Origin of the sequence: Streptomyces sp. NPDC002619, from assembly GCF_042889305.1 — a bacterium.
In the GTDB taxonomy this organism is placed as follows: Bacteria; Actinomycetota; Actinomycetes; order Streptomycetales; family Streptomycetaceae; genus Streptomyces.
Genome location: NZ_JBIAQV010000045.1, coordinates 1 through 51,475 on the forward strand (window position 1 = coordinate 1; position 51,475 = coordinate 51,475).

At 68.0% G+C, this 51,475-nt stretch carries 40 protein-coding genes and 5 pseudogenes; 29 read left to right on the forward strand and 16 right to left on the reverse strand.

What is annotated here, in order from left to right; all coding sequences use genetic code 11:
* Positions 1-89: 89 nt before the first annotated feature.
* On the reverse strand, positions 90-1,472 hold the full coding sequence (locus ACFYXB_RS37825; protein WP_389589530.1) for an OFA family MFS transporter: 1,383 nt from the start codon (positions 1,470-1,472) through the stop codon (positions 90-92).
* A 229-nt stretch (positions 1,473-1,701) separates the two neighbouring features.
* The gene (frc, locus tag ACFYXB_RS37830) at positions 1,702-2,961 is read right to left on the reverse strand and encodes a formyl-CoA transferase (protein WP_389589531.1); all 1,260 of its coding nucleotides are present in this window, start codon (positions 2,959-2,961) and stop codon (positions 1,702-1,704) included.
* Between the two features lie 225 nt (positions 2,962-3,186).
* On the opposite strand from frc, the gene ACFYXB_RS37835 reads away from it, so the two are divergent.
* Positions 3,187-3,951: an acyl-CoA dehydrogenase family protein gene (locus ACFYXB_RS37835; protein WP_389589532.1), complete on the forward strand. Its 765-nt coding sequence runs from the start codon at positions 3,187-3,189 to the stop codon at positions 3,949-3,951.
* A gap of 257 nt (positions 3,952-4,208) precedes the next feature.
* On the opposite strand, the pseudogene ACFYXB_RS37840 reads toward ACFYXB_RS37835, so the two are convergent.
* Positions 4,209-4,831: pseudogene (locus ACFYXB_RS37840) on the reverse strand (carbonic anhydrase).
* Between the two features lie 11 nt (positions 4,832-4,842).
* Positions 4,843-5,846: pseudogene (locus ACFYXB_RS37845) on the reverse strand (2-dehydropantoate 2-reductase).
* Positions 5,847-6,177: 331 nt separating this feature from the next.
* Here ACFYXB_RS37845 and ACFYXB_RS37850 point away from each other — a divergent pair.
* From ACFYXB_RS37850 to ACFYXB_RS37860, 3 genes are all read left to right on the forward strand, one after another.
* Positions 6,178-7,734: a Re/Si-specific NAD(P)(+) transhydrogenase subunit alpha gene (locus ACFYXB_RS37850; RefSeq protein WP_389589533.1), complete on the forward strand. Its 1,557-nt coding sequence runs from the start codon at positions 6,178-6,180 to the stop codon at positions 7,732-7,734.
* Positions 7,735-7,740: 6 nt separating this feature from the next.
* Positions 7,741-9,204 carry a Re/Si-specific NAD(P)(+) transhydrogenase subunit beta gene (gene pntB, locus ACFYXB_RS37855; RefSeq protein WP_389589534.1) on the forward strand — a complete coding sequence of 488 codons (1,464 nt, stop codon included), beginning with the start codon at positions 7,741-7,743 and terminating at the stop codon, positions 9,202-9,204.
* Between the two features lie 349 nt (positions 9,205-9,553).
* Positions 9,554-9,829 (forward strand): integrase core domain-containing protein, encoded by a 276-nt coding sequence (locus ACFYXB_RS37860; RefSeq protein ID WP_389589562.1) that lies wholly within the window; start codon positions 9,554-9,556, stop codon positions 9,827-9,829.
* A gap of 112 nt (positions 9,830-9,941) precedes the next feature.
* Here ACFYXB_RS37860 and ACFYXB_RS37865 read toward each other — a convergent pair whose 3' ends face one another.
* The 4 genes and pseudogenes from ACFYXB_RS37865 to ACFYXB_RS37880 form a co-directional block, all read right to left on the reverse strand.
* Positions 9,942-10,826, reverse strand: coding sequence for an amidohydrolase family protein (locus ACFYXB_RS37865; protein ID WP_389589535.1), 885 nt, complete (start codon positions 10,824-10,826; stop codon positions 9,942-9,944).
* Between the two features lie 6 nt (positions 10,827-10,832).
* Positions 10,833-11,837: an aldo/keto reductase gene (locus ACFYXB_RS37870; protein ID WP_389589536.1), complete on the reverse strand. Its 1,005-nt coding sequence runs from the start codon at positions 11,835-11,837 to the stop codon at positions 10,833-10,835.
* An 809-nt stretch (positions 11,838-12,646) separates the two neighbouring features.
* Complete coding sequence (locus ACFYXB_RS37875) at positions 12,647-13,240, reverse strand: DUF4291 domain-containing protein (protein ID WP_389589537.1); 594 nt, start codon at positions 13,238-13,240, stop codon at positions 12,647-12,649.
* A 41-nt stretch (positions 13,241-13,281) separates the two neighbouring features.
* A pseudogene (locus tag ACFYXB_RS37880) lies at positions 13,282-13,484 on the reverse strand (transposase); the annotation flags it as partial.
* Here ACFYXB_RS37880 and ACFYXB_RS37885 point away from each other — a divergent pair.
* From ACFYXB_RS37885 to ACFYXB_RS37910, 6 genes are all read left to right on the forward strand, one after another.
* On the forward strand, positions 13,434-13,745 hold the full coding sequence (locus tag ACFYXB_RS37885) for a hypothetical protein (RefSeq protein ID WP_389589566.1): 312 nt from the start codon (positions 13,434-13,436) through the stop codon (positions 13,743-13,745). The pseudogene ACFYXB_RS37880 and the gene ACFYXB_RS37885 sit on opposite strands and share 51 nt — an antisense overlap.
* A 9-nt stretch (positions 13,746-13,754) precedes the next feature.
* Positions 13,755-14,063, forward strand: coding sequence for a transposase (locus ACFYXB_RS37890; RefSeq protein WP_389589538.1), 309 nt, complete (start codon positions 13,755-13,757; stop codon positions 14,061-14,063).
* 720 nt (positions 14,064-14,783) lie between these two features.
* Complete coding sequence (locus ACFYXB_RS37895; protein WP_389589563.1) at positions 14,784-15,731, forward strand: carbohydrate ABC transporter permease; 948 nt, start codon at positions 14,784-14,786, stop codon at positions 15,729-15,731.
* Between the two features lie 10 nt (positions 15,732-15,741).
* The gene (locus tag ACFYXB_RS37900) at positions 15,742-16,689 is read left to right on the forward strand and encodes a carbohydrate ABC transporter permease (RefSeq protein ID WP_389589539.1); all 948 of its coding nucleotides are present in this window, start codon (positions 15,742-15,744) and stop codon (positions 16,687-16,689) included.
* 173 nt (positions 16,690-16,862) lie between these two features.
* Positions 16,863-18,212 carry an ABC transporter substrate-binding protein gene (locus tag ACFYXB_RS37905; RefSeq protein ID WP_389589540.1) on the forward strand — a complete coding sequence of 450 codons (1,350 nt, stop codon included), beginning with the start codon at positions 16,863-16,865 and terminating at the stop codon, positions 18,210-18,212.
* Between the two features lie 41 nt (positions 18,213-18,253).
* Positions 18,254-20,425, forward strand: coding sequence for an alpha-galactosidase (locus ACFYXB_RS37910; RefSeq protein ID WP_389589541.1), 2,172 nt, complete (start codon positions 18,254-18,256; stop codon positions 20,423-20,425).
* A gap of 156 nt (positions 20,426-20,581) precedes the next feature.
* Here ACFYXB_RS37910 and ACFYXB_RS37915 read toward each other — a convergent pair whose 3' ends face one another.
* Positions 20,582-20,812: a hypothetical protein gene (locus ACFYXB_RS37915; protein WP_351363067.1), complete on the reverse strand. Its 231-nt coding sequence runs from the start codon at positions 20,810-20,812 to the stop codon at positions 20,582-20,584.
* 169 nt (positions 20,813-20,981) lie between these two features.
* The gene (locus tag ACFYXB_RS37920; protein ID WP_389589542.1) at positions 20,982-23,081 is read right to left on the reverse strand and encodes a fibronectin type III domain-containing protein; all 2,100 of its coding nucleotides are present in this window, start codon (positions 23,079-23,081) and stop codon (positions 20,982-20,984) included.
* Between the two features lie 398 nt (positions 23,082-23,479).
* Between ACFYXB_RS37920 and ACFYXB_RS37925 the strand changes: the two genes are divergently transcribed.
* Entirely contained in the window at positions 23,480-24,637 is a 1,158-nt protein-coding gene (locus ACFYXB_RS37925) for an ROK family protein (RefSeq protein ID WP_388505042.1), read from the forward strand.
* A gap of 91 nt (positions 24,638-24,728) precedes the next feature.
* Positions 24,729-27,059 carry a glycoside hydrolase N-terminal domain-containing protein gene (locus ACFYXB_RS37930; RefSeq protein ID WP_389589543.1) on the forward strand — a complete coding sequence of 777 codons (2,331 nt, stop codon included), beginning with the start codon at positions 24,729-24,731 and terminating at the stop codon, positions 27,057-27,059.
* 21 nt (positions 27,060-27,080) lie between these two features.
* Here the strand turns inward: ACFYXB_RS37930 and ACFYXB_RS37935 are convergent, their stop codons facing one another.
* Together ACFYXB_RS37935 and ACFYXB_RS37940 are read right to left on the reverse strand one after the other, a co-directional pair.
* Complete coding sequence (locus ACFYXB_RS37935) at positions 27,081-27,839, reverse strand: SDR family NAD(P)-dependent oxidoreductase (protein ID WP_389589544.1); 759 nt, start codon at positions 27,837-27,839, stop codon at positions 27,081-27,083.
* 99 nt (positions 27,840-27,938) lie between these two features.
* Complete coding sequence (locus ACFYXB_RS37940; protein WP_389589545.1) at positions 27,939-29,141, reverse strand: mandelate racemase/muconate lactonizing enzyme family protein; 1,203 nt, start codon at positions 29,139-29,141, stop codon at positions 27,939-27,941.
* A 138-nt stretch (positions 29,142-29,279) separates the two neighbouring features.
* Between ACFYXB_RS37940 and ACFYXB_RS37945 the strand changes: the two genes are divergently transcribed.
* The 7 genes and pseudogenes from ACFYXB_RS37945 to ACFYXB_RS37975 all read left to right on the forward strand — a co-directional run bounded on the left by ACFYXB_RS37945 (position 29,280) and on the right by ACFYXB_RS37975 (position 35,008).
* Positions 29,280-30,212 (forward strand): LysR family transcriptional regulator, encoded by a 933-nt coding sequence (locus tag ACFYXB_RS37945; protein ID WP_389589546.1) that lies wholly within the window; start codon positions 29,280-29,282, stop codon positions 30,210-30,212.
* Positions 30,213-30,416: 204 nt separating this feature from the next.
* Positions 30,417-30,752: an SMP-30/gluconolactonase/LRE family protein gene (locus ACFYXB_RS37950; RefSeq protein WP_389589547.1), complete on the forward strand. Its 336-nt coding sequence runs from the start codon at positions 30,417-30,419 to the stop codon at positions 30,750-30,752.
* Entirely contained in the window at positions 30,749-31,381 is a 633-nt protein-coding gene (locus ACFYXB_RS37955; RefSeq protein WP_389589548.1) for an NAD-dependent epimerase/dehydratase family protein, read from the forward strand. Before ACFYXB_RS37950 ends, ACFYXB_RS37955 begins: the two co-directional genes overlap by 4 nt.
* Before the next feature lie 80 nt (positions 31,382-31,461).
* Entirely contained in the window at positions 31,462-32,931 is a 1,470-nt protein-coding gene (locus tag ACFYXB_RS37960) for a UxaA family hydrolase (protein WP_389589549.1), read from the forward strand.
* Positions 32,932-33,069: 138 nt separating this feature from the next.
* Complete coding sequence (locus tag ACFYXB_RS37965) at positions 33,070-33,831, forward strand: SDR family NAD(P)-dependent oxidoreductase (protein WP_389589550.1); 762 nt, start codon at positions 33,070-33,072, stop codon at positions 33,829-33,831.
* Between the two features lie 68 nt (positions 33,832-33,899).
* Positions 33,900-34,127 (forward strand): annotated as a pseudogene (locus ACFYXB_RS37970) (recombinase family protein); the annotation flags it as partial.
* 95 nt (positions 34,128-34,222) lie between these two features.
* The gene (locus ACFYXB_RS37975; protein ID WP_389589551.1) at positions 34,223-35,008 is read left to right on the forward strand and encodes a hypothetical protein; all 786 of its coding nucleotides are present in this window, start codon (positions 34,223-34,225) and stop codon (positions 35,006-35,008) included.
* A gap of 618 nt (positions 35,009-35,626) precedes the next feature.
* Here the strand turns inward: ACFYXB_RS37975 and ACFYXB_RS37980 are convergent.
* Positions 35,627-36,835, reverse strand: a complete 1,209-nt coding sequence (locus tag ACFYXB_RS37980) for an FAD-dependent oxidoreductase (protein ID WP_389589552.1) — start codon at positions 36,833-36,835, stop codon at positions 35,627-35,629.
* Positions 36,832-38,088 carry an ATP-grasp domain-containing protein gene (locus ACFYXB_RS37985; protein WP_389589553.1) on the reverse strand — a complete coding sequence of 419 codons (1,257 nt, stop codon included), beginning with the start codon at positions 38,086-38,088 and terminating at the stop codon, positions 36,832-36,834. Before ACFYXB_RS37985 ends, ACFYXB_RS37980 begins: the two co-directional genes overlap by 4 nt.
* Positions 38,089-39,042: 954 nt before the next feature.
* Between ACFYXB_RS37985 and ACFYXB_RS37990 the strand changes: the two genes are divergently transcribed.
* The 3 genes from ACFYXB_RS37990 (at position 39,043) to ACFYXB_RS38000 (ending at position 42,032) form a co-directional block, all read left to right on the forward strand.
* Entirely contained in the window at positions 39,043-39,465 is a 423-nt protein-coding gene (locus ACFYXB_RS37990; protein WP_389589554.1) for a hypothetical protein, read from the forward strand.
* Positions 39,466-40,176: 711 nt separating this feature from the next.
* Complete coding sequence (locus ACFYXB_RS37995) at positions 40,177-40,998, forward strand: glycosyltransferase family 2 protein (protein ID WP_389589564.1); 822 nt, start codon at positions 40,177-40,179, stop codon at positions 40,996-40,998.
* The gene (locus ACFYXB_RS38000; RefSeq protein ID WP_389589555.1) at positions 40,995-42,032 is read left to right on the forward strand and encodes a glycosyltransferase family 2 protein; all 1,038 of its coding nucleotides are present in this window, start codon (positions 40,995-40,997) and stop codon (positions 42,030-42,032) included. Before ACFYXB_RS37995 ends, ACFYXB_RS38000 begins: the two co-directional genes overlap by 4 nt.
* 8 nt (positions 42,033-42,040) lie before the next feature.
* Here the strand turns inward: ACFYXB_RS38000 and ACFYXB_RS38005 are convergent, their stop codons facing one another.
* Positions 42,041-42,499 carry a transposase gene (locus tag ACFYXB_RS38005; RefSeq protein ID WP_389589556.1) on the reverse strand — a complete coding sequence of 153 codons (459 nt, stop codon included), beginning with the start codon at positions 42,497-42,499 and terminating at the stop codon, positions 42,041-42,043.
* 113 nt (positions 42,500-42,612) lie between these two features.
* Between ACFYXB_RS38005 and ACFYXB_RS38010 the strand changes: the two genes are divergently transcribed.
* The 5 genes from ACFYXB_RS38010 to ACFYXB_RS38030 all read left to right on the forward strand — a co-directional run bounded on the left by ACFYXB_RS38010 (position 42,613) and on the right by ACFYXB_RS38030 (position 49,482).
* The gene (locus ACFYXB_RS38010; RefSeq protein ID WP_389589557.1) at positions 42,613-43,398 is read left to right on the forward strand and encodes a polysaccharide deacetylase family protein; all 786 of its coding nucleotides are present in this window, start codon (positions 42,613-42,615) and stop codon (positions 43,396-43,398) included.
* 276 nt (positions 43,399-43,674) lie between these two features.
* Positions 43,675-47,490 carry a lipopolysaccharide biosynthesis protein gene (locus ACFYXB_RS38015; protein ID WP_389589558.1) on the forward strand — a complete coding sequence of 1,272 codons (3,816 nt, stop codon included), beginning with the start codon at positions 43,675-43,677 and terminating at the stop codon, positions 47,488-47,490.
* 209 nt (positions 47,491-47,699) lie between these two features.
* The gene (locus tag ACFYXB_RS38020) at positions 47,700-48,029 is read left to right on the forward strand and encodes an integrase (protein WP_389589559.1); all 330 of its coding nucleotides are present in this window, start codon (positions 47,700-47,702) and stop codon (positions 48,027-48,029) included.
* A 36-nt stretch (positions 48,030-48,065) separates the two neighbouring features.
* Entirely contained in the window at positions 48,066-48,350 is a 285-nt protein-coding gene (locus ACFYXB_RS38025; protein ID WP_389589565.1) for an integrase core domain-containing protein, read from the forward strand.
* Positions 48,351-48,624: 274 nt separating this feature from the next.
* Positions 48,625-49,482, forward strand: coding sequence for a Ku protein (locus tag ACFYXB_RS38030; protein ID WP_389589560.1), 858 nt, complete (start codon positions 48,625-48,627; stop codon positions 49,480-49,482).
* A gap of 37 nt (positions 49,483-49,519) precedes the next feature.
* Here ACFYXB_RS38030 and ACFYXB_RS38035 read toward each other — a convergent pair.
* A pseudogene (locus ACFYXB_RS38035) lies at positions 49,520-49,794 on the reverse strand (integrase core domain-containing protein); the annotation flags it as partial.
* A gap of 211 nt (positions 49,795-50,005) precedes the next feature.
* Between ACFYXB_RS38035 and ACFYXB_RS38040 the strand changes: the two are divergent.
* Positions 50,006-50,695 (forward strand): CPBP family intramembrane glutamic endopeptidase, encoded by a 690-nt coding sequence (locus ACFYXB_RS38040; RefSeq protein ID WP_389589561.1) that lies wholly within the window; start codon positions 50,006-50,008, stop codon positions 50,693-50,695.
* Between the two features lie 378 nt (positions 50,696-51,073).
* Positions 51,074-51,319 (forward strand): Smr/MutS family protein, encoded by a 246-nt coding sequence (locus ACFYXB_RS38045; RefSeq protein ID WP_311700782.1) that lies wholly within the window; start codon positions 51,074-51,076, stop codon positions 51,317-51,319.
* Positions 51,320-51,475: the final 156 nt, after the last annotated feature.

Consider the following 51,475-nt stretch of genomic DNA (forward strand, 5'->3'; position numbering starts at 1 on the left):
ATCTCCCCGGCCCATTCCCCCTGCATGCCCACAAGACTGGCCCCAACTCCACCGAGCCGGGGCCAGAACCCGAGATTTTCAGCAGTCTTCTAGGCCGTTTCGCTGCTCACCTGCAGCGAGCCCGCCCGAACCCCGCGCTCCACGGTGCGGCCCGGCTGCCGCAGCAGCATCGCGAGCGCCGCCGACACCAGACCGAAGCATCCGGCGAGTACGTACGCCCCGGAGTAGCCCCACGCCGCGACGACCGTCGCGCCCAGGCCGCTGCCGGCCAGCCCGCCGACCAGCTTGGAGCTGTACACCAGACCGTAGTTCTGGGCGTTGTTGTTCTCACCGAAGTAGTCCGGGACCAGCGAGGCGAACATCGGGAAGAAGGCGCCCGAGCCGAAACCGGAGATGAAGGCGAAGAAGAGGAACAGCGGTTCACTGCGGATGTCACCGGCCCACAGGACACCGAACTGCGACAGGCCCTCGATCGCGATCACCAGAATCAGGGTCTGCTTCCGTCCGAGCCGGTCGGACACCCAGCCGGTCACGCCTCGGCCGGTGCCGTTGATGATGGACATGATGCCCATCGACGAGGCGGCCACCAGCGGACCGAACCCCATCTCCTTCGCGAACGGAACCTGGAAGGAGATGCCGAAGATGGAGACCCCGGAGCACAGCACCAGGCAGAGCCACATCAGCGGGAGCATCCCGGTGCGGATCGCCTCCATCGGCTCGTACTGCCGAACGGCCGGGGGGTTCTTGGACAGCGTCTTGTCGTTGGCGTTCTTGCTGTACTCGAGCGGGTCGACCTCCTCGGGCCACCAGTTCTTGGGCGGGTCCTTGAAGAACCAGCCGCAGATCACAACGAACCCCAGGACGTAGATGCCCACCGAGTCGAGCACCGTGTGGTAGTTGCCGGCGTCGAAGGCGTAGGTGAACACGAAGATCATCGGTACGGATCCGTAGGCGAAACCGCCGTTGACGAAGCCGGTCTTGCCGCCGCGCCGTTCCGGGTACCACTTGCCGACGATGTTGACGCAGGTCGAGTAGACCATGCCGGCGCCCGCTCCGCCGAGGACACCGAAGCCCAGGATCGCCAGCGTCACGTTCGGCGCGTGGCTGAGGGCGAAGAAGCCGAGCCCGGCCAGGACGGCTCCCACCAGCATGGCCCCACGGGCCGTGAGGATCCCGCGTTCGCGCAGCCTTCCCGTCGGGAAGGCCACTCCCGCCTGGAAGACCGTCCACACTCCCAGGACCCAGAAGGTGTCGGTGGACGTCCAGCCGTGCGCCGAGGACAGGACCTCCTCGGCCGAGCCGTAGGCGTATTCCGCGACGCTGATGGCCATCATGGCCACCCACGGCAACACCACCATCAGCCAGCGTGGCCCGCCGAGGATGTCCCGGGGGCTCTCGCCGACCCGGTACACGCGTCCGTTCGCATCCGAGACCTCTCGATAGGCAGGTCGTATGGATGATGCGATTGTCATGTCTTTTCCCCTTGCTTAAGAGACTTGCCAGCGCCCCCTGGTCGGTACTCCATGTGCAGTGCGGGGAGGTCTGGCTCCGGGCAGCGGCGCCCGAGCCGGACCTGTCATACGAACCGGTCTTGACGGTCCGCACCATCGAGGGTTGGGCGCAGCGGGGGTCCGCGTCGCCGTGTCGGAAGCGGCGGATGCCGGGCCGCTCCCGCCGAGTGGCGGCGGCACCGCACCATGCTCAGATCACTCCGTTCGACTTGAGCATCCGCAGTTCCTCGCCGCCCAGGCCGAGTTCGCCGATGTAGATCTCCTTGTTGTGCTCGCCCAGCAGCGGGGAGGTGGTCACCTCCACCGGCGAGTCGGACAGTTTCAGCGGGCTGCCCACGGTGATGAACTCACCCCGCTCGGGATGCGGGACGCGTACCACCATCTCGTTGGCGATCAGCGACTCGTCCTCGATGATCTCCTTGGTCGACAGGATCGGCCCGCACGGGATGTTGTGGGCGTTCAGCCTTTCCAGCACCTGCCACTTCGGCAGAGTGGAAGTCCACTCCTCGATCAGCTGGAACATCTTGCCCAGCTTCGGCAGCCGCGCCTCGGGGGTGGCCCACTCGGAGTCGTCGGCCAGCTCCGGGTAGCCGATCAGCTCGCTGAGCGGCCTCCAGCCGACGGGCTGCACGATGACGTACACGTAGTCGTTGGGGCCGCCCGGCGCACACTTGACCGCCCAGCCGGGCTGGCCGCCGCCGGACGCGTTGCCCGAGCGGGGAACCTCGTCGCCGAAGTCCCCGTTGGGATATTCCGCGAGCGGCCCGTGAGCCAGGCGCTGCTGGTCGCGCAGCTTCACCCGGCACAGATTGAGCACCGCGTGCTGCATGGCGACGTTGACCCGCTGACCGCGCCCGGTCTTCTCCCGCTGCAGCAGGGCGGCGAGGATGCCGGCCACGGCGTGCACGCCGGTCCCCGTGTCGCCGATCTGAGCACCGGTGGCCAGCGGCGGCCCGTCCTCGAAGCCGGTGGTGGCCATCGAACCGCCCATGGCCTGCGCGACGACCTCGTACGCCTTGAAGTCGGTGTACGGGCCGTCCCCGAACCCCTTGATGGAGGCATAGACGATCCGCGGGTTGATCTCCTGGATGCGCTCCCAGGTGAAGCCCATACGGTCGATCGCGCCCGGCCCGAAGTTCTCGACCATGACATCCGAGCGGCGGATCAGCTCGGTGAGGAGCTCCTTGCCGCGCTCGGTCTTGGTGTTGAGCGTGATGCTCCGCTTGTTGCAGTTGAGCATCGTGAAGTAGAGGGAATCGACGTCCGGGAGGTCGCGCAGCTGTGTGCGCGTGATGTCACCGGACGGCGCCTCCAGCTTGACGACGTCCGCGCCGAGCCAGGCGAGCATCTGGGTCGCGGAGGGCCCCGACTGGACGTGAGTCATGTCCAGCACACGGACACCGTCCAGTGCCTTGGTGTCAGTGGTGGGCTTGCTGATCGCGGTGGTCACCGGGTCACCTCACTCGTTCGTCGCGGAGCGCGATGGGACAGCAACAAGAAGTGAATACTGTATGCAGTGCAGTGGACCTTAGCTCTTGTGTGATCCAAGTGACCCAGGCTGGAAGTTGAGGTTTTCCCCAAGAACGAACAAAGGGTCGGCATATTGCAGATGGCATACAGTATGCAATATGCCGGAGGAGGCTCCCCGCTCGCCCGGACTTCAGGGAGACGCTCCATGTCGTACCGCTCCGCTCTCTCCTACGTCTTGAGCAGCACCATCGAGCCCTCCGCCGGGCAGACCCGCGCACGCGAGAGGTTTCCGCGCGCCTCCGTGCTTGCCCTCGGAGAGGCAGGACTGCTCGGCCTCACCGTCTCTACCCACCTCGGTGGCGGGGGCCTCCGACTCGTCGAGGCCACCGAGGTCGTGACCGAGGTGTCCCGCGCCTGCCCGGCCACCGGCACTGTTCTCCGGTCCCACTACGCTGCCGTGGCCCTCATCGAGGCGTACGGCACGCCTTGGGTGCGCCGGAAGGCCGCCGCCGGCGATCACCTCAGCACTCTCGCTCTGGCCGACCTCGGTGACGGCGGCGGGCCGGGCGGCTCGGGCTGCCCGGCTCCCCCGGCGGGTTCGACGGCGACGCGCACCGGCGACGTGGTGGCCCTCCGCGCCCGGAAACGCGACGTCGTCGGGGCCGGCGAGGCCGACAGTTACATCTGGTCCTCCCGGCCGGCCGACGGCAGCGACAGGCCGGACCTCTGGCTGGTCCCGGCGGACGCCCCAGGTCTGTTCGTGCCGGCTCGGCCCACCGGCGCGGGCCCGCGCGGCAGCGGCGCGTCCACTGTCTGCGCCGACCCCGTGCTGGTCCCGGCGAGCGCGAGGCTCAGATGGGAGGGCGGCAGGCGCGATGACGCGCTGAGCACCGTCCTCGAGTGGCTGGCCACGCTGCCGGCCACGGGCTCGGCGGCCGCCGAGCCGATCAGCGCCGAAGCGCTCACCTGACCATCCACGCGCTCCCGACGGTGGACGGAGACGTTGACGACTGCATGCGGTATTCAATGAGGATGCGCACCCGGCTGTTCGAGCTGGTGGACTCCGAGGCGGACGGCCTGGATCCCGTGGTCGTCGCCGCAGCGCAGCTGCTGCGGCAGCCGCAGGAGGCCTCGGCCGGCTGACCCGGCCCAGGCGCATGACACCGCCTCATCTCCCTTCTCTTGAAGGGAGATGAGGCGGTGTGGTCTGTACGGAGTCCGGACGACTCAGGTGGCCGCGACGCCGTCCAGGCCGCGGCTGATGACCAGCCTCACGTGTCCGTCGTCGAGGTGGCAGGACAGGCCGACGACGTCGGTCGGCCCGCCGACGAGCGCGGGCGAGCGGTCCAGCAGCAGGTCCACGGGGTGCCTAGGTGCTCGTCCACGATGTCGGGCTCCTCGCTCAGGCCCGCCGCACGGACGGCCAGCGCGCTGGGCGTGACGCGCTCGACGACGTCGCGCACGTACCCGGCCGGAGCCAGGCCCTCCGCCAGGGCCGTGCGCGCGGCGCGGATCGCACCGCACGCGTCGTGTCCCAGCACCACCACCAGAGGGCAGCCCAGTTGGCCGACTCCGTACTCGATGCTGCCGAGCACCTCGGAACCCAGCACGTGCCCGGCTCTACGCACCACGAAGAGGTCCCCCAGCCCACGGTCGAAGATGATCTCCGCGGCCAGTCGTGAGTCGGAGCATCCGAAGACCACGGCGAAGGGATGCTGACCGGGCGCCAGGGCGGCGCGACGTGCGGCGTCCTGGTTGGGGTGCTGCGGATCTCCGGCGACGAAGCGCCGATTGCCCGTCAAGAGGATGTCGAGGGCCTGGGCTGCGAAGGGTGTCTGGGTGAGGGCCAAGAGGCGGATGCTCACGCGGGTACGGCGCCGGACTGGGCTCCGGCACCTGGAGCACTCTCGGCATTGCGACGCGCAAGCAGGTCCGTTGCCGCGTGGATGGCCCTCAGCGTGGGCGCCTCGACGCCGGTGATGTCGGCGATCTCGATCACCGCGGCGTCGAGTTCGAGCGGCTTGCCGGCCTCCAGGTCCTGCAGCATCGAGGTCTTGTGGTGTCCGACCCCCTCGGCACCGCGCAGCCGCCTCTCGATGGAGATGTCCGGCTCACTGCCGACCCGGGCCGCGATGTCCAGGGTCTCCTCCATCAACTGGGCGACCAGCCGCCGTGTTTGGGGGTGGCGGCAGATCTCGACCATGGTCGCCCGGGTGAGCGCGCTGAGCGGATTGAACGCCACATTGCCCATGAGCTTGATCCAGATGTCGTCGCGCAGACGGGGCTCGACCGGCGCCCTCAGACCACCGGCGATGAAGGCTTCGCTCAACGCCGTACAGCACTCGGAGACGTGACCCGAGGGCTCCCCCGGGAGAACCGGGTGCCTTCCAAGTGCTTGATCACTCCGGGCGCCTCGATGACGGTGGCCGGGTAGACGACACAGCCGATGGCCCGTTCCGGCGACAGGACCGCACTGGTGGCACCGCCCGGCTCGACAGCCTGCACGCGTTGGCCCTCGTGGGGCCCCATCAGCCGATGGAAGTACCACCAGGGGATGCCGTTCTGCCCGGCCACGACCGCCGTGTGATCGGCGAGCAGCGGCTTGACGAGAGGTCCGCAGGACGGATACGAGTGCGCCCTCATCCCGAGGAACACGTAGTCCACCGGGCCGATTTCGGCGGGGTCGTCCGTGGCGTGCGGCCGGGCAGTGAAGTCGCCGCGCGGACTGTTCACACGAACCCCGTCGGCCTGCATGGCACGCAGGTGCTCGCCACGGGCGACGAGGTGGACCTCGGCACCGCCCCGGTGCAGTGCGGCACCGACGTACGCACCGATCGCACCGGCCCCGAGGACTGCGATCTTCATGGTGGCTCCTCTCGATTGAAGACCCGCATGCCATATTCAGCCCTTTCCATATATGCCTATCAACGCTGCGTAATCAGAAGCCACAAGCTAGATATTGCATACAGTATTCGATCCTCGCTATCCTTGTCCGACCGAGGGGTTCCGCGGTGGCCCATTGACGGGCGGGAAACTCCCCCACCCAGCCAGGGAGAAGCACACGTGATCGTTCTCGGCCGGTACGCAAGGTGAAGCACATCGCGGTCTGCTCACGTTGGCCCGCATCCGTCCGGCGGGTACGCTCCAGCGATCGCAGATCCCCCCTCGAGCACTCCTCTGACGAGAGATACAGGACATGTCTGCTCAAGAACCCGCACACCATCCTCCCCAGCGCATGGGCGTGGTCGCCGAGTCCGTCCCCGGGGAGACGCGCGTCGCGGCGACCCCCGCGACGGTGCGTCTGCTGCTGGGGCTCGGCTACGAGGTCGTGGTCGAGCCCGAGGCCGGTGAGGCCTCCGGCTTCGCCGACCAGGCCTACGTCGATGCTGGCGCGGAGGTCGGCGAGGCCTGGGACGCGGATGTCGTTCTGAAGGTGAACGCCCCCTCCGGCTCGGAGATCGCCCGGCTGCGGGAGGGCGCGACCGTGGTCGCCCTGCTGGCCCCGGCACAGAACCCCGAGCTGCTTCAGGCGCTCGCCGACGCCGGCGTGACCGCCCTCGCGCTGGACGCGGTGCCGCGCATCTCGCGCGCACAGTCGATGGACGTACTGTCCTCGATGGCGAACATCGCCGGCTACCGCGCGGTCATCGAGGCGGCGCACGTCTTCGGACGGTTCTTCACCGGCCAGGTCACCGCGGCGGGCAAGGTGCCGCCGGCGAAGGTCCTGGTGGCCGGCGTGGGTGTGGCCGGCCTGGCGGCGATCGGCGCCGCTTCCAGCCTCGGCGCGATCGTGCGTGCCACCGACCCGCGGCCGGAGGTCGCGGACCAGGTGAAGTCGCTGGGCGGCGAGTACCTCCCGGTGAACGTCGCTCAGGAGGCGAGCACCGACGGCTATGCCAAGGCGACCTCCGCCGACTATGACCGCGCCGCCGCCGAGCTCTACCATCAGCAGGCCGAGGACGTGGACATCGTGATCACCACCGCGCTGATCCCGGGCCGGCCGGCGCCGCGCCTGCTGACGGCCGAGGACGTGGCCGTCATGAAGCCGGGCAGCGTCATCGTCGACATGGCCGCCACCCAGGGCGGCAACGTCGAGGGCACGGTCGCGGGCCGGGCGGTGGTGACCGACAACGGCGTGACCATCATCGGCTACACCGACCTCGCCTCCCGGCTGCCCGCACAGGCCTCACAGCTGTTCGGCACCAACCTGGTGAACCTGATCAAGCTGCTCACGCCGGGCAAGGACGGGCAGCTGGCGATCGACTTCGACGATGTCGTGCAGCGGGCCGTTACCGTGGTGCGGGAGGCCGACGTCACCTGGCCGCCGCCGCCCGTCGCGGTCTCGGCCGCGCCCGCCGCGCAGCCCGCGACCGCGCCCGCCAAGCCCGAGCCCAAACAGCCGAAGCTGACGTCTGCGGGACGCTTCGGCCTGATCGGGCTCGGCATGCTCGCGATGTTCCTGCTGGTGGCCTTCGCCCCCGCGCAACTCGCCGCGAACTTCACCGTGTTCGCGCTGGCGGTGGTGATCGGCTACTACGTCATCGGCAAGGTGCACCACGCGCTGCACACACCGCTGATGTCGGTGACCAACGCGATCTCCGGGATTGTCGTGATCGGCGCCCTGCTGCAGATCGGGCACGAGAGCTGGATCGTCACCACGCTGTCCTTCGTGGCGATCCTACTGACGAGCGTCAACGTCTTCGGAGGTTTCGCCGTCACCCGCCGCATGCTGTCCATGTTCTCGAAAGGCTGAGCCGAGATGACCTCCATGACGGCCTCCCACGCGGCCGACCTCGTCGCCGCCCTGTTGTTCATCCTCAGCCTGGCGGGCCTGTCCCAGCACCGCACCTCCCGCGCCGGCGTCGTCTACGGCATCGCCGGCATGGCCCTGGCGCTGGTCGCCACGATCGTAGTCGCGGCGCAGAGCATCACCGCCGGCGCGGTGGCCCTGATCGTGCTGGCCATGGCCCTCGGCGCGGCGCTCGGCCTGTGGCGAGCCCGCCAGGTCGAGATGACGCAGATGCCCGAACTGATCGCGGTGCTGCACAGTTTCGTCGGCCTCGCCGCGGTGCTGGTGGGCTGGAACAGCTACCTGGAGGTGGAGTCGCGCGGCTCGGCGCAGACCGCAATCGGCGCCGATCTGCTGGGCATCCACCACGCCGAGGTGTTCATCGGCATCTTCATCGGCGCGGTCACCTTCACCGGCTCGATCGTCGCGTTCCTGAAGCTGTCGGCCCGCATCAAGTCCCGTCCGCTGATGCTGCCGGGCAAGAACGCGCTGAACCTCGGCGCGCTCGGCGCCTTCGTCGCGCTGACGGTCTGGTTCACCATCAGCCCGAACCTGCCGCTGATGATCACGGTGACCGTCCTGGCGCTGGCCCTGGGCTGGCACCTGGTCGCCTCGATCGGCGGCGGCGACATGCCCGTCGTCGTCTCCATGCTGAACAGCTACTCGGGCTGGGCGGCGGCCGCGGCCGGCTTCCTGCTCGACAACAACCTGCTCATCGTCACGGGCGCCCTGGTCGGCTCCTCCGGTGCCTACCTGTCCTACATCATGTGCAAGGCGATGAACCGCTCCTTCATCTCCGTCATCGCGGGCGGTTTCGGCATCGAGGCGCCGTCCGGTAGTGAGGAGGAGCAGGGCGAGCACCGCGAGGTGCGCGCCGCGGAGGCGGCCGAGATGCTCGCCCAGGCCCGCTCAGTGATCATCACCCCCGGCTACGGCATGGCTGTCGCCCAGGCCCAGCACTCGGTCGCGGAGCTGACGCGACAGCTGCGCGAGCGGGGCGTCGAAGTCCGCTTCGGCGTCCACCCCGTCGCCGGGCGCCTGCCCGGGCACATGAACGTGCTGCTGGCCGAGGCGAAAGTGCCCTACGACATCGTCCTGGAGATGGACGAGATCAACGACGACTTCGCCGACACCTCGGTGGTGCTGGTCATCGGCGCGAACGACACCGTCAACCCGGCCGCAACCGAGGACCCGGGCAGCCCCATCGCCGGCATGCCAGTGCTGCGGGTCTGGGAGGCGGAGCAAGTCATCGTCTTCAAGCGCTCCATGGCCTCCGGCTACGCGGGCGTGCAAAACCCGCTGTTCTTCCGCGAGAACAGCAGCATGCTCTTCGGCGACGCCAAGCAGAGCGTGGAGGAGATCCTGCACGCGCTCAGCACCGACGGCCGACGCGAGGCGGCCCCGGCCGCACGTGAGGTGTCGGTTGCGGGCTAGGTGTTGTGTCCAGGAGGTTGTGGACGGGTGAATCCAGGTCTCGGGTGAGGGATCTTGAAATGAGTGAGGGCCTTCTGGCCTGGTGTGGATTGCGGGATCGACACCAGGCCAGAAGGCCCCGTGCCTGTCGATGTCCGGCCGGCGCAGTTCCGCCGGCTCTCCGGGCGGAGGTTGTGAGGGCCGCCAGGAGGACGAGTGCCCGCCGACGCGGACCGACGAGCCCTGTCAGCTTGCAGACCTGCTCGATGGTCGCCGTCCCACATCGCCCTGGTGGGGTTGAGACCGGGACACGAAGTTCCCCGCCAGCTTCGACGACATCCTCGTCAGCGAGGGCATCAACGTCACCAAAATCCCTCCGCGCTCCCCCAACTGCAATCCCCACGCCGAGCGGTTCGTACGCTCAGCACGCGAGGAGTGCACCGACCGGCTCCTGATCTTCGACCGCGGCCACGCCGAGAAGGTCGTCAACGACTACGCGCGCCACTTCAACCGGCATCGCCCACATCAAGGTCGGGGCCAACTCGCGCCGTTGAACGATGCCAACGTCATCCCCCGGCCACCAGCCCGGATCGAACGCCGTCAAGCCGTCGTCGGACTGACCAATGAGTACCACCGAGCCAGCTGATCGTCCGACAAAGCCGCAGCTCACAGGCTGTGAAGCCATTCTGAAGCGGTACGCGGCTGAACTCGGCGAGCCCTCGACGACGGCGCCGGAGCCTTCCTGGGACAGCAACAGGTCACCCGCCTGAACGCCCGCCGGCGTTGTCCAGTCGGTACACGCGCTGCGCGTTGCCGCCGAAGATCTGAGCGATCTCGTTAGGGCTCGTTGGCATCAGCGTGGCGGTCAAGCCTGCGATGACCTCCTCGTAGGTGCTGGCAAGCAGGCAGACCGGCCAGTCCGAGCCGAACATGAGGCGGTCCGGTCCGAACCAATTCACGACGCGGTCGACAAACGGCCGCAGGTCGTCAGGCGTCCAGGAGGCCCAGTTTGCCTCGGTGACCATGCCGGACAGCTTGACCGACACGTTCGGCTGCGCCGCGAGCGCCGGCATGCGCTGCATCCATGGATCGTCCTGGCCGTCGGCAATGCGCGGTTTCGCAATGTGATCGAGTACGAACTGCAGCTCGGGGAACCGTCGGACCGCTTCGGTTGCCGCCGGCAGTTCCCGGGCCCGAACCAGCAGGTCGTAGGCGAGGCCGCGCCGCTGCACCGCGGCGAGGCCGCGCCGCACGTCGTCGCGACCGAGCCAGTCCGGGTCCGGTTCGTCGTGCACCTGGTGCCGTATGCCGACCAGCCAGCGACCGAACGGGCCCTCCACCAGCGCGTCGAGATCGTCGCTGACGGCCGGGGACGTCAGGTCGACCCAACCCACCACGCCGTGCACGAAATCGGTGGCCTCCGCCAGTTCCAGGAACTCGCGTGTCTCGTCGAGGCTGGAGAGCGTCTGTACCAGGACCGTCCCGCCGATGTTCGCCCCGCGTACGGACGGCAGCAGGTCATCCGGCGTGAACGCCCGGCGTACCGGGTCCATCACGTCGCCCGCCATCCACGGATACGAATACCGTGCGGGATCCCAGAAGTGCTGATGGGCATCGATGCCTACCGTCGTGCTGTTCACCATGTCTCCTCACTGCGGGGTCGGGACGTCGTCGCCGAGTAGTCCGTCGCGCCGGAGATCCACCCAGAGCTGCGGCGGGATCTCGACATCGAACAGCGCCAGGTCCGTGTCGAGTTCGTCGACGGTACGGGGCCCGATCAGTACCGTGCACACGCTCGGATGCGCGAGCGGGAACTGTACAGCCGCCGCGGCGAGTGGCACGCCGTGGCTTCTGCAGACCGACTGGATCGCTGACACCTTGGCGAGGACCTCGTCGTCGGCTGGAACGTAGTCGAAGTTCGCACCGGGCGTCGGGTCGACCAGAACGCCGCTGTTGAAGACGCCACCGACCACGACCGAGACGCCGCGCTCCGCACAGAGCGGCATCAGATCGTTCATCGATGTCTGGTCCAGCAGGGTGTACCGACCAGCGAGGAGCACCACGTCCAAGTCGCAGGAACGGACCAGATCGGCGAGTGGCCGGGAGTTGTTCATGCCCGCCCCGATCGCCTGCACCGTGCCCTCGGACCGAAGATCCCGCAGCGCGCGGTAAGCGGCGGTGCCGGCCTCCGCGAGGTGATTGTCGGGGTCGTGCAGATGGAGGATGTCGAATCGGTCGACACCAGCGCGCTCCAGGCTCTCTTCCACTGATCGACGGACGCCGTCGTAGCTGAAGTCCCACACCGGACCGGCGGACGGGACATCCCGGTAGAACGGAACGCCCTCGTGGAACTGGCTTTCGTCCGGCGGGGCGCCTTCGCGCAGCAGCCGCCCGACCTTTGTGGAGATGACCAGTTCGTCCCGCGGCACCTTGGCGACGGCTCGGCCGACCCGCTGCTCGGCGAGTCCGTGCCCGTACAGCGGCGCGGTGTCGAGGTAGCGGATGCCGTGGCCGAGCGCCCGGTCGATCACGGCGACAGCGTCCTCGTCGCTGAGCGCCTGTTGGAAGTTGCCGAGGACGGCGGTCCCCAGGCCGAGTCGGGGAGCGTACAGATCGGTTCGACCGACCCTGACCGGTGGGGCTGCGGTGATCATGAATTACTCCGGTGGTTGCTCGTTTGCACGACGCCCGGCTCCGGGCTGCGGTTGCGCCGACGCCTTCGATCCGACTTCGGCAACGCCGGTACCGATCTTGCCGTCCGCCATACGAATCGCCACCACGGGAGTCGGCCAGGCCTGCGGGGAAGCGGTGGAATCCGTCAAGGTCTCAGGAAGCGACACCACGAAAGCGCGCACGTCTCGGCCGACGTGGTGACGTTGCCTCCGTCACCTGACGTCAAGTCTGTTGACGCAGGCAGCAGCAGGCCGAACACATCGTCAGGCATCTCAGGTCCCACTCGGCGCCTCTCGTCCTGCGCGTGGATCACACCCACGGGTGTCGAGCAGAGATATTCAGCCACGGTGGGCTTCCGGTTGACAATGCCGTATCGCGAATACCTGCGTTCCGTACTACGAATACAGCTGCTCCCGGCCCCGGCTGAGCGCCGCGGCGTGCTCGACGTGCCAAGGCGTCCCGGCGCCGGGCCAGGCCGCCCTCCCTCCCCGGCTGCTGGGCTGGTCCCGGCGGCGGGCAGCCGTCGCGCTGCGGCCGCATCGACCCGAGCCGACCGATCAGGCGCTGGTCCGCCCGTGGCATCTGGCGAGAGCACCTTGTCGTCCTGGCGTCCGCCGGGCATCCCGTGCCGAGCAACGACTCAACTGCCCTGGACGGCGTCACAGCGTGTCCAGTCATCGCGATGACCGGATATGAGTCGTGGTAGGCCGTGCAGTAAGACCGGATCGGGCCTGCGGCGGGCATAGTCTCGTAGTAACTATTTAGAGATCATCTCAATTCGCGGTCTAGCTCATTGGCATAGGTGAGCCAGAATCCCATGGTTCACGGGGTAGGGGCGTTCACGGGGCAGGAGTTGCCGTGCGGCGTCCAGGTCTCCGGCCTGTACGTGCGCGTGGATCGTGTAGACGAGCGGGGTGATGTCGGTGATGGAGGTGATCCACTCGTCGGCGTAGAGATGTGCGGCTTCGCCGGCGAGGCCGAGCTGGAGCGACCGGTGGGGAAGCGGCTGAAGGTGCAGGTCGCGTTCGGGGTCCCATTGCACCCGGGCCGGAGCCCGCTTCAATTGGCGCTTCCACATGGCGCGGTCGACGTGGAGCCCATGCTCGTAGTGGGACAGACAGGCGTGTTCCAGTGCCCACTCGAAGCCTTCGCGGGAGATCTCGACGGCGAGGACGGTCTCCTGGCCTTCTTTGGTGCCCCACCCGCAGCGGTACATCATCCACAGGAACGACGGTTTGATCCATGTCATCCGGTCCCGCTGCCACACCGCCGGGAGACGGCCCTCCCGAGCGGCCGGCAGACCAATCACCGGCGCGTACGCCTGGTAGACGGTGACTGTGGAGTCCGTGTGCAGGGCTCGAATCTGGTATTTGGGTTCTGCCACGGGGACCAGGGTGGGCACACTGTTTCGCGCGCGCCATCGAATTACCGCGGCGCGCGGCCGCCGAGCCTGCGGTAGCAGATGAGGGTGGCGGCGATGCCGACGAAGGCCAGGAAGTGCGCGGCCTTGCGTTCGTAGCGGCGGTGCAAGCGGCGGCATCCGGCAAGCCAGGCCACCGTTCCTCCACAGTCCAACGGTGGCGGCCCAGCCGCTGGGAGGACTCGATGCCCTTGCGGGCGATGCGCGGCACGCCGTCACCGGGGACACCCGTCACGACACCACCTGGGCACAGGCGATGATCGACGTACTGCTCGAGGCCAAGGATGCGGTCGCGGACGCGCCGGCCGCCGGACAGCACCATCTGGACACCCACGCACCGACCGGCCTCCAAGAGCGCTACCGCAACGCCGCGTTGTGCGGCATCGCCGCCCACCCCTACCCCGGCAGCGGACCCAAGCCCAAGGCCCGGGCGCTGGCTGAACGACTGCGGGACCGCACCGAGGAGTAGCAGCGGTACATGGTCAACTTCGCGGTCCCCTTCGACAACAACCAGGCTGAGCGCGACCTAAGAATGATCAAAGCGCAACAGAAGATCTTCGGATCCTGGCGGGCCCTGACCGGCGCGAGACGCTTCGCCCGGATCCGCTCCTACATCTCCACCGTGCGCAAACACGGCACCAACCCCCTCACCGCCCTACGCGACCTCTTCGCGGGCGGCCATGGACGCTGCCCACAACGAACTGAAACCCCTGAACAGTTACGTCTCGTACCAGCCTGGACTGAAGCCCTCGCGCCATCGCGATGCCTGCCGGGACGGGCGGACTGAAGCGACGGTGAACCACGCCAGGAAGGACGGCGCCGGCCAGGAACAGCGGTGTTTGCCAGGAACCTGGCAGGCACCGCCGACCGGATCGGCACACCTCACCACCGTCTGTCCACCAGTGGGCGACTGAATCGGCATCAGACGATGCCGCCACGCCCGCCGGACCATGCCGGTCGACGGGTCGAGCACACCGGCCATCACGTTCGAATAGTCCACCAATCGCCCTTATTCGCTGTGCGGATCGAGCACATTCGAGATGCGGCGTTGCAACGGACGGTCGAGCATGCCTGAATGTCAGCTACATTACGACCAGATCACCACCGTGGCCCGCAGTATTAACAATCGCGATCCCGTACACGTCAACGCGCGTATTTCTCCGTGCGACCGAGGCTGCTATCGAGGGCGGGTTGACAGCAATGCGGGGAATAGGTGAAGCATGGATATCTCAGAAGCGCAGAAAGACCCGACCGCGGACCGAGGCGACCCTCAGTTCATTCGGCGGCCGGCGGCGATACGCGGGGCACACCGACACGGGAACACCGGGATTCATCCGGACCACCGCAGCCCCCGATCCACGCGTGCTCACGGCACCTGCACCGGACGATTCGATCATTCACGACCGGCGCCGCACGCCCCGCTCTGCTCGACGATCCTCGGAGTTCGCCACACCCCTCCGCACCGCCACACATCGCCCCTGCGGGCGCTTGCGTCATCGAAGGAGAGCTGACTGTGGCATCCACATCCGCGAGAAGCAGCGTCTCGCCGGGTCGTCGTGACCGCGGCACGGTGAGCAGGAGTCCATCGCGCCGCAACGACGGGCGCCTCGCCCTCATCCTCATCCTCCCGGCCACCGTCGGATTCGCGGTCTTCGCTGCATATCCGACATTGCGCGGAATCTATCTCAGCTTTACGGACTTCCGTATCCTGACGCCCCCCACGTGGAGCGGTATCGCCAATTATCGGCAACTGCTCTCGGACAGCGTGTTCTGGGAATCGCTTCGAACGACGCTGTACTTCGTGGCGCTCACCGTCGTGGTCGGACTCGCCGTGTCACTGGCCACCGCGGTCATTCTGCACCGGCTGACCAAGTCGACGGTCATTCGCGGTCTTGTGCTCCTGCCGTTCCTGATCTCCGGTGTCGTCGCCGCCTTGGTGTGGCAGTGGATGCTCGATCCCGGACTCGGCATCGTCAACGTCGTCGTAAAGGCAGTGTTCGGCCACAACATCCTCTTCCTCGGCTCTCAGGGATGGGTCATCCCCTCGCTCGCCGTGATTGCCGTCTGGAAGTCGATGGGGTACAACGCGATCCTGATCTTCGCCGGTCTCCAGACAATTCCCGGCGAGATCTACGAGGCCGGACGGATGGACGGCGCCGGCGAAGTCCGGATGTTCACGAAGCTCACTCTGCCCTTGCTCCGCCCGATCATGGCGATGGTCATCGTCCTGACCGTGATCAGCTCGTTCCAGGTCTTCGACCTTGTCGCCGTCACCACCAAGGGAGAGCCGGCCAACGCTTCGAACGTGCTGCCGCTCTACATCTACAAGACGGGGTTCAGCGAATTCAACTTCGGCTACGCACTCACGATGTCCATGGCTCTGTTCGTCATGCTGCTAGCGATCACTTTCATCCAGATGCGTCTGCTTCGCGCGAACGACTCAGACACGAACTGAAGGCGTAACGATGGCAACGAACCTCATCGACGAGACGCGCGTAGCGACCAGAATGCCGCCAACCGTGAACGGCACACGGCGACGCCGCGTACCGGTGGGAAAGACGCTCGCCTGGACGTACCTCGCGCTCTTCCTCCTCGTCACGGTCTTTCCCTTCTACTGGATCCTCCGGACGGCTCTCTCCAACAACTACGCGCTCACCCGCAACCCCTCCTCGCTGGTGCCCGTCGATTTCACGCTCGGACCGTTCAAGCGGGTGCTCGGGCTGGCCACGCGTGCGGAAGCCATCGCCGAGGGGGGCTCGGGCGCCTCCATCGAACTCGGGTCCTTCGTCCGGAACTCCGTCATCTACGCGACCACGCTCACGGCCCTCGTGGTCTTCTGCTCACTCCTCGCGGCGTACGCCTTCTCCCGCCTGCAGTGGCGAGGACGGAACCTGGTCTTCTCCATCTTCCTGAGCGGTCTCATGATTCCCGGAATCATGACGCTGCTGCCGAACTTCGTCCTGATACACGACCTCGGCCTCACCAACACGTTCGCCGGCCTCATCCTGCCGGGTGCGCTGTTCTCGGCGTTCAACATCTTCTTCCTGAGGCAGTTCATGCTGGGACTGCCCAGCGACATCGAGGACGCCGCGCTCATCGACGGCGTCGGTCGGTTCAGGTTGCTCTTCCGAATCACCGTCCCCATGACGGCCGGTCCGTTGACGACCCTGTCACTGCTCACGTTCATCACTGCGTGGAACGACTACTTCTGGCCGCTGATGGTGGCAAATGACCCGAGCGTGCGGCCGCTGACGGTGGCCCTGGGCATCTTCCAGCAGGCGTCGCCCCAGAGCCAGCCCGACTACGCCGGGCTCATGGCGGCCGCGCTTGTCGCAGCCTTCCCCATGCTCGTGCTCTTCACGATCTTCGGAAAACGCATCGTCGACTCGATCGGTTTTACCGGAATCAAGTAGAGCGCGTCCCGAGCCGCCCGGCCGCCGCGGCACATATGCAACCAGCGGTCCTCATGTCCGTGACGGCCGTGACGCCGCCGCCCCGGTGGCCCTTGACGTGGGTCCGGGGTGGGGACGACGTGACCGGCGACATCTCGACAATCGAAGTGCTAGAACCCGGAAAGAGGGATGGTATGAGAATCAAGCGGATCACCTCCGTTGCCGCGTGTGCCGCCGTGCTGGCGACGTTGGCCGGCTGTGGCGCGGGCTCCTCCGAAAGCTCGGGGGCGGTCACGGTCAACTGGTGGAGCTGGTCCCCGGAGCAGGCCGCCGCCTACGAGCAGTGCCTCCCGGGGTTCGAGAAGGCCAACCCCAACATCAAGGTCAAGATCTCGCAGTACCAGGTCGACGCCTACTTCACCAAGCTGACCTCCGGATTCGTCGCCGGGGACGCTCCCGACGCCTTCATGAACAGCGTGACGTACCTGGACTCGTACGCGAGCCAGGGGCAGCTCATGCCGCTGGACAAGTTCATCAAGGGCGACAACCTCGACATGAACCAGTTCTCGATCGGTACGAGCGCCTGGAAGTACAAGGACGGCAAGCAGTACGCCCTGCCGATGGACTGGGCGACCGGAGTGCTGTACTACGACCAGAAAGTCCTCTCCAAGGCCGGGTACAGCAAGAAGGATGTCGACAGCCTGACCTGGACCGCGAAGGACGGCGGCACACTCTGGAAAATGATCAAGCATTTGACGGTCGACGAAAAGGGTGTCCGGGGCGACGAACCCGGTTTCAACGCGGCCAAGGTGAAGACCTACGGGATCAACAACCTCGAGGCGACCGGGGATCCGTTCGGCCAGAACTACTGGGGCTGGCTGCTGCCCAGCGACGGGGTCAACATTCCGAACGCCAACCAGTGGCCGACCGTCTTCAACTACGCGGACCCGAAGGTCGTCCAGTCCCTGAAACTCATACGCGACATGACCAATGACGGCTTCTCGCCGAAGTTCAAGCAGTTCACCACCGCCGGCACGCAGCAGCTCGGCTCCGGCAACGTGGCCCTGTACGAGGGCGGCACCTGGGACGCGGCCGCGCTCGCGGCACTGCCGGGCATGAAGGTCGGCGTGGCGCCGCTCCCCGCCGGGTCGGACGGCAAGCGGGCGCTGATGTCGAACTCCAACGGCAACAACATCTGGGTGGGAAGCAAGCACCCGGAGGAGACCTGGAAGTGGATCTCCTACCAGGAGAGCGAGGCCTGCCAGACGAAGGCAGCCGAGTACAACGGGTCGTTCCTTCCCTCCATCGCCGCGTCGATGGACGCCCTGGGCAAGAAGCAGTCCGCCAAGGGAATCGACTTCTCGGTCTTCACGGATTACGTGAACAACAAGGAACTCTTCCCCTCCCCGGTGTACAACAACGGCAATGCGTTGACCAACGCGATGGTGCCGCAGTTCGAGTCCTACTTCACGAACAAGGCCGACGAGAGCATCTTCCCGAAGATGCAGGAGCAGAGCAAGGCGCTCCTGGCCGGCAAGCAGTAGGTTATTGAGCCGATCCTTATCACAAGCGTGGACAGGGAAACATGCACACAGTGACGCCGACCGCCGAGATCGTCGCGCTCCACGGCCGGAACGCATCCTTGCTGGTCGAGCTATCGCGCCCGGTACCGCGGATCCTGCATTGGGGTCTGAACCTTGGGGAACTGGACGTCGACGACCTCACGGCGCTTCACTGCACCTCGATCCCGTCGTCCACGCACAACTCAACCGACGATCCTCGATACTTCACGGTACTGGCCACCGAGGGCGACGCCTGGTCGGGAACACCCGCCATTGAGGGGCATCTGCGGGACGGTTCACCGTTCTCCAGATTCGTGCTGAGCGATCACTTCTTCGATCCAACGAAGATGTCGTTGCAGCTCACACTCTCCGACCAGGCGTCCGGCCTCACCGCGGTACTGACGTATCGGCTCGACGAGTACGACATTCTCGCCGTGGACCTGTCCATCTCCGTGGACGCCGGCGCTGCGACCCCCTACCACCTCGACGCGCTCACCGCGCTCCTGCCGCTCCCCGAGCGCGCCGTCGAATGCGTCGACTTCACCGGAAAGTGGGCGAGGGAGCGGAGCCCGCAACGCAGCCCCATCCTGCCTGGCACATGGCTGCGGGAGAGCCGGCGCGGGAGGCCGTCGCTCGACTCCCCGTACCTGCTCATGGCCGGAACCGCGTCCTTCGGCTTCACGCACGGCGAGATATGGGCGGTGCACCTGGGGTGGAGCGGTAACCAGCGTTACCTCCTCGAACAGTTGCCGGAAGGGGCCGGGGTCCACCGCTCGGTCGTCGGTGCGGGCGAACTCCTCCTGCCCGGTGAGGTCGTCCTGAACCCGGGCGAGACCTACCGCAGCCCGACGGCCTACTTCGCGTGGTCGAACGCGGGCATGGACGGCATCTCCGATGCCTTTCACGCGATGCTCCGGGGCCGGCCTCGCCGCACGACGCCCAGACCGCTGACCCTGAACACCTGGGAAGCCGTCTACTTCAACCACGACATCGGCACGCTGCACGAGTTGGTCGACCGGGCCGCGCGCGTCGGAGCCGAGCGCATCGTGCTGGACGACGGCTGGTTCGCCGGACGCCGCGACGATACGGCGGGCCTTGGCGACTGGTACGTCGACAAGGACGTGTGGCCGGACGGGCTCTGGCCGCTCGTTGACGCGGTCCGCGGCAAGGGAATGCAGTTCGGTCTCTGGTTCGAGCCGGAGATGGTGAATCTCCGCTCCCGCCTCGCGGCCGATCATCCGCAGTGGCTTCTGGCTCCCTCCGGAGGCGAGGGACCGGCCATCCGGCACCAGTACGTGCTGAACCTCGCCGACGACGACGCCTGGCAGTACGTACTGGAGCGCATCGACTCGATCGTGACCGAGTACCGGCTCGACTACATCAAATGGGATCACAACCGGGAGCTCCACGAGGCGGCGCTGCGGCGCGCCCATGGACGCGCCGGCGTCCGGGCGCAAACACTCGCGCTCTACCGCCTGATCGACACCCTCAGGAGCCGGCACCCGGGACTGGAGATCGAGTCGTGTGCGAGCGGTGGGGGGCGCATCGACCTCGGCATCCTCCAGCGCACCGACCGCGTATGGGCCTCGGACTGCAATGACCCGGTCGAACGGCAGAACATCCAGCGCTGGACCGCCCAACTCATCCCGCTGGAGTTCATCGGTTCACATGTCGGCGCGTCGCGGGCCCACACGACGGGCCGGGTGACACCCCTGTCGTTCCGCTTGGCCACCGCGCTCTTCGGCCACGCCGGGATCGAAACCGACCTGACGGCGTGCTCGGACGACGAACTGGACACCATCGCCGCGTGGGCCGAGCTCTACAAGGAGCTTCGTGGACTTCTCCACTCCGGGCGGCTTGTCAGGGCCGACCTCGCCGACGAGGCGACGCTCCTCACCGGTGTGGTGGCGCAGGACGGCACGGAGGCCCTGTACACATGGGCGCGGCTGACCACGTCGAATCCTGTGCAGCCCGGTCGGATCCGCCTGCCCGGTCTCGACCCGACGCGACGGTACCGCTTCCGCGTCCGCAGTGAGGTCGGCGCGGCGTCCCTGCACGAGAACGCTCCGGCCTGGCTCGAATCCGCTCAGCGCGACGGCTTCGTCGTCTCTGGCGCCATCGCCGCGGAGCTCGGCCTGCCCATGCCGACACTCGACCCGCAGCAGGCCCTGCTCCTGCACGGGGTCAGCGCCTAGTTTTTCTGTCCGGGCAGGTTCGCCGGTTTGAGGCGTACGTCCCCTGTCACCGAACAGGCGTCAGCGGTGGCCGGATGAGCCGTGCCGTCGGGAGAGGGTCAGCCTGCGTCGCTCCCAGCTTTTCACGAGGAGCTGTGCACTGGGCCGGAGGCGTGGTCACGAGGCGGTCGGGGCGATGAGTAGCTGCAGGATGCGGACGGCCGCGCCGCCCGGGGCGCGGCCGCCGTGCCGTCGCAGGTCCAGCCGGCCGTTGAGAGGGTCGTCGACTGACGCGATCGGCTGCCGCAGCGGCTGGAACGGCTGCTGCGCGCCGGCCCGCTCGGGTTGCCCCTTGCGGGTCGACGCGCAGCAGTCGTACGTCCAGCCGCGCCGGCCGCCGCTCGACACTCGCGGCGCAGTAGAGGGGGTCCTCACTTCCGCGGCGAGCTCTTTCTCCGGACCGGCGAGGTGGCCGTGGTGGCCACCGCGACGGGCGCACCGGACTGCGGTGTCGCCGACGTCGTGCGGTTGCCCTGTGATGTGACCACCACGGCACCTTCCTTCGTGCGTTGCCGGATCAGACGGTGATCTTGTCGATGTCGGGCGCGTAGTCCGTGGCGTTGCCGAAGCTGAGGGTGTTGTCGCCCGCCTTCAGCGGCACGGGGACGGTGAGCGACTGCGGGGCGCCCCAGCTGTTGTCATTGGTGCCGGGCACCGGAATCTGGAGCGTGGTGTCGCCCACGGTGAGCTCGATGACCCGACTCGAGTCGCCGTCCACGTAGTCCAGCTTCATCAGGTACGTGCCGTCCTTCGGGGCACTCACGTGGGTGATGGCCACAACGCCTCCACCGAGGTTGCCGATCTTCTGCCCACCGGAGCAGCCGGCGCAGCCGGCGACGCCGGCGTTGCCGGTGAGGGTGTTGCCGGGTGCCTCGGCCTCGTAGGCGGCGGGACCGCCGGACGCGGGCGTGGTGATCGTGACGGCCTTGCTCGCATCCGAAGCGCGCCCCTCGGCATCGTGAGCGACGACGGTGAAGGAGTGGGCGTCGGCGGCACTCAGGCCGTGAACGGTGGCCGAGGTGCCGGTGGTGGTGGTCATCGGCCGGCCGTCGGCGAAGACGGTGTAGTCGGTGACAGGTGACTTACCGGTGTTCACCTTGTTCCAGGCGAGCGAGACACTCGTCGGCGTAGCGGCGGTGCCATGCACGCCCAGCGGAGTGCCGGGCTTGTTGCCCTGCTGGGTCGGGGTGAAGGTGAACAGCCGCGAGCCGTGCGGCGGCAGGTTCTGCGTCAGCTGCCCGGACAAGCGGCCGAGGTTCTTGTGCTTCCACAGGTCACGGACCGCTGCGGTGCCGTTGATGCCCAGGTCGGAGAAGTCCGCGGTGACGTCGCTGTAGCCGGAACCCAGGTTGAACAACGCGACGGTGTAACTGCCGTCGGCATTGCGGGCGTACCAGGTCTGCTGGTTCGTGGTCTGGCTGACCGGACGGGCGGGGTTGCCGGCCTGGTCGACTGCGATCACCTCGTCGTTGGTGAGCAGTTTCAGCCCGTACGGGTCAAGCTTGGTGAGGTCGTCACCCGAGTACAGTGGCGCCGACTCGATGGCCCACAGCGTCATGTAGCTCTGCCGCTCGGCCTCGGTGAGGCCGTCCATGGGGCCGACTCCCACGTTCAGGGAGTCGAGGTTGTTCCAGTGACCCGGCCCGGCGTCGTCGATCCACTGCACGACGTCGTTCCAGCGCCCCTTCACGGAGTTGTTCCACGTCACGAGCGTGTTGCAGTAGCACTCGACGTCGGTGTCGACACGCCAGCCGTTGGAGTTGGCCTTCCAGGTCTCGGCCCGCGTGTGACTGATCGACCAGGACAGCGTCAACTGGATCGGTCGGCCGGCCTGCTGGAGCGCGGTGTGCCACGCCTTGATGTCCGAGGTGTTGTCGTGGTCCGCGTCACCCTGCCACGAGCCCGGCCCCACCCCGTCGACCTTCAGGAAGTCCACGCCCCAGCCGGCCAGTTCGTCGGCAAGGGAGTCGACGTACTTCTGCGCACAGGGGTTGGCGAAGTCCATCTTGTACGCGGAGTTCCACCCGTTGGTCTTACGCAGGTCGGGGTAGACGATGTCCGAGGTGGTGCAGCCGGGCGCGCCGTGGATCGCGGTCTTCCCGTCGTTGTACGCGGCGGGGTCGAGTCCCACGCCCAGGTACATTCCGAACTTGAGGCCCTTGGCGTGGAGGTAGTCACCCAGGGACTTCATACCGTGCGGGAACGTGGTGGGGTTCGGGGTCGGCCGGCCGTACTCGTCGACGCCGTTCGACCACCCCGCGTCCACGTTGATGTACTCGTAGCCATGGGACTTGAGCTTCGCGGCCATCACGTCGGCCTGCTGCTTGACGTTTGCCTCGGTGAGGAAGTTGAACCCGCCGTAGCCGGGGAAGCTGGTAGCTTCCAGACTCCAGCTGCTCCAGCCCATGTACGGCTTGGCGGCCAGGAGCGACTGCTGGTGGCCCGCGTTCGACGGCGGTGTGGACGAGGCGGCTGCGGATGCGGCGGATGCGGCGGTCGGTACCGCGAACGACGCCACGAGAGCGGTGGCGGCCAGGACGGGCAGGGCAAAGCGCCGCACGCCGTCGGTACGAAGTCTGTGGCGTGCGGAGGGTGCGGGTCCTGCTGGACGAGCCATGGTTACTCCTTCTCGGCGCGAAAGGACACGGCGGGGCTCTTGACAGCCCTGGAAGTGCCCATGCGTGATCGGCCACACGGGCGATTGGTTGAGTGGGCGTTCGGATCCGCCCTTGTGGCCAGGGCGACTTTCGTTCCGGTGCGCAGCCGAGGGGAGACTTGCCCGTCGGTTGCGGAGGAAACGGGCCGCCACCTGCGTCGGTGGACGTCCCATCCACCTGACGAGGTGCGGCGAATTTAGCCGCGCTTTTCTTCCAGCGTCAACATATTGTGCTGCCCGAATCATCGTCATTCGCGGAAAGAATGGAACAGGATTCGGGTGGCGAGAGAGGCATGCTGATGCATCCCGAGAGGAAATCACGTCTTCCTTCTTTTCCAATGGAAATGTATGGTCGCCGTATGACGCTCGCCGACCGGCCTCCCGCGGCCGCTCTGTTGTTCCAGACCCTGCTCGCGCACGGCCCGCTCACGCGCGCTGATGTCGGGCGACGCACCGGCCTGTCGGCCGGCGCGATCACCAAGGTCGCCACACCCCTGCTGACCGACGGGTGGATCGTCGAGCTGGGTCGCTCGGCCGAGCGCACCAATGGCCGGCCGGCCACGTTGATCGCGGTGCGTGCGGAGCGGGCCCGCTTCGTGGGTATGAAGATCACCGGCGACGAACTCATCGGTGTGCTGGCCGACCTCACCGCACAGACCAGGGCCACCGCCCGAGCCGGACTCGGTTCCCGCGACGTCGGTACGGTCGTACTGGCCATCGCCCGGCTCGTCGACCGGCTGAGCGCGCAGGTGGCGCCGCGTGAACGTGAACCAGGTGCCATCCAGGGCATCGGCGTCACGATCTCCGGAGACGTCGACGGCCACACCGGTACGGTCCAGTACTCCCCCTTCTTGAACTGGCGCCGCGTCCCCCTCGCCGACCTCGTCAGGGCGGCCACGGGGATACCGACCGTCATCGAGAACGACGTCCGCGCCCTGACCGTCGCGGAACAGTGGTTCGGCGCGGGGGTCGGACTGTCGTCCTTCGCCGTGGTCACCGTCGGCGCGGGCATAGGCTGCGGCATCTCCATCGGCGGCCGGGTGGTTTCCGGCGCCCACGGAGTCGCGGGAGAGGTGGGCCACCTTCCCGTGGGCGGTACCGACCGGGTGTGCACCTGCGGCAACACCGGCTGCGTCGAAGCCGTCGCCTCCACACAGGCCATCACGGAGCAGGCGCGCCAGGCCGTGGGCGACCCGGCGCTGACGATGGATGAGGCGGTCCGCCTGGCCCATGCCGGGCACTCCGGCGTCCGCGCCGTCTTCTCACGGGCCGGCCGTGCCATGGGGCTGGCGCTGGCCTCCGTAGCCAACCTCGTCGGACCCGAACGCATCATCATCTCGGGCGAGGGCCTGGCCACCTACGACCTGTACGAGGACGAGATCCGTTCCACCTTCGCCGCCCGTGCCTTCGGCGCCGCGGCCGACTGCGACCTCGTCGTCAGGCCCCTGCCCTTCGAGGAATGGGCCCGCGGAGGCGCCGCCGTCGCTGTGCAGCGCGTCTTCGCCCCTGCCAAGTAACCCGCGAGTACCCCTCGTCCGCGGCATACGTCACTCCTGTCCGTTCCCCGCCTGAGCCGTCCCCCATCCCACCGTCCCGAAGGTGCACGCCATGCTGAATGCTCTCTCTCACCAGGACTTCCCCGGTGTCGGCGGCCCGCCCGGAATGCTCTGGTACGACCGTCCCGCCGCTCGCTGGTTCGAAGCGCTTCCCATCGGCAACGGCCGGCTGGCAGGCATGGTCTACGGCGGCGCCGACCGGGAGCGGATCCAACTCTCCGAGTCGACCGCATGGTCGGGCGGTCCGTCGGCGACGGACCTGAGCCCGACCGCCCGGCAGCAGCTTCCGCGCATCCGCGAACTCCTCTTCGCGGGAGACCACGCCGAAGCACAGCGGCTCACCGCCGAACACCTGCTGGGCAGGCCGCGGTCGTTCGGGACCAACCTGCCCCTGCCCGAGGTACAGCTGGCCTTCCCCGACGGGGCTCCGGCACGGGACTACCGGCGGGCTTTGGACCTGGACACGGGCCTGGTCTCGGTCAGCTACGAGCAGGACGGCGTCCGCGTCACCCGCGAGGTGTTCGCCACCAACCCGCACGGTCTGATCGCGATCCGCCTCACCTCGGACCGGCCCGGATCGCTGGGCTTCACCCTTTCGATCCAGGACGGCGTGGTCCCCGGGAAGGCGACCACCACGGACTCGTGCGTCGTGTTCAGCGGCCACGCATACGAGAGCCTGCACAGCGACGGGAGTCAGGGCGTCGCGCTGGAGATCCGGGCCCACCTCGAAGCCGAAGGCGGCACCGTGCACCGCTCGGGGGACGTGCTTCGCCTGGAAGGGGCCGATCGCGCGGTCGTCTATGTCGCTGTCGGGACCAGTTGGGGAGGAGAGGACCCGCGGGCGCGGGCGCAATCGCTGCTGTCCGCGGGGCTGGAGGCCGGGTACGCGGCGGTCCGGGCGGCTCACGTCGCGGACCACCAGGCCCTGATGCGGCGGGTTTCTCTGGACCTCGGATCGGCACCGTCCGATGTCGCCGCCCTGCCCACTGACGTACGCCGTGAGCGGCTCGCCTCCGGGAAGGCCGACGACGCCCTCATAGCGCTCTACTTCCAGTACGGCCGGTACCTGACGATGGCCGGCTCCCGGCGGAACTCCCCGCTGCCACTGGCGTTGCAGGGGCTGTGGAACGACGGCCTGGCCAGCAGCGCGTCATGGACGAACGACTTCCACCTGGACATGAACACCCAGCAGAACTACTGGGCCGCCGAGCCGGCCAATCTGGCCGAGTGCCAGGAACCGCTGTTCGGTCTCCTGGAGGGCCTGGCGGCCCATGGCCGGGCGACCGCCGAGCAGATGTACGGCGCACCGGGCTGGGTCGCCCACACGGTGACCAACGCGTGGGGCTACACGGCACCCGGATCCGGAATCGGTTGGGGAATGAACGTGACCGGCGGGGCCTGGCTCGCCCTCCAGTTGTGGGAGCACTACGAGTACGGACTCGACGAGACGTTCCTGCGGGAGCGTGCGTACCCGGTCATCCGCGGGGCCGCCGAGTTCTTCCTCGGTTACGCGGTCGAGGAGCCGGAGCACGGCTGGCTCGTCACCGGGCCGTCGGATTCGCCGGAGAACTGGTACCTCGCCCCCGACGGCAGCCGGTGCTCAGTGTCCATGGGTGCCACCGCGGACCGGGTCTTCATGGAGGCCGTGCTGCGCATCTGCGCGGACAGTGCCGAGCTGCTCGGTGTCGACGCGGACCTCCGGACCAGGATCGCCGCCGCACGCCGACGGCTGCCCCCCTTCCGGATCGGGCGTCACGGGCAGCTGCAGGAGTGGCTGCACGACTACGAGGAGGCCGAGCCGAGCCACCGGCACACGTCCCATCTCGGCGCCCTGTTCCCGGAGCGCCAGATCACCCCGCGCGACACACCGGACCTCGCACGCGCCGCGGAGGTCACGATCGAGCGCAGGCAGCAGGCACCGGGCTGGGAGCAGACGGAGTGGGTCGAGGCCAACTTCACGGTCTACTTCGCGCGTCTGCTCAACGGCGACCTTGCCCTCGCGCACCTCACCAGTCTGATCGCGGACGCCAGCGAGGCGAACCTGATGTCGTTCTCCGCCGGCGGGGTGGCCGGCGCGGCCCAGAACATCTACTCCTTCGACGGCAATGCCGGAGGCACCGCGGGAGTCGCCGAGATGCTGCTGCAGTCCGACGGCCGGGAGGTCGAACTGCTGCCCGCACTGCCCGGCGGCTGGCCCGACGGGAGCGTGTCCGGACTGCGCGCCCGCGCAGGCCTCACCGTGGACATCCGGTGGCACGACGGACGGCTGACCGCCGCGCGGATCCGGGCCTCACGAGCCGTGGACATCCGGCTGCGGTACGGCGCCGACCTCCTGGAAGTACGGCTCGCCGACGGAGAGACGCTTGCCCTCGGTCTCGGCTGAGGGCAAGCGCCGGTGCCACCGTCACTGCGCGATCTGACCGCCGTCGACGAGTAGGGTCTGCCCGGTCATCGCGGTCCCGTCGAGCGCCACGAACGCCACGGCTGCCGCGATCTCCTCGGCCTCCAGAAGCCGACGCATCGGGATCTGGTCGATCCACTGCACCATCCGCTGTGGATCGTCCATCCCGACCGTGTCGAGGATGGGGGTGCGGGTCCTTCCCGGCGCGACGGCGTTGACCCGGACCCCGTACTGGGCCCACTCGACCGCGAGTGACCGCGCCATCTGGGACACCCCGGCCTTCGCCACGTCGTACGCGACGTGATATTCGGGATTGGAGCCTATGAAGGCGGCGATGGAGGAGATGTTCACGATCGATCCGGACCGCCGGCGCACGAAGTGCCGGCCGAACTCGCGGCAGGCCACGAAGGTGCCGGTCAGGTCGACGGCGAGAATGCGGTTCCACACCTCGTCCGACACATCGAGGGCCGCGTCCTCGTGGGCGATACCCGCGTTGTTGACCAGGACGTCGACGCGGTCGAAGCGCCGCACGACCTCGTCCGCCGCCGCCGCGACGGCCCGGGGATCGGACACGTCCAGGGGCAGGAATTCACCGCCAAGTTCCTTGGCCACGGCGGTGCCGGTCTCGGTGTTGCGGTCGGTGACGACGACCCGTACGCCACGGGCTGCGAGAGCCACGGCAATGGCGCGCCCGATTCCCTGGCCCGCGCCGGTGACGACGGCGACTCTCTCGTCGGTGTGCCTCGGGTGCGACTCGGACACCTGGTTCCTTCCGTCTGTGGATCCGTGGGCGGCCTTCGCGGGCCGCAGGACTCTTCCCATGTGGTGCGTGCCGGGCAAGGGCACTGCGTGCGCCCGCTGTCACAGGGTCTTGGCGGACCCCACCGCGGGGATCTGCCAACGAACACGCGCGGCCGGATCGATCGCGGTGGAGGCGCCCGGGCTGTGCGGACGCTCCATGAGCCCCTCGCGTACGACGCTGCGCTCGACGAAGGCCTCCTGCGTCCACGGAATGAACTCGACGAGAGGAGGCACCTCGGACAGGACCGTGCCCACCAGGTGCTGGTGCACCTGCATCATGTCGCCGGCGTGCGGTGCCAGGCGCAGCCCCCGTGACGCCGCGTGGCCGGCGATCTGCAGCCACTCGGTCACACCACCGACCCGGGTGACGTCGACCTGCACGACCCGGATGGCGTCGGCCGCCATGAAGGAGGCGAACTGGTGGTAGGAGTAGATGCTTTCCCCGGCTGCCACGTCCAACCGTGTCGACGACTGGAGGCGGACGTGGGCCTGGAGGTCGTCGGCGTGGAACGGCTCTTCGACCCAGTCCATCGCCGCGTCCTCCAGGGCCGGCATGATCTGGTTCGCCGTCGACAGGTCCCAGCGCTGGTTGGCGTCGCACATCAAGGTCACGTCGTCGCCGAGCGCCCGGCGCACAGCGCGCACGCGTCGGGCGTCCTCCCGCCAGTCGGGCCGCCCCACCTTGATCTTCACCCGGGACCAGCCGTGGTCGACCAGCGAGGTGAGGTCCCGTACCAGTTCACTGTCGGAGAGGTTGAGCCAACCTCCGTCGGTGTTGTACGCCTCGACGCTCTCCTGCGTACCGCCCAGAAGCCGCCACAGGGGCATGCCGGCCCGCTGCGCCGCGAGGTCCCACAGAGCGATGTCGACCATGGCCAGAGCCATGTGGACGACGCCGGCCCGACCCACCCAGTGGGTCGGCAGCCAGTACAGGCGTTTCCACGTGCCCAGGATGTCCTCCGACGAGGTGTCCAGCAGGGCGTCGGCATAGTAGGAGAGGATCACGTCGGAGAGGAGTTCCGGCGCGCAGTGAACGCCGGAGATCCCTGTCCCGATGCGGCCATCGGCGGTGCGGATCTCGACCACGGGCACCGTCCAATGCGCCATGGCGGCAGTGGAGTCGGCGATGGGTCGCTTCAGGGGCACGGCGAGGGCGTAGGTCTCAACGGAGGTGATCACTGCACCGTCGTCGCCGCGGATGAGGTCCGCTCCGTGCGCGGACAGCAGCCCGCGGGCGGTGCCGAAGGAAGTTTGATCGGTCATTGTTCCAGTCGGCCATGGCCGTCGGAACTCGTCAACTGCGAAATACGAATACGGATGATCTGCCGCGCAGATGGCACGCCGCACGAAGGAATAGTGCATCGGCGGTGGTCCTACTGTGAGGCGAGGAGGGTTCGGTCAATGACGCTCGAACTGGCCTGGTTGCGTACCTGGATCGAGGTCGTGGATGCCGGCGGCTTTACCAGAGCGGCCGAAAAGATGCATTTGTCGCAACCGCGCGTGTCGGCGCATATTGCCAATTTGGAGCGTCAACTCGGCTGCCTGCTGATAGAACGTCGTATAAGGCCGCTCACCCTCACCGACGACGGACGGGCTCTGCTGTCCCGAGCGCGGGCGGTTCTCGCGGCTGCCGACGAACTGGCCACCGCGCGCCAGACCGACCGGGGCAACATCACGGGAACCGTCACGGTCGCGAGCTTCACCAGCGGGAGTTCGGAGTTCCTCCCGGCGGTCATCACGGCACTGCAGGAGACGCACCCGCAGATCCGGGTAGCGGTCCTGGACGGGGACGTGGGCTTCATCGAGGCCGCCCTGTCCGAGCGTCGGGTCGTGGTGGCGCTGCGCCCGATCCGGCCGGAGCCCCACGACCATGCTTTGACCATGCGTCCGTTGTGGCGTGAACCTTTCGTCATGCTCGCGCCGACCGGCCATCCCCTGCTCGAGAAGAGCGAGGTCGATCTGGCAGACTTCGCGGGTCAACGCATCATCACGATCGGCAATCCGCTCGCCAATACGGTCGTCGGCTACGAGGCCGAGGTCGAGTTGAGCATCAAGGACCTGGTCGCACCGTACGGCACCGTGTCCCATCAGCCGACCACACTCGGCGCCATGGTGCGCGCCGGGCACGGCATCGGAATCATCAACTACCTGGGTGCTGTGATGATCCGGCGCGAGGGAATGGAGATGCGCCCCATACGCAACCTCAACCGGTATCGGGACGTGGGAATTTGGTGGCACTCGGAGCGACCCCTCGGTGCAGCTGCACAGGCATTCATTCGTGCGGTGGTACAGGCGCCGAGACCTGAAGGTACGACCGCTATTCCACCGGTTTAATGGGCTCAGAGTCATTCGCGGAACGAATGCCCCCCATCCGTGGATCGCCATTGACGATCACGGGTGCTCGGGGTGAGGTCGGTCGAAAGTCGCCTGCCACGGGACGGCAGTCGGGTTCGTCCACCGGGCGGCAGACCGTCACGGATGTCGGCATGATGGTGGGCGCGGTCGCGCCCCGGCGACGCACGCGACGGCTTCGCCGCGGTGGCGGATGGGTTCGGTTTCGTCACCGACAGCGGGCTGGCGCTGGTCGATCGCATGCCGCTCGAAGCGAACCTGCGAATGAACGACGGCAAGGTGGACTCCCACGGCAGGTTCTGGGCCGGCAGCAACGATAGGGAGTTCGCTCCGGGCCAGGGCCGGCTGCATCGTTGGGACCGTGACGCGCCGAGCGTAGTCGTCGTGGACGGTCTCGTGCTGCCGAACGGGTTGGGTTGGAACGCCGAGGACACCGTCATGTACCTCGCCGATCACAGGGGCAAGCGTCGGGGCTCGGACTTGCCGTCGCGCGCACCCTCATCGCCGACGGGCATGCGGTGACCGCTCACGTTCGCAGCCGACGTCGGGCCGACGAATTCGGCCGTCTGATCGACGGCATCGAAGCAGTCGTCACCGGCGATCTGTCCGACCACCGGGAGACCGTCTGCGTGGCCCGGCAGGCGAACGGGCTGGGTCGCTTCGACGCGGTCATCCATAACGCCGGAGTCGGATCGAACGAGCCGTGGAAGGTCACCACTCGGGATGGCAGCGCCCACGTCCTCGCCATCAACGCGCTCACCCCCTTCCTGCTGACCGCGCTGATCGAGCGGCCGAAACGGTTGGTTTGCGTCACCAGCGGCATGCACTTCCGCGGCACGGCAGATGTCCATGACCTCAACTGGGAGACGCGCCCGTGGGACCCGGAACAGGCATACGCCGACAGCAAACTCATCATGATCACGCTGGTGTTCGCGATCGCAGTAGGCTCTTCGGTATGTATCTGTCCGGCAATTGGACCTGCGAGATCGGGATGCAACAGGCAAACGGGCGGGATTACCACTCGGTCCTCATCGACCTGGAACGCGCGACCTGGCTCCAAGACCGCGCTGTCCATTCGTATTCCGGATGACTCCCCGTCGATAATCGCGTTTCCCCTCGATGGTGTCGGCGTCATACGGTCGATGACGTGAACAGTGATCGCCGTGATTCAGTGGGGCCGGGAACAGCGCCAGCCGCCAGGCCGCTCGTGCCCCGTCTCGGCCTGGATGACGTGGGGTTGCTCCTCGGGGATGTATCACGGGGAACGCTCATCGAGGTCGCCGACGGCACGGTATCGGCTGTCGAGGACATCACCGCCGGCCACAAGGTCGCGCTGCGGGACATTCCCAAGGGCGCTCCCGTCCGCAAGTACGGCGAAATCATCGGCGTGGCGCTGGCCGACATCCCCGCAGGCAGGCACGTCCACGTGCACAACTTGGGAATCGGTCGGTGGGAGGGGCCACGAGCGAGCACATCGCCGACGCGTATGCAGCCGACCGGTCCGGCTCCCACCCGGGACCATTTCCTCGGATACCGCCGTGTGGACGGCCGCGCGGCGAGCCGGAACTACATCGTCGTCGTCCCGACCGTGAACTGCTCCGCCACAGTGGCCCGGATGATCGCGCGGCGGGCCGATGACCTGCACAGGGGGACGCCTGGCCTCGACGGCATCATCGCGCTCCCGCACGACCTCGGCTGTGGAATGGGGGAGGGCACTCCGGGGGACGACATCCTGCGGCGTACGCTGCGTGGTTACGTGCGACATGCCAACGTCGCAGCGGCCCTCGTGATCAGTCTGGGCTGCGAGGTGAATCAGCCGGAGAATCTCCTCGCAGGGGACGACGCGGGGGTCGAGACGCTCACGATTCAGGAACTGGGCGGCACCGCGGCGACGGTGAACGCGGCACTTCACCACATCTCGAATCTGGTTGCGCAGGTAGCGGAGTCGCGTCGAGTACCGATCCCGCTCTCAGAGCTTACCCTGGGGCTTCAGTGCGGGGGCAGCGACGCCTATTCGGGACTGACCGCCAATCCCACGCTCGGTGTGGCGGCCGACCTGCTCGTCGCGGCCGGTGGGAAGGTCATTCTCGGCGAGACCCCGGAGATCTACGGCGCCCATCATCTGCTGCGTGACAGGGCGTCGAACCCCGCGGCGGCTGCACGTATCGACGAACTCATCGCCTGGTGGCAGGAGTACACCGGCGACAACGGCGCGACTCTCGACAGCAATCCGTCCCGGGGAAATCGGGCCGGCGGGATCACAACCATCTGGGAGAAGTCCCTGGGCGCCGTGCTCAAGTCCGGTACCAGCCCGCTGAACGCCGTCGTCGGATACGGCGAACCGGTTACTGCGCCGGGCCTCACGTTCATGGACACCCCCGGATACGACCCGGTATCGGCCACCGGGATGGTCGCCGGAGGCGCCAACCTGCTCGCCTTCACGACCGGACGTGGCTCGTTGTTCGGCTCTCGCCCCGTCCCCTGCCTGAAGATCAGCTCCACCACTGGGCTGTACCAGCGGATGAGGGGCGACATCGACTTCGACGCCGGACCGGCCATGAGCCACTCGGATCAAGTCGCCTACGGCACGGCCTTGTTCGAGGACTTGGTGGACATGGCCTCCGGTGCCGAGAGCAAGTCGGAGGCGCTCGGGTTCGGGACGGAGGAGATAGTCCCCTGGCGCATGGGAGCGGTCCTCTGACAAGAGCCGACCGATCCAGGGCGCGCGGCGAGACGACGCGCGTTCCCCCCATGGCAGCGGCGACAACGAGGCCGGATCCCGCGGTCACCCGTTCGCTTGGGAAACGCGGTGTTTCCGCACTCTACGAGAGGTCGAGGCATGAGGCTTCAGGACAGGACCGCCATCGTCACCGGAGCGGCGTCGGGAATCGGACGGGCAACCGCCTTGCGGCTGGCGGGTGACGGCTTCGCAGTAGCCCTCCTGGACCTCGATCGGGCAGGCTTGTCCCGGACCCGGAGCCTGATCGAGGGAGAGGGCGGCACGGCCCACGAGGTCCTGGTGGATCTGCGCCGGCCCGAAGACGTCGTCGCAACGGTGGATTCCACCGTGAGCGGTTTGGGTTCCCCGGACGTTCTGGTGAACGTGGCAGGTGTCGGCGTGGCGGCGAACGTGCTGGAGACCACTGACAGGGACTGGGACCTGGTGCTGGCGGTGAATCTCACGGGGCCGTTCTTCATGACTCGCGCCGTCCTGCCGCACATGATCTCCAGGGGTGCGGGAGTGATCGTGAATATCGCTTCCGTCGGTGGCCAGGTGGGCCTCCCGCGACGTGCGGCGTACTGCGCGTCGAAGGCAGGGCTGGTCGGGCTGACGCGCGCCGTTGCGGTGGACCACGCCAAGGACGGCGTGCGCTGCGTGGCGATCTGTCCGGGGACGGTCGAGACAGAGTGGATCGACAAGATCCTTGCCGGTGCCCCCGATCCCGGCGCAGCCCGCGAGGCGATGACGGCTCGACAGCTCGACGGCAGGCTCGGCACTCCGCAGGAGGTCGCTGCGCTCGTTGCCTTCGTCGCCGGGGCCGAGGGCCGATTCATCAATGGCGCCGCATTGACGATCGACGGTGGGATGACGGCAGCCTAGGTTCCGTCGGGACCGGGTTGTCGCGTGTGCCTCGTTGATCCACTGAAAACCCCCACCGCGCGAAAACCGCATGGCAGCAGGGCGTCGTGCGCACCATCCTCATCAACCCCCGCTACACCGGCCACGAGGTCTGGAACAAACAGCGCAAGGAAGAACGCCTCCTCGACATCGACGACGTCACCCTCGGCCACCGCACCACCATGACCCACAACCCCGCCGAGGACTGGATCCACTCCAACCCACCCACCCACGAAGCGATCATCAACCCCGACCTCTTCGACACAGCCCAAACCCTCCGCAGACAACGCGCCCACGCCCACAGCCGCCAGGAACGAGCCGGAAAGCACAACGCACGCCCCTACGCCCTGCGCGGACGCGTCCGGTGCAGCCTGTGCGGGCGCAAGATGCAGCCCGCCACCATCCCCACAACCACGTCTACTACCGCTGCGAATTCAAGGACCAGGAACAGGCCCTCTCCCCCGACCTCACCCACCCGCGCACCATCTACCTGCGCGAAGACGTCGTATGCCGGGCCCTGGACCAGTGGATCGCCCCGGCCTTCGCCCCCGACCGGCTCACCGCCACCATCGAAGCACTCAGCCTCGCCAGCGCCGCAGCAAGCACCGCCCAGACCCGCACACCCGAGCAGGCCCAAGCACACCAGGCGATCAAGGACTGCGAGCGACGACTCGCCCGCTACCAAGCAGCCCTCGATACCGCCGCCGACCCAGCCGTCGTCACCCAGTGGATCAACGAGGCACAGCGGGACAAAGAAGCAGCACGGAAGAAACTGGACGCGCTCCTCACCATCCCCCGGAAGAAGAAAACCCCGCTCGACTCACAACAGATCCGCGAAATCACTGACAGTCTTGCAGATGTTGCACAGCGCATCCATGCAGCCGACGCGGACAAGAAAGGCCCACTCTACGAAGCCCTGGGCATCACCATCAGCTACGAACACGCAACGAGGACCGCGACCGTAAGGTCGAGGCCCTCGTCACCGTATCGTCAGTGGTCGTGTCCGAGGGGCGAGTTGACCACTGACGATACGGCCGTGATCGCACAAGGACGGCTCGAGTTGCAAGATCAGCCGATCCCGCAGCGCCAGGAGACCAAACCCAAGTTCACCACCCTCACACGGATCTTGAGCATGCAGACAACAGGGCCAGATTCCTGATTCGGGATCGCAACTCGAAGGTTCACGGCCGCCTTCGACGCCCTGGCCGACCCCGGCCCGAAGCTGGCAACCACCGCCATCCGGGTACCTCGGATGCACTCCACCATGGAGCGCTGGATACATACCTGCGGGCGTGAACTCCTGGACGCACCTTGATCTGAAACCAGAGTCACCGGATCCCGCACGCTCAGCGAGTTCGAGACCTTCGACAACGTCATCGCCCGCACCGAACCCTGGGCCACGCCGCGCCACTCCATCAGCCTGACAGAGCAGATCAAGCACCTTGAAATCCGCCGACGAGACCGACTCGGCGAAACCCTCCGCGAATACCAACGTGCCGCTTGACCAGGCCGGAAGATTAATCGGTACCCGCAGTGTCGACGACGGCTGAAAAGTGGTTCTGGATCACATTCCGTGCCGGAGCCGCAGAGGCGCGGGGCACCGGCCCCGTGATCGTCCCCCGTCGTGGCGGAGGGCGAGCAGCACCGCCGGCTCGCCCCCGCGCAGTACGACACCGCCTCGAAGACGGCGTTGCCCGGCCACCTCGCCCAGGAGGCGGCCGAGGCCGTCAACCGCCCATGGCACGGACCCGGGTGTCTTCGCGCCTCCGGCCGGCTCCTATCGCCCGTAGGCCGACGCCACCGCGTTCGCCAGCCGCGGCGACGCCCACTCCGTGCCGCACACGAAGCGCATCACCGGCCCGAAGGTGGCTGCCGCCGGCAGTCCCGTGAAGTACAGCCCCGGCACCGAGGAGCAGAAGTCGGCACCCAGGCGCGGCGAGCCCCCCGTACGGGCCAGCTCCGCGCGCAGCGCGGGGCCGAGGAAGCCCAGGGCCTCCAGGTCCACGCGGTAGCCGGTGGCGGCCATGACGTGATCGGCGCAGAGCTCTGCGGCTCGCCCCTCGGGCGTTGCCGTGGACAGCACGACCTTGCCCTCGCCGTCGAGGCGGGCACTGCGCAACTCGTGCCCCTCGTTCACCGTGACCTTGCCCTCGAAACGCTCGCGTAGCCACCACGCGCCGAGCGGGCCGAGCACCCGGCGCACCAGGTACAGCCGTAGCGGCGCGGGCAGATAGCGGAAGCCCTGGGCGTGGTGGCTGAAGGCGTACAGCGACCAGGCCCGCCCGAAGGGCGACTCGGGACGGAAGCGGGGCTGCCGGTCCGGCGGGGCACCGAAGCCGACGGCGCGCCGGCCACGGGCCAGCAGCCGTACCGTGGCGCCCGCCTCGGCCAGCAGGGCGGCGTTCTCCAGGGCGGACTGACCGGCGCCGACGACGATCACCTCGCGCCCGGCCAGCCGCGCCAGGTCCGCGTGCTGCGAGCTGTGCGAGACCGGCCCGGCGGCGGACGGTCCGTCCGGGACGACGCCGCGCAGCACCTCAGGCGTGAACGCTAGGCCGTGCAGCCCGCTGGCGACCACGACCGCCCGCGCCCGGAACTGCTCGCCGGAGTCCAGCTTGAGGTCGAATCCACCGCGCGTCGGGCGGTCCACCGACACCACCCGTACCTGTTCCAGATCGGGCACCAGCCGCTGCTGGAACCACTGCCCGTACCGCACGAAGGTTTCAGCGGGAATCAGGTCGCAGTCGGTAACCAGCGGCTTCTCCCCCACGTCGAGGCAGAAGTCGCGCAGCGTGTGGCCGGGCCTGCCGGTGGCGAAGTTGGAGGCGACCGGCGTGGACTTCAGGATCATGCCGGAGGGCATGTTCTCGCGCCAGCTCACCATCGGATTGCCGAAGGTGCGCACGGCTACGCCGCGTTCGCGCAGACTGGCGGCCGTGGAGAGGCCGTAGGGGCCGGCTCCGATCACGGCTACGGGCGTCGTCATGGGTAGTCCTTTCGCATAGCGGTTCGGCGTCGTGACCGGTACATCTGCAGCAGGTGCTTGGCGCCCGGCCGCACGAAGCGGGCGAGCATGGTGGCAAACGGCTTGAGGTCGTCCGCCGCCAGCCAGGCCAGTTCGGTGCCGCTGGCGCGGGCGGGTGCGTGCGGCGTGGTGTAGCCGCTGCGGCGGTAGGCGAGGAGAGCGGGCAGGTCGATGTTCTCGACGACGAAGCGGCGGCCCTCTCGTTGCCCGGAGCGCGGGATCGCGCGCCCGGTGAGGTCCAGGTGCTGGGCGCGGACGACGTCGACCCCGGCCGCCGACTCGAAGAGCCGGAACTGGGCGCCCATGCGCGGGTTGAAGTCCAGCAGCTTGTAGCGGCCGTCCCGGCGGTCGTAGCGCCAGTCGAGGTCGGCGATGCCCTGGAAGCCGATGCTCTTGCAGAACTGGGATGCCAGTTCTGCGAGTTCGGGATTGGCCACGACATACGCGCAGGCCGTCATCCCCGCGTGCGGTGGCCAGGAACGGACCTTGACCCCGGTGAACAGCACCGGCTCGGCCGCGCCCGCGCCGAAGTACGCATGCACGATCCAGTCCTCTGCCTCCTCCCGGGGCAGGTACTCCTGCAGGATCACCCCGGGCCTGGACCCCCACCCGCGCGCCAGCTCCAGCAGCTCCCGCGCCCCCTCGATCCGCGTGGTGCCCGGCACGGCCGGCGTACGGCGCCGCTCGAAGGCCTCCCGGTTCTTGGCGACGACCGGGAACCGGGCGACCGCCGCGAACTCCTCGATGTCCTTGTACGAATCGGGGAAGGCCGCCTCCGGCGAGGGCACCCCGTACTGCACACACAGCTCGTGCAGCCCCCGCTTGCTGGCCAGCCGCCGGGCCAACCCCGGATCCTCCATGCGCGGGAAGAGGAAGAACTCGGCCAGCTCGTCGGCGTGCTCGGAGACGAGCACGGCCGCCTCCTCGTCGGTCGGGATCAGCACCGTGGGGCGCCCGATCCGGCGGCCGATCCTGCGCAGCCCCTCGACCAGCCGCTCCGCCGGCTCCAGCCCGGTGGTCGGCCAAACGAACCGCCCGCGCAGATAGCGGGATGCGGCGGCGGGCGTCCAGCGGTCCTCGGTGATGGCGTACATGGGAACCCCGAGCCTCCCCAGGCTGCGGATCGCTCCCACCCCGCCGTGGTGCAGCGGATAGTTCCCGATCTTCACGATCAGCCCCGGTACGGCAGGGTCGATGGCAAGCACGGGCCTCATCAAGTAATCCCCCCGAGGATCACGGCATTCACCGGCCCACCCACCCCGGCCGTGACCTGAAAGGGACCTGAGAGGTCGCGCAGATACGGGGGTTGTCACGGGCGTCGCTTCGGGCGTCGCATACGTTCCTCCATGGATGTTCGAGGCGTGTCTGAGTCCTTGACCCAGAGTGTCCTGGAATTGCCTAGCCATGGCGTTCAGGCGCGCCGACGACCGTACGTCAGTGCCTTAACTGCCGCCGCACACAAGCGATTTCAAAATATTGATGAGGAATGAGCCTCTTTCCGGGGCAGAGTCACGTCCGCGGGAGTGGTGTATCGACGGCCACTCGGTGATCTCGTTTTGAGGCTATGCGGTGAGTTCGGTGAGCAGGGCGGTCTCGTCGGTTTCTGACTGGATCGGTGGGGGAGGGCCAATGCGGGCACCACCCCGAAGCCGGAACAAACTTCCGGATCAGGTTGAACCCCTACACCACTTCCAAGGACGCAACCCCGGGGCAGTTCGAGGAGGCGGGCAACTGCTCCCCCAGCCGCGATCATTCACGTGTGCGAGCCAGGGTAAGGACTTCCAGGGAATCAACGTGTTACTTCACGTTCTGCTGCTCGTCGGCGCGGTGTGGGCACACCGGAATCGACTCGTGAGCAACTCGCTGTGAAGTTCGCTGTGTTGTTCCCGCATCGGGATGGTCGCATCCATTGGGGGAGATCTCTGCCACAACTGCCACGGAATATGGCCTCACTTGTTCGAAAAGTCCAATGACTAGACCATCGAACTTCAGGGCGGCCCACTGATCGCCGGCGTTCGACGTTGCATCCATGACAGGGATATGGCACTCTCTCAAGTCACTTCCGGAGAACACCTCCGCATTCCCCGCATTCCTTCCGCGCTTGACGGACTCCGGGAGACTGCGCGCCATTCAAGCCCGGCATCCGGCACTTCGGGGGCAAGTCACCCATGCAGAGCATCGACATCAAGCCACCGACACCAGACACCCGGCGGGCCGGGCAGCCTTGGGGGAGAAACCTGCTACCGCTGCTCGGGGGTGCGGCCATCGCCGTCGGAGGGGCCGGCGCGGTTCTTGCACTCACCGACGTGAACTCGCCGCTGCGCGGCCCGTTCACGCTCTTCTTCCTCCTCGCGGCACCGACGGCCGCCATCGGAGCCGCCCTGCACGGCCTGGAACCGGTCGGCCGCCTCTTGGTGGCCCTGGCAGGGGCCGTGGCGGTCGACCTCCTCGTGGCCCAGGCGATGCTCGCCGCACACAGGTGGTCGGCCCGCGGCGGGGTCGCAGCCGTCGCCGCACTGAGCCTGCTCATTTTCCTGCTGGTACTGGTATGGCGGCTGCGCAGCCGTACGGCGAGAAGGCGGGCCTCATGACGCGGACATCAGCGTCTACCACCCCGGCGAACTGATCGCCGCCGACCGGGCGGCCTGGACAGCTCTGCTTCGCGCGACGCTTGCCGCCATGCGGGGTGCGACCCGGGTCATCATCCTTCGAGGACGGCATCGAACAGTTGGAACTGTTACGCGACAGCAGATGCCACAGCCGCTCCAGCTCAGCGACTTGCCTTCGAACTTCTCCATCAGCTCGGCTAGTTGCGCCGCCGACGCCGGGATGTGCGCGTCCTGACGCCGGGGGTGAGCACGAGGGGTTCTTCCCGCGACAGCGACTCAAGATCCGTCACCGCAAGATCCAACCACGCCGCCGCACGGTCCCATTCGCGGGGCGTCACCAGCGGCCAGCGGCCATCGCACTCCGATTACCCGCTGAATATCCGCTCACGATCTACGGCTGGAGTAATTGAGAAGCGATCTGCGCGAGTCGATCTGTTGGGCACCGCCCACTCGACTAGTGTCCAGCATCGTTGGACAGATCGTCCGGCGCGAATGGACGCTTTCGGGATCCGACTCTGCCCGTCCACGCCCTTCACGCAAGGGAACCACCATGCTCGGCATGCGTGAGCTGGACGCGGAATCGCAAACCGGACGAAGAGCCGGACAGCCCAAGTGCGGGCGGTCCATCGGACGAGAGGGGACAGTATCGTGAGTCCTTTGGTGCGCCTGACGACACCGGGCCAAGACCCGCCCATGCCGCCGTCCTCGGACGGCGAGACTCCTGACATCGCGAACGCACTGGTTCCGGGACAGTATCGCCCGGTCTCCTCCCACCTCGCGATTGCACCGCCGGTGAGTGTCGTGATCCCTGCCGTTAACGAGGCGGAAAACCTCCCGTATGTCTTCAAGAGCCTTCCGGAGTGGATCCATGAAGTGGTGCTGGTGGACGGCAATTCCACCGACAGCACGGTCGAGGTCGCCCGAGCGCTGCGGCCGGATGTCAAGGTAGTCCAGCAGCTCGGCAAGGGTAAGGGCGACGCCCTGATCACCGGCTTCAAGGCCTGCACCGGCGACATCATCGTAATAGTCGACGCGGATGGCTCGGCGGATGGTCAGGAGATCGTGTCTTATGTCTCCGCACTGGTCTCCGGTGCCGATTTCGCCAAGGGCTCGCGGTTCGCCAACGGTGGGGGCACGGACGACATGACGCCGATCCGCAAGCTCGGCAACCGGGTGCTGTGCGCGATCGTCAATGCCAAGTTCGGCGCCCGTTATACCGATCTCTGCTACGGCTACAACGCGTTCTGGCGGCGCTGCCTGGAGGAGATCGATCTCGACTGCACCGGCTTCGAGATCGAGACCCTGATGAACATCCGGATGGTCAAGGCCGGCTTCAGGGTGCAGGAGATCCCCAGCCACGAGTATCTGCGGATCCACGGCACAAGCAATCTGCGTGCCGTGCGGGATGGCCTTCGGGTGCTCAAGGTGATCTTCAAGGAGCGCTCCAACCGGCGTGCGCAGCGACGCCGTGGGCCCTGCCTAACTCTCGACGCGGGCCGAGGTGAGGCGTCTTGAGCTCGCGCCGTCCTTACCCGGGCGGCGGGCCCAAGTGCCGTTCCACCGTCTCCGTCGTCATCTGCGCCTACACCGAGGACCGCTGGGAGTACATCCTCGCGGCGGTCGCCTCGGTGCGGTCTCAGTCCCTGCCAGCGGTGGAGACGTTGCTCGTGGTGGACCACAACCTGCCGCTTCTGGATCGCCTGACGAAGCGGTTCAGGGAAACCGAAGGGGTCCGGGTGCTGGCCAACGCGGGCCCCAGGGGCCTGTCCGCCGGCCGCAACACCGGCATCGCGGCCTCCATCGGGGAGATCGTCGCGTTCCTCGACGACGACGCCGTCGCGGAGCGCGACTGGCTGCTCCACCTCACCACGGGGTACGACGACCCGCGGGTCATGGCGGTCGGCGGCCGCACCGTGCCCATGTGGGCGTCAGGACGCAGACCGGCCTGGTTCCCCGAGGAGTTCGACTGGGTCGTCGGCTGCACGTACAGGGGGCTGCCGCCGGGCCGGGTCCGGGTGCGGAATGTGCTGGGTGGAAACGCCTCCTTCCGGCGTACGGCCTTCGACGTGGCGGGTGGCTTCGCGACCGGCATCGGACGCGACGGCGACAAGCGGCCGCTCGGCTGCGAGGAGACGGAACTGTGTATCCGGCTCAGCGGCGCCAGCCCCGATGCGATCCTGCTGGTGGACGACCGCGCGGTGATCCACCACCGGGTGCCGGCCGAGCGCGAGCGGTTCGGCTACTTCCGCACCCGTAGCTATGCCGAGGGCCTGTCGAAGGCCCTCGTGGCCCGAAGCGTCGGTGTGCGAAGGGGACTTGAGTCGGAGCGCCGCTACACCACGCGCGTCCTGCCCGCCGGCGTCGCGTGCGGTCTGCGGGACGCCCTGCTGGCCCGGCCCGGCGGAGCGGGCCGGGCCGGCGCCATCGTGGCCGGGGTTGCCTTGGCGGCCGGCGGATACGTGGTCGGCAGCTTCCGTGCGCGCAGGGGTGGCGTCGCGTTCCGCGTCGCGGAGGCCGGGGGGAGCCCGGAAAGCGAAGGGGCTGCCTAATGCTGGTGTCAAGCCACGAGGCGAAGAGGCGGCCGGGTCTGGTAGGGCTGGCGGTTGCGGAGCATGGCGTAAAGGACGTTGACGCGTCGTCGGGCCAGGGCGATCAGGGCCTGGTGGTGCCGTTTGCCTTCGGACCTCTTGCGGTCGTAGTAGGGCCGCGAGGCGGGATCGCCCAGCGCGCAGAACGCCGACTGGTACAAGACGCGTTTAAGGGCCTTGTCGCCGCCGGTCGCGCCGCGCGAGTAACGGACCTTCCCCGACTGCTGGAGGACCGGGGCCGGGCCGACTGCCGCGGCGAGTGCATCGCCGCTGGTGAAGCGGCCGACAGTGCCGACGATCGAGAGGAACTCTGCGGTCAGGGCAGCCCCCATCCCCGGCAGGCTGAGGATGAAGGCCGCGTCAGGGTGGGCAGCCACCAGCTGGTCGATCTCACTCTCCAGGGCCTGCACCCGGCTGCGCAGCGGCAACAGGTCCGCGGCGGCGCCACGCCCGAACGCCCCACTCGGGCCTGTTCGCGCCGCCGGCCCGCCAGGCCCGGCCGTCGGCCCGCACCTCGTGTCCCACACAAAGGCGGTGCCGCATGAACCCTCCCGTGCCCATCCTCATGTACCACTCCGTCGCGCACACGCCGAACCTCGCCACCCGCGCCCTGTCCGTGGCACCCGAGGCGTTCGCCGAGCAGATGGCGCTGCTCGGGGACGGCGGGTTCACACCGCTCACCACGGCGCAACTCGCCGCCGCCTGGCGGTCCTCGCGGCCGCTGCCGCGGCGCCCGGTCCTGATCACCTTCGACGACGGCTACCAGGGGGTACACCGACATGCGCTGCCCGTGCTCGTCGAGCACGGCTTCGCGGCCACACTGTTCGTCTCGACGGGCTGGCTGCGCGGGGCGTCCGGCACCGGAGGCGGTCCGGACACCATGCTCGACTGGGGCCAGGTGCGCGCACTCGGCGACGCGGGTGTGGAGGTCGGCGGGCACAGCCATACGCATCCGCAGCTGGACCAAGTCGGGGACGAGGCGCTCTGGTGGGAGCTGCTGCGCTGCAAGGAGATCGTTGCCGACGAGCTCGGCACCCCGCCCGTCTCGTTCGCGTACCCGTATGGGTATTCGAGCCGCAGGGTGCGCCGCGCCGTGCGCGAGGCCGGGTTCGCGCAGTCCCTCGCGGTCGGCAATGCCCTGGCGCGGCGCCGTCAGGGACCGTACGCACTACGACGCGTGACCGTTCGTCGCACCACCGGGATCGACGAGTTCGCACGGCTTGCCGACGGCCGCACCATCGTCCGTACGTTCGCCGGGGATCGTGCCCTCACGAAGGGGTACGCCGTGGTCCGCAGAGCCCGACAGATGTACCGGAAGGCAACCTGACCCGTGTCTGACGCGACCACCGCGCGGGCTGATTCCTCCGATCCCTCCGCGGCCCCCACGGCCGAGGCGCAGCCGACAGCCAGCCGGAAGCTGCGTCCGCCCCTACGAAGCAAGGGTTCTGACGGCGCCTCGCCCCGATCCCGACCGGCTCGCAGCGGACGGCACGCCCGACCGCGAACGGCGCCGCGCCGACCGCGCCGCCGCACTCACCCCGCCCCCGAAGTCGCGTCGCACCGCAGTGGCGGCGACCAACTGTTCCGCAACGCCTATGCGCTGATGCTCAACACCGGGATCAGTGCGGTGCTCGGTCTCGGCTTCTGGCTGGCCGCCGCGCGCTACTACACGGAGGACGCGGTCGGCCGGGGCTCCGCGGCGATCGCGGCGATGAAGCTCCTCGCGGGGCTTACCGCGGTGACCCTCACGGGCGCGCTGGCCCGCTTCCTTCCGGTGGCGGGCCGCACCGCGAGCCGTTTGATCTTCCGTACCTACGCGGCCAGTTCGGTGGTGGTGGCGCTGGCCGCGGCTGCCTTCCTGCGGACGCTCGACGTATGGGGACCCTCGTACCGCTTCCTGCACGGGCTCCTCAGCGGCCTCGGCTTCATCGCCGCCGTGGTCGTCTGGTCGCTGCTGACGCTGCAGGACGGTGTGCTGACGGGGCTGCGCAGCGCGCTGTGGGTGCCGGTCGGCAACACTGTGTTCTCCGCGGTGAAGCTGGGGCTGCTGGTCGCCCTGGCGGCGGCCGTCCCCGCGACCGGCGTCTTCGTGTCGTGGGTGGCGTCCGTCGCCGTGTCCGTGGTGCCGCTCGGTTGGCTGGTGTTCCGGCGTCTTGTGCCGCAGCACGTGAAGGCGACGCAGGGCCAGACGCAACCGCCGACGCTGCGCGAGATCGGCCGGTTCCTGGCCGGTGATTGCACCGGCTCGCTGTTCTCGCTCGCCGTGGTCTACCTGGTCCCGGTGATCGTCGCCGCCCAGGTGAGTCCGGCCGACAACGCGTACTGCTACATTGCCATGACCATCGGCAGCACGGTCAATCTGCTCGCCGTCAACATGGGCGCGTCCCTGACCGTCGAGGGCTCGCACGACCCGACGCGGCTCGCGGCGAACACCCGTGCGGCGCTGCGCCGAATGGTGCGGATCATGCTGCCGGTGTGCGGGGGATTGTTCCTCGGTGCGCCGCTCATCCTGGGCATGTTCGGCGGGGGGTACGCGGACACCGCGACCCCGCTGCTTCGCTGGTTCGCGGTGGGTGCGGTTCTGCGGGTCGTCATGGAGACCTACTTCGCGGCGCTGCGCGCGCAGAGCCGTACCTCTCGACTCGCCTGGCTCCAGGGCCTGCTGTGTGCGCTGGTGCTGGGGCTGACGCTGCTCCTGCTCCCCCGCATGGGCCTGACCGGTGCGGGTGTTGCGGAGGTCTCCAGCCTCTCGGTGATCGTGGCCATCGCGACGCCCGGCTTCTACCGGATCGTCCGGGCCGCACCCTCCGCAGCCGTTTCCACGGCGCTGGACGGGGACCTGGCCGACCTGGGCACCGCGGCCGCGGCGACGCGGCCCCGTGAGGAGAACACGCACCGCGGACCAGCCCGGCCGCTGCGCACCTCCCTCGACTCGACCACCCTGACGCTCGGCGTCCAGCCCGACCCCGACCACCAGGAGCGCAGACCGGAGGTGCAGCCGGTGTCCGACACGCCTGCTTCGGGGACGCCCGCGCCCAACGGTCCGCGGCGGGACAGGGACGCCGCGGACCACCGGCCCACGTGGGCCGGCAGGCCTCCCGCCGTGCTGCCCATCCCGCGGATCGAACCGCATGCGGCGCCCGCGCCCGTCGGCAAGCCGGAAGGCGGGGAGGAGGGAACGGCGCCGTCGGGACTGGGGAGCGTTCCTGCGGCAAGGGCGCCTTCCTGTGCGAAGGAACCCCCGCAGGCGCGGCAGTCCGGGAAAATCCCGCAGGCCGGGTGCGCCCCGGAGGCCCGGCGGACTCGGCAGGCCCGCGACGCGAAGAAGGGCCGGCAAGGGCGGAAGGGCGAGCAGGCCCGAAGCGATTCGCCGCAAGATCCGTTCCCGCGCAGCGCCGGGCACGCGCGCGTGACGGCCGGCGGCACCGTGGTGGCCGTGCTGCTGGCCACCGCGCTCGGGTTGTACTGGCTGCCCGCGCTGGGCCTGCACGACAGCGACCTCGACCGCATGGACGGGCTCGGGCTGGTATCCGTCCTGCCCGAGTCCACCCTGCTGGGCGCCGCCCTGCTGACCGTCGTCTTCGCCTCGCTGCTGTGGATGGATCGGCAGCACAAGGTCCTGCTACTGGCCGCGCTTCTGGCCACCGTGGTGTCACTGCACGCGCTGCCCGCCGTCATTGAGACCGAGCCGCGGTTCGCGACGGCCTGGCAGCACCTCGGCTTCCTGGAATACATCGACAGGACGGGCTCCGCCCTGCCCTACCTGGACGCACGCTGGAGCTGGCCCGGCTTCTTCGCCGCGGCCGCCTTCTTCGCCCAGGCATGCGGCGTCACGGACATGACCGAGGTCATTCGCTGGTGGCCAATCGCCATGCAACTCCTCTATCTGGCACCGATGTTCCTGCTGATGCGCTCCATCCGGGCAGGCTGGCGCGCCAAGTGGGCCGGCGCTTGGATCTTCGTCATGGGCAACTGGGTCGGCCAGGACTACTTCTCCCCCCAGGGCTTCACTTATCTGCTGTATCTGGTATTCGTTGCGATGCTGCTGGTGTGGTTCCAGCCCCCGCGCGTGCTGGGGACCGGGCTGCGCCCGGGCGAGTTGGAGGTCAAGGCCGCCAACCGTCGCCAGCGCACGGTGCTGCTGCTCGTCCTGATCGGCCTGTTCGCGGCGACCGTCCTGGCCCACCAGCTCACGCCCTTCATGATGCTGGGCGTCCTCGCCGCCCTTGTGCTGCTCGGCCGCTGCGAACTGCGTGGGCTACCGATGCTGTTCGCGGTGTTGGTCGCCGTGTGGGTGGGCTTCGTCGCCGAGCCGTATTGGTCGGGCCACTTCAACGAGCTGTTCGGCGGTTTCGGCGGCCTCGGCGGCAATGTGTCCTCATCGGTGTCCGGACGCATTCACGGCGGCAGCTCGGCCCACGAACCCGTGCTGTACGCGCGCTTGGCGCTCGCCGGCGGTGTGATGGCGATGGCCTGCTGGGGCTGGTGGCGCCGGCGCGAGGCCAAGTATCGCGAGCGGTCGCTACCGGTGCTCGCCTTCGTGCCGTTCCTCGGCTTCGGCATGCAGTCGTACGGCGGCGAAATGGCGCTGCGCGTCTTCATGTTCGCCCTGCCCGGCGCGGCGCTGCTCGCCGGTCTTGCGCTGTTCCCGCGCACGAGCGTCACCGCGGAGGAGCGGGACCGCGACCGGGTCAGCCTGGCCCCGCTGGCGGCGCTCTTGGTGGGCTTGTTGCTGATGGGCGGCTTCCTGGTGGCGCGGTGGGGCAACGAGCCCTTCGAGCGCGTCCGGCCCGGCGAGGTCGCGGCGATGGACTACGTGTACGCCCGCGACGACCCGACGGTCCGCCTGTTGTGGATGAGCAGCGACACGGCGGACAACGTGACGCCCGCCATGCCGTGGGGCGCGCGCGACATGGAGAAGGTGCAGTACGTCCCGACCCTCGCGCCCACCGATCCAGTGCTGGTGTCGAGCCTGGTCAAGGCGCTCAAGGACGCAGGGCCCCGCTCGTATCTGATGATCAACGAGGGCGAGGCGGTCTTTCTCGAACTGAACGCAGGTTACTCGGCGACCTGGAAGACCCGGCTCATTCGAAACCTGGACCAGCGCCAGGAGTTGAAGAGGGTCTTCGCCAACGACGACGCGACAATCTATGCCCTGCGCAAGGAGCCGGACGGCAAGCCGGCGAACGCCGATCCGGGGCCGAACGGCCCGCGGGTGACATGGACGCCGTGGTCGGTGGTGGGTGCGCTGGCGGCCGTGGCGCTGATCCTCCTGCTGGCGGTGCGTGAGGTCGTGCGGGTGGCGGTGGCGCCCGGTGTGCGGCAGCAGCGCTGGCTGCAGAGCAGCTTCCTGTTCTCGCTGCCGCTGCTCGTGGCACTGGTGGCCTCGCTGGTGCAACGGCTCTCAACCCTGGCTTGACGTCTTCGCCTCCGACGCTGTTCCTCTGCGGGCCCATCGCAGGCCGGCGACGCCTCACGGCGCCGTCAGGGCCGCGGGGTGAGACGGCTCATCGCTGGAGCCACGTCACCCTTGCCCGATCCTGTCGCCCCGTACCGCTCCAGAATATCGGCATCGGCTCGGACCAGGGACGATGGCCGTGGACGCTGATAGGGCACTCTGGTGTGCATATGCTCGTGCGACTGCTCTACCTGTTCGCCACGCGGATCTTCGCGTGGCTGGTCCTGCTCTCCCGTTCCTCCGCCGCCAAGGACGCCGAAATACTGATCTTGCGGCACGAGGTGGCGGTCCTGCGCCGCCGGGTCGCCGCCCCGAAACCTCGCTGGGCAGACCGCGCCCTACTCGCCGCCCTCGCCCGACTGCTGCACCGGCCACTGCGCGCCCACCGGATCATCTCCCCGCGCACCCTCCTCGCCTGGCACCAGCGGCTGATCAAGCACAAGTGGACACAGCCGTTCAATTGGCGAAACAGCAGCTCAGACCGTGTGCAGCCATTCTGAACCGGTACGGCCGTCTTCACCGCCAACGGCATCGAGATTCTCAAGAGCGCGCCGCAGAGACCGCGGATGAACGCCCATGCCGAAAGGTTCATCCGCACCGTGCGAGCCGAGTGCACCGACCGGCTTGCCGACTACAACGAACAGCACCTGCGACAGGTACTCGCCGAGCACGCCCACCGCTACAACTCCGGACGGCCGCACCGGGCCCTGGACCTTCGCGCTCCCGCCGACGGCCCGGCTGTCATCCCGTTCCCCGCGCAGCGGATCCAGCGCCACGACATCCTTGGCGGCCTGATCCACGAGTACCGCAACACAACCTGACGAAGATCAACATCAGCTGGCAAACAGGCCGGTTAGCGCGTATGCAGGACTTTTGGAACCCTACAGGGATCCCGATGTGTCACCCTGCTTGATCGAAGTACACCAGCCACCCCGAGCGCAGCTTCCGCACCCGATGCGGCACCCTCCAGGTCAGCTCTCCAAGCTCCTCGATGGCAAAAATGCTTCGGCCCATGCATGCAGACATGCCAAGCGGAACACGCCATGCGGCCTGCTCGACATGCGATCATTGCCGGGCGGGGGTGCGATGGAAGTCATGCCACAGACCATCATCAAGCTGGCCATCACCTGGGGCTTGTTGTCGATCCCGGTGACCGTGCACGCGGCCACCAAGGAGCACGATGTCCCGCTGCACCAGGTACACACGCGGTGTGGCGGCGGCCGGGTGCGCCTGCGCCGCTACTGCGAGCGTGAGGGCGTCGAAATCCCTTTTGAGGAAGTGGCGCCCGGCTACGAGACCCCGGACGGCCGGGTCGTCATACTGAGCGACGACGATCTCGCCGACCTCCCGCTCTCTACCGCCAGGCGCATCGAGATCCTGGCGTTCGTCGACGCAGACCAGATCGACCCGCTCGCACTGGACACGGCGTACTACCTCGGTACCGGCCCCGTTGGCGCGCGCCCGTACGCCCTGCTGCGCGACGCCATGAGGAAGTCCGGGCAAGTCGCCATCGCACGGACAGCCCTGCGCACCCGGGAATCGCTCGCCGTGCTCCAGGCTCGCGACGAGGTAATCGCGATGCAGACCATGCTGTGGCCCGACCAACTGCGCCCCACTCAGGAGATCACCGTCCCGGAGACCCCACCGGCCCGCCGCCAGGAGCTGCAGATGGCGCACAACCTGATGGACGCCATGGGCTCCGACTTCGACCTGGCGGAGCAGCACGACGACTACAGCCGCGCCCTGCAGCGGGTCGTCGCTGCAAGGCTTCAGGGCATGGAGTCTCCACACGCACCGAAGTCCCGGGGCGTCGAGGGAGCCAGGGTGGACTTGATGGCGGTGCTGCAACAGAGCGTGGAGGCAGCGCAGACGCGCCGTGCGAAGCCGACCGGAAGGAAGACGGCGAAGAAGACCGCGGCAAAGAAGGCACACCGGCGTCGTTCCGCCGGCTGAACACAACCTGTGCCGTTCGGAAACCTGTCGCCGCTGGTCAAGCTGCGTATCTGTACTCGCTGATCACACCGCCCAGCACTCGGGTGCGTAGGAGCCGATAAGGGGTCAAGTTGGTCACAGGCAGCGGGTGCTGCTGGGCGAGGGGCGGGAGTTGTCCCCGAGCCTGGTGCGGGCGATGGCGGTTGGAGAGCCGGGCATAGGCATCGAGGACCGGCCGGACATGGGACTCGTTCCAGATCAACAGGTGGTCCGGTCGAGGAGCTCGCGGCGCAGGGTGCCAATGAACCTTTCGCAGTGTGCGTTCCTCGGCGGCCTGATCAACGAGTACAGCTATGCCGCTTGACCAGCCGCGATGACTATTCGAGCCCCCAGCATTCAGGTGTTCGTCATCGGGGAATCGTCGCGCTGGTCAGCACCAGCCCGGGCCGCGCTGGTCCAGCGCGGCGAACCGTACCGGTGTGCCCGCCTGCTCGGCGCGTCGCGATCTGCCGGATCCCTGCGCGTCAGGGATGCTGGAGAGACCATGCAATCGCTGCTCCTCGCGGTCAGCGTGCTCGCGGCTGCGAGCACGCTGACCACTGTGCTGGCCGACGACTGGTACGTCCCGGTGTGCGTCACCGCGGCCGCGTTGCTCGTCACGATCGCCCGCCGGTCCGGTCTGGGCTGGGAGGAGCTGGGGCTCGGTCGCGCATCGGCGCAGCGTGGGCTGGACTGGGGACTCGTCCTGGCCGGGGCCGTCCTTGCCGTCTACCTCCTCGCGTGGCACCTGCCGCTGACCCACGAGGCATTCAAGGACAAGCGCGCTGCCGGACTTTCTGCCGCGAAGCAGCTGTTCCGGGTCCTGGTGCGCGTGCCGTTCGGCACGGTGCTGCTGGAGGAGGTGGGCTTCCGTGGCGTCCTGTGGGCCCTGATCACCCGGCTTCGTGGCCCCGTATGGGCCACGGCGGTCTCGTCCACTCTGTTCGGTTTCTGGCATGTGCTGCCGTCGCGGGGGCTCACCAAGGCCAACGCCGTGGCCAAAGCCGTCTTCGGTGCCGGGACAGCCGGCGTCATCCTGTCCGTCGCGGCCGCCGTCGTCGGCACGGGCATCGCTGGCGTGCTCTTGTGCGAACTGCGCCGCCGGTCCGGCAGCCTGATCGCGCCCATGGCCGTGCACTGCGCCCTCAACAGCTTCGGCTACGCCTTGGCCTGGGCGGCTGCCGACGGGGAGTGACGGACGCCTGCCAGGGGCCACGCCGCGCCTGGAGCAGCGGGCCATCGTGCTTTTCCGACTCCTCGTCAGCCGACTACTTTTGACAGGTGGCTCCCTGCACCGGCGGCTTCTTGGATGGCCGTCGGGTCGACACGGCGTGGGGAGTTCAAGGACGAGTGCGGGACGTCCAGTTCCTCGCTGTGCCGGAGATATGGGCGAAGATTGCGACACGAGCGGACACTGCGGGTTCACCCGCACGCCGGCACGCTTCCGGCCGTACCACCGGAAGTCCGCAACCCCCAAGGTGAGACGGGGTCGAAAGGACGACGTACGCTGCCACTGCACGGCCCACAGGGACCCGGCGTCGGCCGGTGACCGAGCGCATCGGAGGCGATTGCCCTGCTCACGTTGGATCTGCACCCGATCTTCCGCAACAACCGCGACATTGACGTCGCGCTGCGCCAGACCCTGTTCAAGGCCGCCGCCACTGGGGTCGACGTCGTGCAGATCATCCCAGGCAAGGGGACGGGCCAGCTGAAGAAGCGGGTGCTGGCTCTGCTGGCGCAGAAGCACATCAAGAAGCTCTACGTCCGTGTGGAGACCGACGCGACCAACGCCGGCCGGGTCCTGGTCCACCTTCGATGACTCCCCCAGCGGACGCGACGGGCACCGTGCGTTGGTGGAACCTGCGCCTACCGAGAATGTCATCCATCCCTGTTCTCGGCAGGGGACGCCCGGCTTCAGCCGGGTGGGGAATGCCGTCCTTGGACCTGCGTTGCGGAGCGACGCAGCGTCGCTCCG

Coding starts and splice junctions, on each gene's coding strand:
- ACFYXB_RS37825 (WP_389589530.1), bottom strand. CDS start 1,472: ATGACAATCGCATCATCCATACGACCTGCCTATCGAGAGGTCTCGGAT.
- ACFYXB_RS37835 (WP_389589532.1), top strand. CDS start 3,187: ATGTCGTACCGCTCCGCTCTCTCCTACGTCTTGAGCAGCACCATCGAG.
- ACFYXB_RS37850 (WP_389589533.1), top strand. CDS start 6,178: ATGTCTGCTCAAGAACCCGCACACCATCCTCCCCAGCGCATGGGCGTG.
- pntB (WP_389589534.1), top strand. CDS start 7,741: ATGACCTCCATGACGGCCTCCCACGCGGCCGACCTCGTCGCCGCCCTG.
- ACFYXB_RS37865 (WP_389589535.1), bottom strand. CDS start 10,826: ATGGTGAACAGCACGACGGTAGGCATCGATGCCCATCAGCACTTCTGG.
- ACFYXB_RS37870 (WP_389589536.1), bottom strand. CDS start 11,837: ATGATCACCGCAGCCCCACCGGTCAGGGTCGGTCGAACCGATCTGTAC.
- ACFYXB_RS37890 (WP_389589538.1), top strand. CDS start 13,755: ATGGTCAACTTCGCGGTCCCCTTCGACAACAACCAGGCTGAGCGCGAC.
- ACFYXB_RS37900 (WP_389589539.1), top strand. CDS start 15,742: ATGGCAACGAACCTCATCGACGAGACGCGCGTAGCGACCAGAATGCCG.
- ACFYXB_RS37905 (WP_389589540.1), top strand. CDS start 16,863: ATGAGAATCAAGCGGATCACCTCCGTTGCCGCGTGTGCCGCCGTGCTG.
- ACFYXB_RS37910 (WP_389589541.1), top strand. CDS start 18,254: ATGCACACAGTGACGCCGACCGCCGAGATCGTCGCGCTCCACGGCCGG.
- ACFYXB_RS37920 (WP_389589542.1), bottom strand. CDS start 23,081: ATGGCTCGTCCAGCAGGACCCGCACCCTCCGCACGCCACAGACTTCGT.
- ACFYXB_RS37925 (WP_388505042.1), top strand. CDS start 23,480: ATGACGCTCGCCGACCGGCCTCCCGCGGCCGCTCTGTTGTTCCAGACC.
- ACFYXB_RS37930 (WP_389589543.1), top strand. CDS start 24,729: ATGCTGAATGCTCTCTCTCACCAGGACTTCCCCGGTGTCGGCGGCCCG.
- ACFYXB_RS37940 (WP_389589545.1), bottom strand. CDS start 29,141: ATGACCGATCAAACTTCCTTCGGCACCGCCCGCGGGCTGCTGTCCGCG.
- ACFYXB_RS37945 (WP_389589546.1), top strand. CDS start 29,280: ATGACGCTCGAACTGGCCTGGTTGCGTACCTGGATCGAGGTCGTGGAT.
- ACFYXB_RS37965 (WP_389589550.1), top strand. CDS start 33,070: ATGAGGCTTCAGGACAGGACCGCCATCGTCACCGGAGCGGCGTCGGGA.
- ACFYXB_RS37980 (WP_389589552.1), bottom strand. CDS start 36,835: ATGACGACGCCCGTAGCCGTGATCGGAGCCGGCCCCTACGGCCTCTCC.
- ACFYXB_RS37985 (WP_389589553.1), bottom strand. CDS start 38,088: ATGAGGCCCGTGCTTGCCATCGACCCTGCCGTACCGGGGCTGATCGTG.
- ACFYXB_RS37990 (WP_389589554.1), top strand. CDS start 39,043: ATGCAGAGCATCGACATCAAGCCACCGACACCAGACACCCGGCGGGCC.
- ACFYXB_RS37995 (WP_389589564.1), top strand. CDS start 40,177: ATGCCGCCGTCCTCGGACGGCGAGACTCCTGACATCGCGAACGCACTG.
- ACFYXB_RS38010 (WP_389589557.1), top strand. CDS start 42,613: ATGAACCCTCCCGTGCCCATCCTCATGTACCACTCCGTCGCGCACACG.
- ACFYXB_RS38015 (WP_389589558.1), top strand. CDS start 43,675: ATGCTCAACACCGGGATCAGTGCGGTGCTCGGTCTCGGCTTCTGGCTG.
- ACFYXB_RS38020 (WP_389589559.1), top strand. CDS start 47,700: ATGCTCGTGCGACTGCTCTACCTGTTCGCCACGCGGATCTTCGCGTGG.
- ACFYXB_RS38030 (WP_389589560.1), top strand. CDS start 48,625: ATGCCACAGACCATCATCAAGCTGGCCATCACCTGGGGCTTGTTGTCG.
- ACFYXB_RS38040 (WP_389589561.1), top strand. CDS start 50,006: ATGCAATCGCTGCTCCTCGCGGTCAGCGTGCTCGCGGCTGCGAGCACG.